This window comes from Streptomyces sp. NPDC026394 (genome assembly GCF_055567735.1).
In genome coordinates this window covers 458246-515770 of sequence record NZ_JBVHPX010000004.1, presented here as the reverse complement: position 1 = coordinate 515770, position 57525 = coordinate 458246, and the positions used below count along the sequence as shown (strand labels likewise).

Sequence of the window (57525 nt, the reverse complement as noted above, 5' to 3'; positions counted from 1 at the left end):
AGGCAGTCGGCCCGCGGGCCTTCGTGCACCACGTCCCAGCCGTCGGGGACGGTGACCGGCGCCGGCCAGAGGGAGTGCTGGAACTCCTGGTTCACGAGGACGAGGAACGTGGCATCGGGTGGGTCGAAGGGGTTTTCCGGCACAGTGATCCCCTTTGGCAGGAAAGGCCGTCGGTGAGGAGGTGAACAGCCGCGGTGGAACGTTTCTTCATCGGCGGGCCGAGAAAGGTCAGCCACGCGCCACGAACATGCGTCCGGTCGGCATGCGGTGCGCCGTGCACCGGACGTCGCTGTATCCCGCCCGGCGGAAAAGGTCCAGCCACTCCTCCTCGGCGGGCAGCCGGATATCCATCGAACTCGCGTGCAGATAGGTGAAGAGCGAGCTGAACGCCCGCTCCCGCGCATCGGTCACATAGGGCACCGCGTCGGTGACGATCAGACGGCAGCCCTCCGCCGTGACCGACCGGCAGGTGCGCAGCACCGCGAGGAACGTGTCGGGATCACTCACCACGTCGTGCATCACGAACCCCGCGTGCACGACGTCGGCGTCCCGCAGCGGCGCGGGGTCGGCCACCAGCGACTCGATGCTGCGGTTCACCACGTCGAGCCGGTCCGCCACACCGGCACGTTCCGCGGCCCGCCTGGCCTCCGCGCAGGCCGCGGCGCTCATGTCGATCGCGGCCCCCGTACAGTCCGGGAGGGTACGCAGCAGGTGGACGAGGAGCCCTCCGGCGCCCGCGCCCAGGTCGGCCACCTTGGCCGGACGGGAGTCCACGATCTGCGAGAACGCGTGCGGATAGAAGCCCTGCGAACCGACCCAGCGCGACGAAACGGCCACCCAGCGGCCGTCACGGTCGTACTTCTCGCCCGCCGCGTCCGGGTCGCGGAGGAATTCCAGCGCGTGCTCGATGTAAGGCCGGTTCGCGTTCATGGCCCACGACAGATATCCCGACTCGTACCTGCGGTCCGCCATGTCGGCACACGGCCGGAACCGCGGAGAGTCGTCGATACGGTCGACCAGGCCCGCGACCTGCAAGGCACGCACGAACTCGGCGCAGTTTCCCAAAGGCGCGGCGGTCGCTTCGGCCACGTCCTCGACCGTGAAAGGCTCCGGGCGGTCCAGCAGCGGGGATATTCCGAGTTCCTCGGCTACTTCGAGCAGGGCGGCCACCGCGGCCAGATCAGCGGCTGTCTCGCCGTCGTGGGTGGAATCATTGACGCTCATTCGCGGCTCCGAATTCGAGGGCGATGTCCTCGGGAAGAGGGGCGACAGGTGCGTACTCGGCGAACGACATTGTCGTGTCGCCGTCTCCGTCCAATCAAGTAATCACCACCGCACCGGGAACAGGGCGGACGTCGAACTGCCCGGCCGCTGTCCAACGCGCCGGACCCTGTCCACCGAGCGTCTTTTCCGGTAGTTACCGGGCGGTTGACGGAGGGGGTGGACGGACGGGCTTCGTACACGGCCGCCGGGGGCTCTCCGAACTCTCCACCGCGCACACCGGAAAAGGCTTCGTGGTCCTGTCGTCCTTCCGGCTTCCTGGCTACCGTCGAATCCCTTCACCCGCGGTTCCCGGAGGTGCCATGCGAAGGCCGCGTATCCGGCCGGTGTTCGACGACCTGCCCGCCTATCTCCCGTCGCGGCCCGTGCGGTCCGCGACGGGGGAATTCCATCCGCTCGCGGCGAACGAGTCCCCGCGCGAGCCGCTTTCCGACATCCTCGCGGCGGTCCACGGGGCGGCGGGCACGGTGAACCGCTACCCCGACTTCCACGGGACCGACCTGACGGCACAGCTCGCGCGGACCCACGGTGTCGCCGAGGACCAGGTGGCACTGGGGGCCGGCTCCATCGCGCTGGTCCAGATGCTCTTCCAGGCCGTCGCCGAACCGCAGGCCGAAGTGGTCCACGCCTGGCGGACGTTCGAGCTGTACCCGGTCCTCGCCGACCTCGCCGGCGTGCGCAGCGTCCGGGTGCCGCTGGTGGCCGAGCGGCACGACCTGCCCGCGATGGCGCGGCACGTCGGCGACCGCACCCGGCTGGTCCTGCTGTGCAACCCGAACAACCCGACGGGCACCCTGCTCGACGCCGAGGAACTGCGCGCCTTCGTGGACCGGATACCCGAGGACTGTCTCGTCGCGGTGGACGAGGCGTACTTCGAGTACGTGCGTGACCCGGCGGCGCGGAGCGCGATCGCCCTGGTGGCGGACCACCCCAACCTCGTCGTGCTGCGCACGTTCTCCAAGGCGTACGGGCTCGCGGGACTGCGGATCGGCTACCTCATCGGCTCGCCGTACCTCGTCGCCCAACTGCGTAAGGCGTGCCTCCCGTACTCGCTGAGCAGCGTCGCGCAGGCCGCCGCGTCGGCCGCGCTGCACCACCGGAAGGAACTGTTCGCCAGGGCCGACGACCTCGTCGCCGAACGGACCCGGGTGCGCGGGGCGCTGCGCGCCGACGGGTGGGACGTGCCGCACAGCGAAGCCAATTTCGTGTGGCTGCGTCTGGGCGCCGCCAGCACCGCCTTCGGCGAGTGGTGTGCCGCCCGAGGGGTCGCGGTGCGCACCTTCCCGGAAGAGGGCCTGCGGGTCTCAGTGGGGTCACCGGAGGACAACGACGCCTTCCTGGCCGCGGCCGCGGGCTGGCGGAGGAAGGTACGGGCGCCCGTCGGCGATCACTCCCGGCCGGTGCCGGACCGGCCGGCGGCGTCGGGTGATCCGGCGCCCTGACGGCGAACGGAACGGACCGGCCGGCCGGGTGCCGCGCCACGCCGCGGCCGGTCACACGAGGCCGATGTCCGCCTCCGCCGACGGGGGGTGTCCAACTGCGGATTTACGCAGTTGGACACCCCTTGAGGCGAGCGGCGTCACAGCAGTCGACTCCGGTGTCCGATCCGGTGTCGTCTGTTCTGGAGCCGTCCGATCCGGCGTCGACTGATCCCGTGCCGTCCGATCCGGTGCCGTCCGGCTGCCGACCTGGTCGGCCAGCCGGCCCCAGTCCTCGGCGAAGGACTTGGCGAGATCGGCCATCTGCTGCGTCCGGTGGCTGGGGACGGCGCCCAGAATGCGGTCCCATTCCCTGGCGGCGGACAGGGAGACCTCCAGCCAGCGCAGCAGCAGCCGGCCCGATTCCGACAGCCGCAGTGACGGATCGCGCCGCAGGGCCTGGACGATGGCCGCCTGACGGTCGTGGGACGCCGGGCCGTTCGGGATCCGTTCGACGACCCGGCCCGGCCGTACCCGCTCGTAACTGACGTCCCGCCGGGTCCGGGCGGGCTTGCCGCGGCGGCTCTGCGGCACCGGGTCCTCACCACGGGCCAGCCGCTGCCGTACGTCCCGCACGGTCTCCGGTGAGATGCCCGCGTCCTTGGCGATCTCCCGCAGCGACGCCTCGGGCCGTGCGGCGATGAGACGGCCGGCGAGCCGGCGCCCGTCGGCGGCTTCGAGGGGCCGCGCACGGCCGTCCCGCCCCAGTCGCACCTCGTCCGCCTCCCGGACGGAGTCGCTCGACGACCGTATGTCGGCCACGGTCCTGGCGGACAGTCCGGCGACCGCGGCGATCCGCCGGTCGGACCAGTCCGGATGGGAGGACATGATCCGGACGGCGGCCGCCCGGCGCTCGGCCACGGACAGCGGCAGCCCGTGCCGGACGTTCGCCTCGACCGCCCGGACGAAGGCGCTGTCCTCGCTCCCGTCGAAGAACTCCACCCGGACGCTGTCCCGGCCGGCCAGGTGCATGGCCCGCAGGCGGTGCACACCGTCGATCACCTGCATGGTGCTCCGGTGCACGACGATGGGGGGCAGGTCGTCGACCACTTCCGACAGCAGCCGGGTGTGGGCGACGTCCTCACCCGTGAAACGCGGGCCGTCCCCCACCGCCAGTGTGCCGATCGGTACCCGCTGGGCGGAGTTCGCCTCCGCTCTCCCGCGTGTGCCGACCGTGTCCGGTGCCGTCTCCCCGGTCAGTGCAGTGAGCTCGTCCTGGTCGGTCCCGTCAAGCGTGCTGGAGTACTGATGACCGGTCATTACCTCACCTTTCGGACCTCTTCGCAGCGAGAATCAAGCGGTGCAGACCGAAAGAACGTAGCCACCTCCAGGCGGGGCGAATCGACTCCGGTTCACTCTGCCGGGCGGCGTCTTCGCGCCGTGTACGTGTACGGGGGAACCGCGCGTCGCGGACGCGTCGTGGCCGGGGCGGTGCCGGGCATGCCGCGCCGCGCCGACGGGCCCGGGGCCCGGCAGCACGGCAGGATCGGTGCACGTTCCATGTGACCCCCGTCGACGATCTCCGTCACTGCAGCACAGACGTTCCTCGCGGGACTACCGGGACTTCACGAAGAGGCGGCCGGTACGGCGTCGCCGAGGTGGACGGTGTCCTCGCGCGGGCGGCACACGCGTCGCCGTACGGACGCGGCCTCTGCGGGCCGGGTCACGGGACGGGCCGCTCCGGTGCGCATGGGTTCCCCCTTCCCCGGCCCGATCACCGGTCTGGCGAAGCAACGCGGACTCCCCGTGGACGGAGCTGAGCAGGACGGGGCGGGCGCCTGAAGCACGCTGGTAACTCGCGCCACACTACGATCGTGTCTCGGCGGGATCAATCGCCGTACACCGTCCAACGGGCTGTTCCGCGTGGGGAACCTGTGGCGACGGGCGAGCGCCGCGGAGGTGCTTTCGCCGCCCGCCGTCGGCCCCGCCCCGCGCCCACCTGAGCAGGCGTCATGCCCCGCCGGACCGGCTCCGGTGCCCCGGCAGCCCGTCCTTCACCGGCCGCTCGACGCGCTCTGTCAGCACTCCGGCACGACTCCCGGGCCGACACCGAGCGAAATGGCCGGTAAGGGTCTAGGTCGGGGATCTGGCGCCGTTGTTGAACGGTGTCTGCGCGCCATGTGTGGGCCGGGGGCCGGTGGCCCGGCCGCTTGTCCATGGACAGGGCGCAACCACGGACGCAGGCCGGGGCGTTCGGGCCAGAGCTCGAACCGGTCATGACGCGGTCCGGCCGGCGCGGCCGGTGCGGACGGCCACCGGTCGGGCTCCGGTCGGGCTCCGGCCGTTCGCGCCGGTCCGAGCTGGGAATCCTCGGTCATGGGCCGCGGTTTCCGCGCTTTTCGCTGACCGTAAGTGCACTGGTGCGCGATATCGCGCGCGTGACAGGATGCGGGCTGCGGTTTCGGCGGTGGCAACTGCGTGCGGGGCGCGGGGCGGCCGGAATCCGGGGGAACGCAGCCGGGGGGCGGATGCTGATGGGGGGCGCGCGGACCGGGAACGGGGCGCGGAGCGTGCGTACGACACGGTGGGGCCGCCTGCGCGCCGGGCCCGCGGGCCCGGCGCGCACGGTACCGGTGCCGCCGACTGATCACGGAACTCGGCCTGCCCGGCCCGACAATCCAGGCGGACGTGTGCGACGCCGTCGCGGCGCGCCTGGGGGAGCCCGTACGGATCGTGCCGACGAGGCTGGGTGGTACCACGTCCGGCCTGACGTCCCGTACCGCCGACGGGTACCGGATCTTCTGCGAACGCCGGACCGCACCCTGGCACCGGACACACACCGTGCTGGTCGCGCTGCTCATGGAGCGGGTGGCGCCCTCGGCGCCCGACCACGGGCCCGGCCCGACGGGACGAGCCGCCGGCCTCGCCGCGGCCCGGGAGCCCGCACTGCGGCACCGGCGCGCCGAGCGGAACGGCACGGGACGCGCGGGCGGCGCGGACGGGAAGGACGACGCCGCGAGCGGCGCCGGCACAGTTACCACGGACGGGGGAACGGGTGTTTGACGTGCTGTACCTGTGTTTCGGCGGGGCGGCCTGGGCCGTCGTCGTCCTCAAGACACGCGCCTGGCTCGGCGACCGCGGCAACACGGACCTGGGTCTGACCTGTGTGATGAGCGCCTGTGTCGCGACCGGGTTCGTCCTCTCCGCCCCCGGCGTGTACCGGTGGTTCGACCGGCTGACCGGTGTGCCGAACCTGTCGATGGTCGTTCTCTACTCCGCGGTCGTGGTCTTCTCGGCCGGCGCGTTCGTCCTGCTGTTGCGCTGGAACAGCGGTACGGGGGCGGAGGGCCGCGCGCGGGCCCGGAGGCGGTCCCGCGCGGCGGTGGCGGCCGTGGCCGTCGCCTGGGCGCTCGCGGTCCTGTGCTTCGCCGTCGGGCGGCCGGGCGGCGTGGAGGACTCCCGCGACTTCAGTACGGCGTACACCGGCTCGCCGGGCGTGATGACGTTCCTGGTGCTGTATCTGGCCATCTTCGGCGCGAGCCTCGCGGGGCTGGGCACCCTCTGCCCGCGCTACGCCCGCCGAGTCGGTCCGTCCTGGCTCGCCCGCGGCCTGCGGGTGCTGGCCACCGGCTGCTGGCTCGGCCTGGTGTACTGCGCCTGCAAGCTGGCCGGCTGCGTGCTGTCCTGGGCCGGGCACGAGGCGCCGTGGCTCTCCGACGGGGTGGCGCCGCTGAGCGCGTCGGTCGCCGCGGTCCTGGTGCTGGCCGGACTCGCGCTGCCGGCCGCCGGTACCCGGGCGTACGCCTGGCGCCGGCTGCGCCGCCTGCACCCGCTGTGGAAGGACGTCGCCGCGCAAGCTCCCGAGGTGGCCGCGCGGCGTCCGGCCGGGGCCGGCCGGTGGCGGCTCACCGGCCTCCAGCGGCGCGCCGACCGGCAGATGGCGGAGATCCGGGACGTCCAGCGCGGCATCCGGCGGTACGTGGAGTCGGACACCATCGACATCGCGCGGGAGCGCGGGCGCGCGGTCGTGGCGGACGAACGGCAGTTGGCGGCCGTCGCGGAGGCTGCCGCGCTGCGCCGCGGACTGGAGAACCGGGCGATCGGCCTCGTACCCGTCCTCGGTTCCGACAGTGTGGTGGTGATGGCCGAGGAGCGGGCGGGGGAGCGCGCCCGGCCGGGGGCGGCCGGGGGCCGGGAGCAACTGCCGGTCGGCCGGGCCGGTGGTGCCTGCCCCGGAGATGTGGCCGAACTGTCGGCCGAATTCGAGCACTTGGCGCGGGTCGCCGATGTCTACCACTCGCCGCTGACGGACACGGTGCTCACCGAGCTGCGGCAGCGCAGCGCCATGCAGCGGCACTGAGGCGCGGGGCGGGGTGTCGCGATGGCGCGGCGGCTTCGAGGGCACCGGCGGCCGCCCGACCGGACCGGCTGCCGACGTGTCTAGAGTCGTGCACCATGCAGAAGACCGCCGAGACCGGCCCCGACGACCTCATCGACGTGACGCACCTCCTGGACGACCCGTACGCCGGCTACGCGGCGCTGCGGGAGGCCGGGCCCGTACACCGCATCGCCGGCCCCGACGGACAGCCCGCATGGCTGGTGACACGGTACGAGGACGTGCGTCGCGGACTGTCCGACCCCCGGCTCTCGCTCGACAAACGCCATGCGGGGGGCGGTTACCGCGGGTTCTCGCTGCCACCCGCGCTGGACGCCAACCTGCTCAACATGGACCCCCCGGACCACACGCGGGTGCGCCGCCTGGTGGCGAAGGCGTTCACCCCCGCCCGGGTCGAGAAACTGCGGGAGCCCGTGCGGCGGCTCGCGGACGGCCTGCTGGACGCGGTGGCGGAGGCCGGCCGGACCGACCTGATGGCGAGTTACGCCGGTCCGTTGCCCATCGCCGTCATCTGTGACCTGCTCGGCGTACCGGAGCGGGACCGCCCGGACTTCCGGAGCTGGACGGACGCGCTGATCACGCCCGACCCGGCCCGGCCGGAGCAGACGAAGCAGGCCGTCGGGGCGATGATGCGGTACTACACCGGCCTGATCGCGGCCAAGCGGACCGCCCCGGGGGACGACCTGCTGTCCGACCTGATCATGGTCAGGGACGGCGGTACGGACGGGGAGGGGCACAGCGGTACGGACGGCGGTGCGGGCCCGGACACCGACGGGGACCGGCTGACCGAGGACGAGCTGACCTCGCTGGCCTTCCTCCTGCTCTTCGCCGGCTACGAGAACACCGTCCACCTCATCGGCAATTCCGTGCTCGCCCTGCTGGACCACCCCGAACGCCTCACGGCGTTGCGTGCGGATCCAGCCGAACTCGCGAAGGCCGTGGAGGAGTTCGCCCGCTACGACGGACCGGTCTCGCTGGCCATCCGCCGGTTCCCCGTCGAGGACGTGGAGATCGGTGGCGTGCGGGTGCCGCGGGGGGAGACCGTGCTGCTCTCCCTGGCCTCCGCCAACCGGGACCCGCACCGCTTCCCCGACGCCGGGACGCTGGACCCGGGCCGGGACGCCGGGGGCCACCTCACGTTCGGGCGCGGCATCCACCACTGCCTCGGCGCGGCCCTCGCGCGGATGGAGACGGAGACCGCGTTGGCCGCTCTCATCAGCCGTTTTCCCGGGCTGCGGCTGGATGTTCCGCGGTCCGGGCTGCGCTACCGCCGCACGCTGCGCGCACGTGGCTTGATCTCGCTCCCCGTCGCCTGGGAATCGGGGGACGAACAAGTTTTTGAGGCATAACCGTTCCTTCATGCGGTAGAAAGGTCGTGAGGCCCGCCCGGTGTGCATCCCCCGTCGCACCGGGCGGGTCCTCGTGCGTACGGGGCGGATGTGCTCCGCCTGCCGTGTCGCGGAGCGGCCGCACCGCTCCCCGCTGCCGTAGCCGCCCGTGAGCCTTTGGCCTCTGATGTGCCGGGTCGTTCGGCGCTTCGGCCGTCTGGCGTAGGCCCCTCTGCGGGCGAAGTGCGGGCTTCCTAGCGTGAAGACATGGCACTTGAGACGCTTCTGTCCCGGAATGCCGGTGTGCTGGCCGTCATCGCCGCCACCGGGCTGACGCTCACCTCCATACCGGCGGTGGCCCACGCCGAGCAGGTGGCGGTGGGCCGGCGGGCCGTGGACCCGGGGGCGGGGGCGGCCAAGGGGCAGGTGGCGGACCAACTGGGGGACCGTACGGGGCGCACGGTGGCGGGGGTCGGGGCTCCCGCGCTGCCCGACGGCGTGTCGGCCCGCGCCTGGACGGTGACGGACGTCCGTACGGGCGACGTGCTGGCGGCCAGGAACGCGCACCAGCGGCTCGCCCCGGCCAGCACCCTCAAGACCCTGTTCGCGGTCACCGTGCTGCCGAAGTTCCGCGCGGGAGCCGTGCACAAGGTCACCCCGGCGGAACTGGCGGGCATCGGCCCGGGCAGCAGCCTCGTCGGCATCAAGGAGGGCCGCAGCTACCAGGTCGCCGACCTGTGGCGCGGGGTCTTCCTGCGCTCCGGCAACGACGCCGTACGGGTGCTCGCCGCGATGAACGGCGGCTGGACGGCCACCGCCCGCGAGATGCAGGCCAGGGCGCGGCAACTGGGCGCCCGCGACACCTCGGTGAAGTCCCCGGACGGGTACGACAGCCCGGGGCAGGTGTCCTCGGCGTACGACCTGAGCGTCTTCGGCCGCGCGGGGCTCGCCAACGCCGACTTCGCCAGGTACTGCGCCACGACGACGGCCCGGTTCCCCAGCAAGGGCAGTCCCTCGTTCGAGATCCAGAACACCAACCGGCTGCTGTCCGGCGCGAACGGATTGCGGCGCTATCCGGGCATCGTCGGCGTCAAGAACGGCTACACCAGCAACGCGGGCAACACGCTGATCGCCGCGGCCGAACGGGGTGGCCGGACGCTGTTGGTGACCGTGCTGAATCCGCAGTCCGGCGCGTCCAACGCCGTTTACCACGAGGCGGGTTCGCTGCTGGACTGGGGGTTCCGTGCCGCGGGCAAGGCCCGTCCGGTCGGCTCCCTCGTGGCCGCGCCGGGCGGCCGGGCCGCCCCCTCGGCCGACGGAGCGCGGAGCGGCGCCGAGCGCCCCTCCGCCTCCGCGCGGCCGGTCGCCGCGCAGGTCTCCCGGGAACCCGGCCGGTGGTCGCAGACCACGGGGTGGGCGGTCGCCGGAGGCTTCGCCGTGGCGCTCGCGGTGGGCGCGGTCTTCGGCTGGCGCATGTACGTACGCGGACGGCGCACGCCCGGAGGCGGCTCCTGACCAGCGGCGCACCACCCGTCGTGGGCGGCTGCACGGCGCCGTCGAAATCCGGCCAATGACGAAGCCGGACCCGGGCCGCGTATCGGGCGCCGCCGCCCCCGGCGCACACCGCCCCGTCGCGCGCTGCACAATCGAACCGTGAACGTGACGCGACGCGACGAGGGCGGCGACCCGGCCTGCTGGCTGGACCAGGTGTGCCAGGAGTGCGGCCGGATCTCGGACCGCCCGGCGGAGCCCGGCTGCGAACACTGCGGAGCGGGGGACGCCGTTGCCGTGGCGAACGGCCCCGAACCGGAAGGACGGACCATGGCTGCCCGCGCCCGGAATGAAGGCCCGAGTGAAGGTCCGAGGGAAGAATCGGGTGAAGGTCTAAATGAAGACCTGAATGAGGACCTGGATGAAGGCTCGGCCGAAGCCCCGGACGAAGACCTGAACGGAAGCCCGGACGAAGTCCCGGCCGCCGCTCGGGACCGTGACCCCGAAGGCCGGGCCCGCAACGCCCGGCCGCGGGACGGTCTCGGGCGCCCGCTGCCGTACGGCGCACCGGGCGTGGCCCGCCAGCCCGAAGGCGTCGAACGCAGCCCCCGTGAGGCGCTCGCCGAAGCGCAGGACCTCCTGGACCGCGGACTGCCCTTCCATGCCCACGAGGTGCTGGAGGACGCCTGGAAGATGTCGCCCGAGCCGGAGCGGCAACTGTGGCGTGGCCTCGCCCAGCTCGCCGTCGGCCTGACCCACGCCGCCCGGGGCAACGCCAAGGGCGGCGCGGCACTGCTGCTCCGGGGCGCCGGCGCCATCGCCCCGTACGCGGACACCGTCCCGTACGACATCGACGTCCCCGGACTCACGGACTGGGCGCGGGACCTCGCGGACCGGCTCGACGGCCCGGTGGCGGCGGCCGGGAACGCGCCGCGCCTGTGCATCTCCGACGCCCAGGGCCCCCGGGCGGCCGAAACCCCCTGACGCCCCGACGCGGCCCACCCCGGCCCGACGCGCCCCGCCTCGGCCTGGCCCGCCCCGCCCCGGCTCAGCGCACCAGCGCCGGGGAAGACGCCCCGGCCACCCGAAGCGCCGGGGCGCCCGTGCCGTCCGCCGGTACGGTCCAGATGTCGCTGCCCGTCCCGCCGCCGCCCTTCCCACCGCTGCCCGGCAGCGCGTAGCCGAGGGTGCGGTCGTCCAGCCAGGCTGCCTGGTCGTCCACGCTGCGCTGCTCCGCGAGCGGGTGCTCGCGCATCGTGCGCAGGTCGAGCACGTAGAGCTGCCAGGGATCGCGGGTCCCTTCGCGTACCCGCTTCTTGAAGGCGAGGCGGGTGTTGTCGGGGGAGAGGGACGGGCACTCCACGTTCTCGCGCAGGGTGCGGGCCGCCCAGCGGCGCATGTCGCCCTCGACGAGGTAGGTGCGGCCCTTCGTGGAGACGGTGGCGTAGAAGCGGTTGTCGTCGCGGGCGAAGGTGACGCCCCAGTAGTTGACGTCGGGGGAGTGGTAGCGGCGGCCGTCGAGGGTGAGCGGGATGTCCTCGATGTTCTTGATCAGGTAGCCGGTGCGGGTGTCGAGGATCGAGGTGCGGGTGGAGAAGGACGTGGTGGCGTACGAGTCGCCGGTGGCGAACATCGTCCAGGACAGCATCCGGCCGGAGGCGGAGACCCGCGCCCGGTTGGGGATGCCGGTCAGGGCGATATGGCGCTGCTCGCGCAGCCGCCCGTCCAGCACGACGGCGTACGAGGCCGGGGGGATGCCGGGGCGGCGCTGGAGGCACAGGGCGGTGCCGCCGGCCGCGTAGAAGCGCTCGCAGGCGGGGCCCCCGGTGGTGCGGCGGTCCGGGTCCGGGGCCGCTGCCGCGCTCACCGCAGCGGCGCCGTGGGCAGAGGGGCCGGAGGCAGCGGCCAGGCGCGCCACCCGCCCGGCGCCGTCCCCCTCCCGCGTACTGCGGAAGTACAACTGCCCGCGGTCCAGGCCGAACGCCGAGGGCGGGTCGGTGGATTCGGTGCGCCGGGCCGCCGTCACCGTGTACACCACGGCGACCGTGGCGAGGACGGCCGTGGCCACCGCGACGGCGATGACGCGGGCGCGCATCGAGACCCCGCCAGGGCCCGCCTTACGGGCCTGGCCGCCCGCGTCCTCAGCCTCCACCGGGCCTGCCATGTCAGTCGCGACCATCAGGACCGCCTTTCCGTACGAGGGAGCAGCGCGGCGGCGCCCACCAGGGCAGCCGCGAGGACGACGACGGCGATGACCAGCGCCGCCCGGCTGCCCCACAGCGTCCAGGCGGCGCCGAACCCCGCCGCGGCGAGCAGTCGGCACAGTGCCTGGCCCGTTTGCAGCAGGGCCATGCCGCTCGCCTGCCGTGCCGCGGGCAGGGCCGGCCCTGCCAGGGCCATCAGCACGCCGTCGGTCGCGGCGTAGAACACGCCGACCAGGAGCAGCACACCGGCCAGCAGGACGGTGCCGTCGCCGACGGTGAGCAGCAGCAGATACGCGGCGAGCAGCGCCGCATGGCCGAAGAGGAAGGGGACCCGGCGTCCGATGCGGTCACCGAGCCGTCCGGCGGGTACCGCCAGCAGCAGATAGACCGCGGCGGTGCCGAGCGGCAGCAGCGGGAACCAGCGGACCGCGAAGTCCAGTTGCCGCTGGAGCAGCAGGTAGACGAACGAGTCGCCGATGGTGGCGGCGCCCAGCAGGGCGGCGGCCGCCATGATGCGCCGGAAGGCGGCGTCGCGCAGCGGCTCGGCGATCCTGCTGCGCAGCGGGACCCGCGGCCCGGCGGCGGGCGCGGCCACCGGCCCCAGGGTGCCCCGTCCGGGGACGAACACGACCAGCAGCAGTACGCCGAGCAGCCCGACGCAGAAGCTGACGACGAACACCGCGTCGTAGGCGTCCGCGGTCGCCCACAGCAGGGCGAACGCGGCCAGCGGGCCGAGCAGCGCGCCCGTGGTGTCCATCGCGCGGTGCACGCCGAACGCCCGGCCCAGTGCGTCGGGCGGGCTGCTGAGCGAGATCAGCGCGTCGCGCGGGGCGGTGCGTACGCCCTTGCCGATGCGGTCGGCGGCGATGGCCGCGCTGATCCCGGCCGTGCCGCCGCCCGCGAGCAGCAGGCCCAGCCGGGACAGCGCGGACAGCGCGTAGCCGGTGCCGGCCACCAGCTTGTGCCGTCCGCCGCGGTCGGCGGCGTGCCCGCCGGCCAGCCGTACGAGCGCGGTGACGCCGTTGTAGAGCCCGTCCAGGAAACCGAACTGGAGGGGGGAGAGCCCGAGCTGGAGGACGAAGTAGAGCGGCAGTACCGCGGTGACCATCTCGGAGGAGATGTCGGTGACCAGGCTGACCGTGCCGAGGGCGAGGACCGGTCCGGCGACGCGGCCACGCGTCAGCCGTGTGGTGGCGGCGGCCGCGCCGGTGGTGGCGAGATACATGGCGGGTGGGTCCCGGGCCGGTCAGTGGCACTGGTAGGACGGGCTGCTGTCCTTCGTCCTGCCGTCCGTGCCCACCAGGTCCCAGGAGAACCCGTCGTCGGTGAAGTTCAGCTTGACCACGCCGAAGGTCTTGGTCAGCCGCTTCTCGCTGTTCGGCTGGACCTCCTCGATCTTGTACGGGTTGGCGCCGCCCATCCCGGCGAGCAGTTCGACCAGGCCCTTCGGGTCGGCCTTGCCGTCCGGGTTCTGCGGCGCGAAGCGCTCGTAGTGGTGGTCGTGCCCGTTGAGCACCAGCTCGGCCTTGGCGTCGTACAGCAGCTTCCAGACGGGCTTGCCGACCGGGTTGTTGCCGTGCTCGCCGGAGGAGAACAGCGGGTGGTGCCAGTAGGCCGCCACGCACTTCTTGGTGTTGGCGGCGAGGTCGTTCTTGAGCCACTTGGTCTGCGCGGAGTCCAGGCTGTTGGAGTCCAGTGCGACGAAGTGCCAGTTGCCCTGGTCAAAGCTGTAGTAGCTCTTGCCCTGGGGGTAGGCGACGGAGCCGAAGTAGGACTTGTACCCGGCCAGTTTGCCGGCCGGGTCGTACGTCTCGTGGTTGCCGGCGACCGGGCGGGTCCTGGACTTGAAGGCGCCCCAGGAGGTGTCGTAGTACTTCTGGAAGTCCTTGAGCCGGGCGTCGTCGTACTGGTTGTCGCCCATGGTGAGCACGAAGGCCGGATCGATCTTCTTGACCTGGGCCGCGGTCTTCGGGTGCACGCAGCTACTGCTGCTCGCGGTGCACTGCTCGGCGATGTCACCGGCGGCGACCACCGTGAACCCGCCGGCCCGCGCCGCCGTCCGCTCCGGCGCGGCGTCCGCCCGGCCGGCCGGCGACCACAGCACCGCACCGCCGACGAGCGCGAGGACCGCGCCCGCGGCGGTGGGTATGCCGGTGCGGGGGTTGGTGAGGAAGGGCCTGGCCGGGCGGGTGGTGCGGGACTTCGCGGCGCGGGGGGTGGGCGTCATGTCCGTCTCCTCGGTCGGCGGAGGTGCCGTTCGGAGGAATCTTGACGACGGCGCATGTACGCGTCAATAAGCCTGACGGAGAATGGTTAGGAAACTTTCCTACTCACTGCCGCGCCGTGTCGCTCACACCAACTCCGTTTCGTGGAAGCACAGATGATCCTTGATCTGCTCGACCGCGGACTTCGGCGCAGGGTAGGCCCACGCGATGTCCTCCGGGCCACCGGAAAGTGACCAGTAGGAGGCGTCTCCCTTGAACGGGCAGTGGGTACGGGTCTCGGACGGGACCAGCAGATCCGTCCGGACGTCCTCCGGCGGCAGGTAGTAGCGCACCGGATAACCGGTCTCGCGCAGCAGCAGCGGACGGCGGCTGTCGGCGACCACCTGGCCGTCGTGGACGACCCGGACGTGCTCGGTGCCCTGCTCGACGGTGATGCGGTGCCCTGGTACGGACGGCATGACGGTTCCTCTCCGACGGGGTGTGAGGCTCCTAGGGTGACACCGCGCGGCAGGCGGACGGCCGACCCGACGGCGGCGCGGCGTGCCCCCGGACGGCCGGGGACACGCCGTGCAACGCCGCCTCACGCCTTCCGGATTCCCGGCCGCTGCACCTCCCTGATGCCCCGCCCGGCCCAGTCCGGAGCCGGACCGGCCAGTTCGGCCAAGCCCGCCAGCCGCCGGTACGCCTCCTCGGGCAGCGGCGCGGCGCGTCCCTCGCCCTGGTGGACGTGCAGGGCGAAGATCTCCTCGGTGGCCACCGGATCGCCGGCCGCGTCCCCCACGTACATCTCGTGGACGCAACGCACCTTCTTCGCGCCCACGCCCAGGACCGTGGTCCGTACGAGGAGTTCGGCGCCCCGCGGCACCTCCGCGAGGTAGCGCACATGCGCCTCGACCGTGTAGAGCGAATGGCCGGTGCGGGCGCGGTAGGCCGGGCCGAGACCGGCCGCGTCCATGAGGGCGTCCGTGGCGAAGCCGAAGACCAGGACGTAGTACGCCTCGGAGAGATGGCCGTTGTAGTCGATCCAGTCGTCCTGGACCGTCCGCCGGAACAGCGGCAGCCGCGCCGTCACCGGTCGGGCCCGTCCAGCCGGCCGGTGGCCCGCAGTACGTCGATGACGCCCTGGTCGCGCTCGGCGACGAGCTGGGCGTACGTACGGCCGTCGGCGGCCCGGTCGCAGCCGTCGACCACCGCGTCCCGCAGCGCCCGGTCCAGCTCCGGGGCCTCCAGCCGGGTCCAGGGAGACTTCAGCGACGGGCCGAAGTGGTCGAGCATGTGGGCCATCCCGCCCTCGCCGCCGGCCAGCGCGAACGTCAGCATCGGGCCCATGAACGCCCAGCGCAGCCCCGGCCCTTCGGTGATCGAGGTGTCGATGTCCTCGACCGTGGCCTCGCCGTTGGCGACCATGTGCAGCGCCTCGCGCCACAGGGCCTCCTGGAGGCGGTTGGCGATGAAGCCGGGCAGCTCCCGGTCCATGGTGATCACGGACTTGCCCGCCGCCTCGTAGAACTCCGCGGCCCATGCGACCGCCGTGCGGTCGGTCCGCTCCCCGCCGACCACCTCGACCAGCGGGATCAGGTACGGCGGGTTGAACGGGTGCCCGACGACCAGACGGCCGGGCGTGGCGGCCGTCGTCTGCATGTCGGTCATCGGGTAGCCGGAGGTGGAGGAGGCGATGACCACGCCGGGCGGGGCGGCGGCGTCGAGCTGGGCCAGCAGATCGCGCTTGAGCTCCAGCTTCTCGGGGGCGCTCTCCTGCACGAACTCGGCGTCCGCGACGGCTTCGGCGAGGGTCGGAGCCATGGTCAGACGGTCGGGCGAGGCGCCCTCGGCCAGGCCGAGCTGCTCCAGGGCCGGCCAGGCGGCCGTGACCAGGCGGCGCAGCTTGTCCTCGGCGTCCGGCGCGGGGTCCCAGGCGGTGACGTCGTAGCCGCGGGCGAGGAAGTGGGCGACCCAGCCGCCGCCTATGACGCCGGCGCCGACGCACGCCACACGGCGTACGGAAGAGGGAGGGGTGGGGGACACGAAAGGCTCCTGAGTGTGAGGGGGCGAGGGGGAACCGGGCTTCAGCCGCGCGGCTTCAGGCCGAGGCGGGCACGGGCCTGGTCCGGGGTGGCGACCGTCGCGCCCAGCAACTCCGTTATCTGCACGGCCCGTTCGACCAACTGGCCGTTGGTCGCCTTGACGCCCTTGCTCAGGTAGAGGTTGTCCTCCAGCCCCACCCGGACGTTGCCGCCGAGCAGGATGGACTGCGCGACCCACGGCATCTGCATCCGGCCGAGCGCGAAGCTGGCCCACTGCGCGCCCTCGGGGAGCATCGCGACCATCGACTGGAGCACGCCCGGGTCGGCCGGCGCGCCCCACGGCACGCCCATGCACAACTGGAAGACGGTCGGGTCGTCGAGCAGTCCTTCGGCGAGCAGTTGCCTGGCGAACCACAGCTGCCCGGTGTCGAAGATCTCCAGTTCGGGCCGTACCCCCAGCTCCTGGATGCGCCGGGCGCCCGCGCGCAGCATGTCGGGCGTGGAGACGTAGAGGTTGGAGCCCTCGCCGAAGTTCAGCGAGCCGCAGTCCAGGGTGCAGATGTCGGGCAGCAGTTCCTCGACGTGCGGCAGCCGCTCCAGGCCGCCGACCAGGTCCGTACCGGGCAGGTGCCGCAGTGGCTCGTCCGGGTCGATGACGAGGTCGCCGCCCATCCCGGCGGTCAGGTTGATGACGACGTCGGTGCCGGTCTCCTTGACGCGTTCGACGACCTCGGCGTACAGGCGCGGGTCGCGGGACGGGGCGCCGGTCTCCGGGTCGCGTACGTGGATGTGGACGACGGCGGCGCCGGCCGAGGCCGCCTCGACGGCGGACCTGGCTATCTGTTCGGGGGTGACGGGCACGTGCGGCGAGCGGCGCACGGTGTCACCGGCTCCGGTCAGCGCGCAGGTGATGATGACCTGGTTGTTCACGGCGGGTCCTTCGGTCGGTGGGGTCGGAACGGCGGGGGAGCCGCCCGCTCAGGGGGCCAGCTCGTGGTCGATGAAGGTGAGCAGCGCGGCGTGCATGGTGTCCGGGCCGGTGCTGTCGGGCGCGGTGGCCAGCACCTGGGTGGCCAGGCCGTCGATGAGCGCGGTCAGCCGCAGTGCGGTGGGCTCGGGGTCCACGGCGCGGAAGACGCCCTGGTCGACGCCCCGGCGCAGGACTTCGGCGACGGTGGTCCGCCACTGCCGGTAGTAGTGCTCGTGCAACTGCCCCACGGCGGTGGAGCGCGCGGCCTGCGCCCACAGGTCGAGCCAGACCAGCCACTGCCGCCGCTGCTGTGCGGTGCGCGGCGTCTGCAACGCGATCAGGTGCAGCAGTTCGGCGCGGGCGTCCGGCGCGTCGGCCAGGCCCGCGGCGCGCCGCGCGGTGTCCTCGTCCATGCACCAGCGCACGGCCGCTTCCAGCAGTTCGTCGCGGCCGGGGAAGTGGTAGTGCACGGCGGCCGTGCTGGTGCCGCAGGCGGCGGCGATGTCGGCGACCCGGACGCCGTGGAAGCCGTGCTCGGCGATCAGCCGGACGGTCTCCCGGACGATCTGCAGCGGCCGGCCGCCCTCGGGCACCGCGACCGGCTCCCGGCCCCGGGCCGGTGCCGGGGCGCCGCCCCGGGACCCGAGCAGCCACGCCACGTCCACGCCGCCGATGTCCGCGACGCGCACGATCTCGGCGAGGGTGAAACGCCGGGTGCCGCCCAGCGACCTGGACAGCTTCGAGGGGTCCATCACGATGCGCCGGGCGAACTCGCGGCGGCTGCAGCCGAGGCGGTCGACCACCTGTCGTACGCGGTCGCGCACGTCGGTGTCGTCGGGGATCCGGGTGCCGGGGTCTTCGTCCGTGGACATGGTCAGGGACCGTAACAGTGTGTTGAGGTCATCGCAACGACCTCCACGGCGCCGACTGGGGCCAGTCTGCTGTAACAGCGCCGAGAGGCGTGTGTTGAGCACTGACTGATGCGTAAGTCAGTAGCGTCGGCGCGCCGGGTCCGGCCTCGCGGGCCGGCCGCGCACCGGACACCGGTGGACCGGCCACGTATGGGGCAAATGTGGCAAAGTTGCGGACATGGCTGACCGGGGCGCGAAGCGGCCGACCGTGTCGGTGCCGGACGACTGGCCCGCTCATCCGGACCTGACGCTGGCCCTCAACGGCATGGGCGGCTTCGACTGGGACCTCGACAGCGGCCGTATGCACATGGACGGCTCCGCTCTGGAGGTCTTCGACCTGCCGCCGGAGGAGTACGACTCCGACCCGGCCGCCCTGGGCTGCCGTCTGCCGCCGGACGAGGCGGCCCGCCTGGACAGCGTCGTCTCCCAGGCCCTGAAGGACGGCAGCGACTCCTACGGCGCCTACTTCCGCGTCCGGCTGCGGGACGGCACGGTGCGCTGGGCCCACACCCAGGCCAGCATTCGCCGCGACGGGGCCGGAAAGCCGCACCGCGTCATCGGCGTCGTCCGGGACGCCAGCCAGGAGTACGCCCAGGCGGCGGAACGGGCCCAGGCGCACGCGCGCAGACTGCGCAACACCGGCCTCGTCGAGCGCACCACGGCGGCCCTGGCGCACGCCAGGACCGTCCGCGACGTCATCGGTGTGCTCGGCGACGACCAGGCGCTGACCCGGCTGGGCGCGCGGAACGTCATCGTCGGCCTGGTCGAGGCGGGCCGCATCCGGGTGGTTCACGAAGGGCTGGCGGGCAGCTTCGTACCGCAGCACGAGGTGCTGCGGGTCGAGGAGGAGTTCCCGATGAGCGAGGCGGTGCGCACCCTCCAGCCGTGCTTCATCCGCTCCCGCGCCGAGTTCGCCGAACGCTACCCGGCGCTCTGGCCGCACCTCGAAAGGATGGACTTCGGCTCCGCCGCGTACCTGCCGCTCATCGCGCAGGCCAGGCCGATCGGAGTGGTGGGCCTGTTCTACCGCTCGGAGAACCCGTTCGGCGTACAGGAGCGCAACCTGCTGCTGGCGCTCGGCTCCAGCGTCGCGCAGAGCCTGGCCCGCGCCATGCTCTACGACCAGGAGCACGACCTCGCCGAGGGCCTCCAGCAGGCCATGCTGCCGCGCCGCATCCCCGGCATCCCAGGCGCCCAGATCGCCGTACGCTACCGGGCCGCCCGGATCGGCCGGGACATCGGCGGCGACTGGTACGACGTGATCCCGCTGCCCGAAGGCCGGGTCGCCGCGGTCATCGGCGATGTACAAGGGCACGACACCCACGCCGCGACCGTCATGGGCCAGCTACGGATCGTGCTGCGCGCCTACGCCGCCGAGGGGCACCCGCCCGCCACCGTCATGGCCCGCGCCTCCGCCTTCCTCGGCGAACTGGACACCGACCGCTTCGCCACCTGCACGTACGCGGACGCCGACCTGGCCACCGGGACGGTGCGGCTGGTGCGGGCCGGGCACGTGGACCCGCTGCTGCGGCACGCCGAGGGGCTGTGCCGGCGCCTGGAGGTGGCCGGTGGCCTGCCGCTGGGCATAGCGACCGGTTTCCGCGACCTGGACTACCCCGTCACCACCGCCCACCTGGGCATCGGGGAGACCCTGGTGCTGTACACCGACGGGCTGGTGGAAGAGCCGGGCATCGACATCGAGGACGGCGTACGGCACCTGGCCAGAGTGATCCGCGACGGCCCCCAGGACGTCCAGCAACTGGCCGACCGGCTCTGCGACCTGGCGGCCGAGCAGACCGGCGACGACGACATGGCGATGCTGATCCTGCGGCGCGGCGGGGAGCCCGCCGCGCCGGCCGCCGGACGGCTCCAGCAGCACGTCGCACCCGACGACGCCCGGGGGCTGTCCGCCGCCCGCCACATGATCCGCGCCGCGGTACGGGCCTGGGGCGCACCGGAGCGCGCCGAGGAGGTCGAACTGGCCGCCGACGAGCTGATCACCAACGCGCTGCTGCACACCGACGGCGCGGCGGTGGTGACGGTACGGATGCCGCACGGCACCGACCGGCGGCTGCGGCTGGAGGTGGCCGACCGCTCCAGCGCCCTGCCGCGCCGCCGGGACAGTGACGAGTCCGCGATGTCCGGGCGCGGACTGCTCCTGGTGGAGCGGCTGTCGGATGTCTGGGGTGTGGAGCCGCGCGGCAACGGAAAGTGCGTATGGTGCGAGTTCGACTGTCCGTGACGGCCGGTACGGCCCCCGGGAGCGGGACGGCCGCGCCTGCCGTCCGGCGGGACACCCGCGGCAACCGCCCCTGAACGGGGCACCGCGGCACGGGCAGCGGACAGGGCACAGTTCGATCGGCCGCCGAGTGAGCGGCCCGGCGGAATGAGGACACGCGCTATGGAACCGGGGCCTGCGCAGCAGTGGGGCGACGCCCGCCGGACGGCGGCACGGCTGGACGCGGAGCACGTCCGCGCCATCGCCCTCACCTGGGTCGACAACGCGGGCATCGCCCGTACCAAGACCGTGCCGACGGCCCGGCTGGCGCCCGCCGTGCAGCGCGGCGTCGGCATGTCACCGGTCTTCGACGTCTTCACCTCCGACGACGCGATCACCGCGTCCGCGCACCTCGGCGGACCCGACGGTGACCTGCGGCTCTTCCCCGACCTGGAGCGGGTCACGGTGCTGGCCGCGCAACCCGGCTGGGCCTGGGCGCCGGTCGACCGCTACGACCAGCTCGGCACGCCGCACCCCGGATGCCAGCGGCAGTTCGCCCGCCGCATGGTGGACCGGGCCGCCGACGCGGGACTGGTCCTGCGGATGGGGTTCGAGACGGAGTGGGTGGTCACCCGCGCGCCGGAGGCCGGCGGCGGTCGCCCCGACAGCTCCACGGGCGCCGAGGAAACCCTCGACTACGCCTGCGCCGGCCCCGCCTACGGCATGACCCGCGTCGTCGAACTCTCCGACTACCTCCGCGACGTGGCCGAGGCGCTGGCCCTCCAGGACATCGACGTCCTCCAGCTCCACCCCGAGTACGCGCCGGGCCAGTTCGAGGTGTCCACCGCGTCGGCCGACCCGCTGCGCGCCGCCGACGAGCTGGTCCTCGTCCGCGAGACCGTACGGGCCGTCTCGCTCCGGCACGGCCTGCGGGCCAGCTTCGCGCCCTCCGTCGTGGCCGGCCAGGTCGGCAACGGCTGCCACCTCCATCTCAGCCTGCACCGCGGCGAACGCAGCCTGCACCGGGCCCGGGACGCCGAACACGGCCTGGACCCGGACGCCGTACGGTTCCTCGGCGGCGTCCTGGAGACGATGCCCGCGCTGCTCGCCGTCGGCTGCCCCTCGCCCGCGAGTTACCTGCGGCTGGCCCCGTCCGTGTGGGCCGGCGCCTACCAGTGCTGGGGCGTGGAGAACCGGGAGGCCGCGCTGCGCCTGGTCACCGGCGCCCCCGACGATCCGGACGGGGGGCACGCCGAGATCAAGCCGTTCGACGCCGCGGCCAACCCGTACCTGGCGGTCGGTGCGGTGATCGCCGCCGGGCTGCACGGCCTGTCCACGGGCGCGGCGCTGCCCCCGCCGGTCACCGGCGACCCGGGCGTCCTGGGGGTCCGGGAACGCTCCCGGCGCGGCATCGTCCGGCTGCCCTCGTCGCTGACCGAGTCCACCGACCGGCTGGCGGAGTCGGCGGTGCTGCGGGAGGCCATGGGCGAGGTGCTGTACGGCGCCGTGATCGCCGTACGCCGCGCCGAGGCGGCGCACTTCGCGGACAGCGAGCCCGAAGAGATCGCCGCGGCGACGCGCTGGAGGTACTGATGGCCGTGCCCGCCCTCGTGCCCGCCCCCGGTGCGCCGGCCGCCCACGGACGGCGGGGCCGATGACCGCGCAGGCCACCGGCGGCGCCCCGGACCCGTTCCCGGACCTGCCGCCGCTGATCGACCAGCACTGCCACGGAGTGCTGCGCGGCGACCTGACGGCCGCCGAGTTCGAGTCGTACCTGACCGAGTCCAACCGGCCCGCCGCCGCGGGCACGACCTTCTTCGACACCCAGGCGGGCTTCGCCGTCCGCCGCTGGTGCCCGCCGCTGCTCGGCCTCGCGCCGCACTGCACGCCCGGCGCGTACCTCGCCCGGCGGCGCGAACTGGGCGCGGCCGAGACCCGCCGCCTGCTGCTGGGCGGCACCGGCATCGGCACGTACCTGGTGGACACCGGTCTGCCCGGCGACCTCACCGGGGCGCACGAGACGGCCGAGGCGGGCGGCGGCACCGGGCACGAGATCGTCCGCCTGGAGACGCTGGCGGAACGGGTCGCGGCAGGCGTACGGGCGGCACGGACGGCGGGGGAGGAGACCGCGGACGTGGCCGCCGAGGTGTTCGCTGCCGGGCTCGCCGACGCCGTACGGGACGCGGCCCGCACCGCCGCGGGCTTCAAGTCCGTCGCCGCCTACCGGCACGGGCTGGCCCTGGCTCCCGAGCCGCCCACCGCCGCCGACGTCGTGACCGCCGCCCGCGACTGGCTCGCCGCCGGCCCCCACCGCCTGACCGACCCGGTCCTGCTGCGCCACCTGCTGTGGCTCGCCGTCGGCACCGGCCGCCCCCTGCAACTGCACACCGGCTTCGGCGACCCCGACCTGCGCCTGCACCACGCCGACCCGGCCCTGCTCACCGACTTCGCCCACGCCATCGCGGGCACCGGCACCGACCTGATCCTGCTGCACTGCTACCCGTACCACCGCCAGGCCGCCTACCTGGCCCATGCCTTCCCGCACGTGTACGCCGACGTCGGCCTGGCCCTCGGGCACACCGGGCCCCGCGCGGCAGCCGTGCTCGCCGGATTCCTCGAACTGGCCCCCTTCGGCAAGCTCCTCTTCTCCACCGACGCCTACGGCCTGCCGGAGCTGTACACCGTCGGCAGCGCCGCCTTCCGTACGGCGCTGGCGGAGGTGCTGACCGGCTGGGCGCGCGCGGGCGCCTGGTCGGCGGCGGACGCCGACCGTGTCGCGGCGCTGGTCGCGGCCGGTAACGCCCGCCGGGTGTACGGGCTTTCGGAGGGCCGGTAGCCGTGCGGCCGGTGTCATGATCAGGCCACCCGGGTAAGTGGCACCACCACGGACCGTGCTTTACTGCCCCGTGCCTCCTGCCATATCCGACACCGAGCCCCGTCCTCCGCTGTACACCCGCCTCTTCGCCGACATCACCCCGCTGCGCATCTCCGCCGACTACCGGCGCCTGTGGTTCGGCAACACCGTCTCCTGGGTCGGCCAGCAGATGACCGCCCTGGCCGTCTCCCTCCAGGTGTACGCCCTCACCGGCTCCACCTTCGCCGTCGGCGCGGTCGGCCTGTGCTCCCTGGTCCCGCTGGTCGTCTTCGGGCTGTACGGCGGCGTCATCGCCGACACCGTCGACCGCCGCAAACTCGGCCTGTACAGCGCGGTGGGCGCCACCGTGCTCTCCGTCGCGCTGGCCGCCGCCGCGCTCGCGGACGTACGACAGGTGTGGGTGCTCTACACGGTCGTCGCCCTCCAGGCCGTCTGCTTCGCGATGAACGCGCCCGCCCGCTCGTCGATGATCCCGCGTCTGCTGCCGGCCGAGCAGTTGCCCGCCGCCAACGCCCTCTCCTCGCTCACCAGCAACCTCGGGATGATGGGCGGCCCGATGCTCGGCGGTGTCTTCGTCGGCCTGTGGGGCTACCAGGCCGCCTACCTGATCGACGTGGTCTGCTTCTCGGCCGCGCTGTACGCCATGTGGCGGCTGCCCGCCATGCGCCCCGACCACGGTGACGGCGACGAGGCGCCGCGCCGCCCGTCCGTCCTGGAAGGGCTGCGCTTCCTCGCCACCCGGCCCAACCTGCGGATGACCTTCTTCGCCGACCTGGCGGCCATGGTGCTGGCCCAGCCCCGCGCGCTGTTCCCCGCCGTCGCCGTCCTCTGGTTCGGCGGTGACGCCAAGACGGTGGGCCTGCTCGTCGCGGCGCCCGCGGTCGGCGCGGTGCTCGGCGCGCTGTTCTCCGGGTGGCTCGGCGCCGTCCGCCGGCACGGCCTGGCGATCCTCGTCTCGGTCGCCGCCTGGGGAGCGGCCGTCGCCTGCTTCGGCCTCACCCGCCACCTGTGGCTCGGCCTGTTCTTCCTCGCCGTCGCCGGGTGCGCGGACACCGTCTCGATGGTCTTCCGCGGCACCATGCTGCAGGCCGCCGCGCCGGACCGGATGCGCGGCCGCCTGCAAGGCGTGTTCATCGTCGTCGTGGCGGGCGGCCCCCGGCTCGGCGACTTCCTGGCCGGGGCGGCGGCCGACCTCGCCTCACCGGCCGTGGCGGTCGTCGGCGGGGGACTCGCCTGCGTCGTGACGGTGTTGCTGCTGGCCCTGTGGCGGCGCGACTTCGCCCGCTACGACGCTCGCGACCCGCAGCCCTGACGGGCGGCCCCGGGGCCGGTTCCGCACCCGGCCCCGGGGCCACCCGCCGCCGTCACCGGCCGCCGCCCGGCCAGTTCCACTCCTCGACCTCCGGCAGGTCCGTGCCGTGCTCGCGGATCCAGGCGTGGTGGCGCTGCCGCACGTCCGCCATCGCCTGCCGTACTCCGGCGGCCCGTACGGCCAGCCCCGGCACCCGGTCGATCACGTCCATCACCAGCCGGTAGCGGTCCATGTCGTTGGTGACCACCATGTCGAACGGCGTGGTCGTGGTGCCCATCTCCTTGTAGCCCCGCACGTGCAGATTGGGGTGGACGGCCCGGCGGTAGGTGAGCCGGTGCACCAGCCACGGGTAGCCGTGGTACGCGAAGACCACCGGCACGTCGTGCGGCAGCAGCGCCTCGAACTCCCGCTCCGTCATGCCGTGCGGGTGCTCCTCGTGGGGTTGCAGGCGCGTCATGTCGACGACGTTGACGACCCGTACCGACAACTGCGGCAGGTGGGTACGCAGCAGGGAGGCGGCGGCCAGCGTCTCCTGCGTCGGCACGTCACCGGCGCACGCGAGCACCACCTCGGGCCGGCTGCCGGGCTGTTCGGTGCCCGCCCACTCCCAGATGCCCGCGCCGCGCGCGACGTGCCCCCGCGCCTGCTCGATGTCCAGCCAGTCGAAGCACGGCTGCTTGCCCGCGACCACCACGTTGACCACGTCACGGGTGCGCAGCACGTGGTCGGCCACGCACAGCAGGCTGTTGGTGTCCGGCGGGAGGTAGACCCGTACGGTGTGCGGGTCCTTGTTGAGGATGTGGTCGACGAAGCCGGGGTCCTGGTGCGAGAAGCCGTTGTGGTCCTGGCGCCAGACGTGCGAGGTCAGCAGGTAGTTCAGGCCCGCCACGGGCACCCGCCAGGGGATGTCGCGGGCCGACTGGAGCCATTTGACGTGCTGCGAGGCCATGCTCGACACGATGTGCGCGAACGCCTCGTACGAGGAGAACAGGCCGTGCCGGCCGGAGAGCACGTACCCCTCCAGCCAGCCCTGGCACAGGTGCTCCGAGAGCACCTCCATCACGCGCCCGTGCCGCCCCAGGTGCTCGTCGGTGGGCACGGTCCGGGCCTGCCACGCCTTGTCGGTGGCGTCGTACACGTCCTGGAGGCGGTTGGAGGCCGTCTCGTCCGGGCCGAACAGCCGGAAGTCGCGGCGGTCGGCGGTCCGCTCCATCAGATCGCGCAGCAGGCCGCCGAGGACGCGGGTCGGTTCGTGCATCCGGGTGCCGGGCTTGTCGACGGGCACCGCGTACTTCTCGGGGTCGGGCAGCGGCAGCGTACGGACGAGGCGGCCACCGTTGGCGTGCGGGGAGGAGCCGAGCCGCCGGTCGCCGCGCGGCACACAGGCCAGCACCCGGTCCACCGGCCGCCCCTCGCCGTCGAACAGCTCGCCCGGCGCGTACGATCGCAGCCAGCCCTCCAACTGGCGCAGATGGTCCGGGTTGTCCCGGACGCCGGACAGCGGGACCTGATGGGCGCGCCAGGTGCCCTCGACGGGCGCGCCGTCCACCTCGCCGGGGCCGGTCCAGCCCTTGGGGGTGCGCAGCACGATCATCGGCCAGCGGGGCCGGGAGCGCGCGCCGTCGCCGCGGGCGGTGCGCTGGGCGTCGTGGATGCGCAGCAGTGCGGTGTCCATGGCGGCGGCCATGTCCCGGTGGACCTGCGCGGGGTCGGAGCCGGTGACGTACAGCGGCTCGTGCCCGTAGCCACGCAGCAGCGCGTCCAGCTCGTCCTCGTCCAGCCGGGCCAGGACCGTCGGGTTGGCGATCTTGTAGCCGTTCAGGTGCAGGATCGGCAGCACGGCGCCGTCGTGCGCCGGGTCCAGGAACTTGTTCGCGTGCCAGGAGGCGGCCAGCGGCCCGGTCTCCGCCTCGCCGTCCCCGATCACGCACGCCACCAGCAGGTCCGGGTTGTCCAGCGCGGCGCCGTACGCGTGCGCGAGGGAGTAGCCCAGCTCGCCGCCCTCGTGGAAGGAGCCCGGCACGTTCGGCGCCGCGTGGCTCGGCACCCCGCCGGGGAAGGAGAACTGCTGGAACAGCCGGCCCATCCCGGCCGCGTCCCGCCCGATGTCCGGATACAGCTCCCCGTACGTGCCCTCCAGCCAGGCACCGGCGAACACCGAAGGCCCGCCGTGCCCCGGGCCCCACACGCACACCGCTTCCTGCCCGTGGGTGCTGATGACCCGGTTGACGTGGGTGTAGACGAGGTTCAGGCCCGGACAGGTGCCCCAGTGGCCGAGCAGGCGCGGTTTGATGTGCTCGGGGCGCAGTTCCTCGGTGAGCAGCGGGTTGCCGGTCAGATAGATCTGACCGGCCGCGAGGTAGTTCAGCGCCCGCCAGTGGGCGTCGAGATCGAGCAGGTCGTTCTCGGTGAGCGGGGTCGGCGACTCCATCGGGGCCCTCCGTCGGGGGAAAGGTGATCAGGGAGCGCCTCTCCACCGTACGGGCCGTCATGCACCGGCGCCGCACATAACGGGCCGACCGGACGCGCCGGGCCCTCGGAGCCGGTGTCCCGGGGCCCGTCCCTCAGAGCAGCACCGGTGTCAGGTCCGGGTCCTCGAAGCCCGCGTCGTCGAACGGGTAGAGCGGGCGGGTCACCCGGTGGTGGCCCAGGCGCGGCAGGTCCTGGTCCACGCCGCCGGGGGTGAGGGCGAGCAGCCAGTCGGCGGCCATCGCGTACAGCTCCGGCTCCAGGTAGCCGATCTTCACCACGACGATGTCGTACGCCGTCGGGTCGAGCGTGCCGAAGTCCGCGCGGGTGTGGAAGGGCTTGCGCCGCTCGGTGAGGACGGCCGTCACGCCGCCCCGGGTGACGGCGGCGGTGCGGCCGCCGCCGTCGTACGCCGGGTTGCCGCGCGGGGCACCGGCGGCGGGCGCGGCCGGGTCTTCGAGGGCGGTCACCGTGCCGGTCAGCTCGTACGGTTCGGCGTGCGGGCCGGTGCCGGCGCTGACGTGGCCGCCGACCTTCAGGGTGACGCGGGCGCCCACCCCGGCGGCGAAGCAGGCGGCCACCGCGGCCGGATCGGTGATGCCCGGGTGCAGCGCGGTGACCCGGCCGCTCGCCAGGTCCTCGTCGGCCAGCAGACGCCGCAGCATGTACGCGAGGTCGCCCGCGCCGCCCGCGGTGGGATTGTCGCCGGAGTCGCTGATCAGGAACGGGCGGGCGGGGGACGCGACGGCGTGGGCGACGCACGCGTCGGCGTCGCCGGTCGGGCCGGCGAAGACGAAGTCGCGGCGCACGTCCCAGTACTCCCGGGCCAGGCCGCGGGCCTGCTCCAGCGCCAGGTCCGGGTCGTCGCCGGTCACCACGACCGCGGCCCGGCAGCGCGCCTCGTCGGCCCAGGCGTAACCCACCCAGAGCGCCGCGTCCACGATGCCGTCCAGCGCCTCGACCGAGGCGAGCCTGCCGTACAGGGACTTGGCCGGTTCCAGGCGGGTGCTGGTCTTCTCGCCGGGGAGCAGGACCGGTACCTGCACCCAGGCGCGGTACGGACGGCCCTTGCCGGACACCAGCCGTCCGACCAGTTTGCGGGCGGCCCGCTCGCGCGTCTCCCAGGCGTCCTCGTGCGGGGCGAGGCGGTGCGCGGTGAGCAGGTCGAGGCGGTCGGCGAAGCGGCGCGAGACGTTGCCGTGCAGGTCCATGGCGGCGGAGAGCAGCACGTCCGGGCCGAGCGCGTCCCGTACGGCGTCGGTGAGGTCCGCCTCGGCGTCGTCCAGGCCGACGACGCTCATGGCGCCGTGGATGTCGTAGACCATGCCGTCCAGCGGTCCGGCCTCGTGTATCCGGGTGACCAGTTCGGACTTGATCCGGTCGTACGTCTTCCGCTCGACGGGCCCGCCGGGCAGCGCCACCGCGTGCACCAGGGGCACCCACTCCACCTGGTCCGCGAGGTCGCTGTCCGGCCGGGTCCAGGTGTAGCGGTCCAGCAGCGCGGCGCCGCGGGTCACGCGGAAATCGTCGTACGTCGAGCGGTGCGGGCAGAACTGGCTGGACTCGATGGCCATGCCGCCGATGGCGATACGCATGTCGGTCGTGCACCTTCCGTGGGGGTGTGGGGACACGGGGGACGAGGGGGACGCGGGGACCGGGGGCCGTCGGGGAGCTACGTACGGACGACGGGCAGGGCCGGCAGCCCGCCGTCGGCGGCCAGTTCGCGCAGCGCGGCGTGGCCGGCGCCGAGCAGCCCCGCGTCGGGGCCGCAGCTCGCCGCGACGATGGACAGTTCGCTGGTCGCCATCGGCAGGCACCGCTCGTACAACACCCCGCGCACCGCCGCGACCAGCGGTTCCGCGGCGGCGAGCGCGCCGCCCAGCACCACGGCCTCCGGGTTGAAGAAGTTCACCACGACGCCCAGCACCCCGCCGATGTGCCGCCCGGCCTGCCGCACCAGGGTCGTCGCGTGCGGTTCGCCGTCCTCGACGAGCCGCAGGATGTCGGTGGTGGAATCCGCCTCGATGCCCTGGCCGCGCAGCGCGGCGGCGATCGCGGCGCCGCTGGCCACCGACTCCAGACAGCCGATGTTCCCGCAGGAGCAGGGGCGTGCGGCGGCGGCGTCCACCCGTACGTGGCTGATGTCCCCGGCGCAGCCGCGGGCGCCCCGGTAGAGCCGGCCGTGGCTGATCACGCCGGAGCCGATGCCGCGGCCCGCCTTGACCACCACCAGGTGCCGCCGGGCAGGGTGGGCGGCCCGGTGCTCGCCCAGGGCCAGGACATTGGCGTCGTTGTCGACCAGCACGGGCATGCCGAGCCGGTCGGCGAGCCGGTCGCGCAGCTCGTACAGATGCCAGCCGGGCATCCGGGACGGCGCGATGACCCGGCCCGACCCGGGATCGACGGGCCCGGGGAAGCCGATGCCCGCGCCGCACACGGTGCGTCCCGCCGCGCGCTGGCGGTCGGCCAGCGCGGTCAGCCGTTCGGCGAGCAGGCCGACAGCCGGTTCCGGGCCGGTCGTCAGGTCGAAAGCGCACTCGTCGATGTCGAAGCCGGTGCCCGTCAGGCCCACCGCGCCGGTACGGATGTGATGGCTGCCCAGGTCGGCGGCGAGCGCGACGGTGCCGCCGTCCGGGACGCGCAGCAGCCGCGGCCGGCGCCCGCCGCGCGAGGCGCCCTCGCCGGACTCGGTCAGCAGCCCGGCGTCGACCAGTTCCTGGACGCGGGCGGAGACGGTGGAGGCGGCGAGCCCCAGCTCCCGTACGAGGTCGGCGCGCGAGCGGGCGGTGCCGGTCGCGACGAGTTCGAGGACGTGTGCGGCGGAGCCGGGCTGTTCCTCGGCGGCGGTCACGTCGGGGCCTCGGCGGCGGTCGGGGTGGTGGTCATGGTGACGGTCATGGCGCTGCCTTTCGGCCGCGAGCGGCGGGGAACGACGGAAATCCGGCGGGTAGTTCCTCTTCTTTCTTCGAATACCGAAGAAAGAAGAGGTTACAAGTAGCTTTCAGTACAGCCCAGTTGCCGTTGTTCCGCCAGACCCTTGACTTCTTTTCGCGGCCGTCCGTACTTTTCTCGCATTCTTCGACCGGCCGACCCTTTCCGGAGGCAGCATGGGCCCGCGCAGAACCCGCCGACGCGGGCCCGTCCACCCCCTGCTCCGCGCGGTGACCGCGCTGCTGCTCGGCCTGGTCACCGTCACCGGATGCGGCCCGGCGGACGGCGCCGTCACCGACGTCGGAGCCACCGGCGGTACCCGCGTCGAAGGGGGCACCGCCACCATGGCGCTGCCGCCCGCCGCCACGCCCAACTGGATCTTCCCGATCGGCACGGCCGGTTACCTGGCCTCGTACAACAACGCCGTACAGGACCTGCTCTACCCGCCGCTCTACACGGCCGAGAAGAAGGGCGCGGGCCTGACCATGGACAGCCCGCGCAACCTCGCCGGGCAGCCCCGCTACAGCGACGGCAACACCACCGTCACCATCACGCTCGAGCAGGGCCACCGCTGGTCCGACGGCACGCCCGTCACCAGCCGTGACGTGGAGTTCTGGTACGACCTGATCAAGCACGACAAGGAGGAGTGGGCGGGCTACTCGCCGGGCCTGCTGCCCGACAACGTCAAGAAGTTCGAGGTGCTGGACGACCACACCTTCCGGCTGCGCCTGGACCGCGCGTACAACCCCGCCTGGTTCACCGGCAACCAGCTCGACAACTTCACCCCCCTGCCCAAACACGCCTGGGACCCGCACGACGAGGACCCGAAGAAAGTCTTCGCGCGGCTGCTCCAGCACGCCAAGCGGCTCTCCGAGTTCGCCACCGACCCGCTCTGGAAGACCGTCAGCGGCCCCTGGCGCATCGAGAAGTGGACCACCTCCGGGCAGGTGTCCCTGGTTCCCAACAAACAGTACGGCGGCCCCGACAAGCCCCATCTCGACCGCGTCGTCCTCAAGCCCTTCACCACCGCCGACTCCGAATTCAACGTGCTGCGCGCCGGCGGAGTGGACTACGGCTACATCCCGCCGTCGGTCATGGCCCAGTCCACGCGGTTCGAGAAGATGGGCTACCGCATCGACCCGTGGGAAGGCTGGGCGATCACCTACATCGTCCTGAACTTCCACCACCCCACCGCCGGACCGATGCTCCGCCAGACCTACCTGCGCCGCGCCCTCCAGCAGCTCGTCGACCAGAAGACGATCTCCGACGTCGTCTGGCACGGCAGCGCGGCACCCACCCGCGGCCCGGTGCCCGCCGCGCAGTTGGACCACGACCCGTTCCCGTACGACCCGAAGAAGGCCGAAGCCCTGCTCGCCGCGCACGGCTGGCAGCGCACCGACGGCAGGCTGCGCTGCGCCCGCCCCGGCACCGGCCCCGGACAGTGCGGCAAGGACATCCCCGGCGGACAGCCGCTGCGCCTGGAACTCCTCTCCCAGTCCGGATCCACCGAGACCTCCAACACCATGCAGGAGATCAAGTCCGCCATGGACCGGGCCGGCATCACCCTGGACGTCCGGCAGCAGCCGCTGAACACCGTCCTCGGCACCACCGTCCCCTGCAAGCCGGCCGAACCGGTGTGCTCCGCCTGGCAGACGGGCTTCTTCGGTACCCAGGGAAGCTGGTACTTCCCGACCGTGGCCAGCGGGGAGTCGCTCTTCGCCACCGGGGCGCCCTCCAACATGGGCAACTGGTCCGACCCGAAGGCCGACGAGCTGATCAAGCGCACCGAGTTCTCCGACGACCCGACCGCGCTGCGCGACTACGCCCGCTACACGGCGGACCAGGTGCCCGTCCTGTGGACGCCCAACCCGGCCTACCAGGTCTCCGTCATCCGCAACGACCTGCGCGGCATCGACCAGAACCCCACCCTCGGCCTCGCGCCGCAGGACTGGTACTTCGTCAAGAAGGGCGGTGCGCACCGGTGATCCGTTTCCTGGTCAAACGCGTCGCACAGGCCGCCGTCGTCCTGCTGCTGGTCTCCGTCATCGTCTTCGTCCTGCTGCACCTGCTGCCCGGCGGCCCGGCCCGCGCCATCCTCGGCGTCAAGGCCACCCCGGAAGCCGTCACACATTTCAACCACCAGCAGGGCTACGACCGTCCGCTGCCGCAGCAGTACGTGATGTACCTCGGGCGGCTGCTCACCGGAGACCTCGGCGAGTCCTACAAGCTCAACCAGACCGTCACCTCCCTGCTCGGCGAACGCCTCCCGAAGACCGCGCTGCTGGCCGGCCTGTCCCTCGCGCTCGCCGCCGTACTGGCCGTACCGCTCGGCATCCTCCAGGCCGTACGCCGCGGCAGGGCCGCCGACCACCTGCTCACGGGAGCCGCCTTCCTCGCCTACGCCACCCCGGTCTTCTTCCTCGGCCTGGTCCTCGTCCTCGTCTTCAGCCAGCAGCTCCAGCTCTTCCCGGCCGAGGCACCGCAGGCCGACACGGTCGGCGGACTGCTCGCCGAGGCCCCGGCCCTGGTCCTGCCCGTGGTGACCACCGCCCTCGGCATCATCGCCGCGTTCAGCCGCTACATGCGCTCGGCCGTACTGGACAACCTCCAGGAGGACTACGTACGCACCGCGCACGCCAAGGGGCAGTCAGGCACCCGCGTCCTGGCCCGGCACGTCCTGCGCAACGCGCTGATCCCGCTCGCCACCCTCCTCGGGCTGTACCTTCCGACCCTCTTCAGCGGCACCCTCGTCGTCGAGTCGATGTTCAACTACCCCGGAATGGGACTGCTGTTCTGGAACGCCGCGCAGGGCTCGGACTTCCCCGTACTGCTCGGCGTCACCCTGATCGTCGGCGTGGCCACCGTGCTCGGCTCGCTGATCACCGACATCGCCTACGCCGTACTCGACCCCCGGATCGGGAGCGTCTCGTGACCGCACCCTCCATGGACGCGCCGGGCCACGCCGGGGCCGCCCGGCCCGGGGACGAGGACCGGGCCGCGGCGGCACCCGCCGCCCCCGGGCCGCTGCGCCGCTCCCTCGCCGTCTTCGCCCGCGGCAGACTCGCCCTGACCGGCACCGTCGTCCTCCTGGCCCTGCTGCTGTTCTGCTACGTCGGCCCGCTGCTGCACCCCACCGACCAGACGCACACCGACCTGTCCCGGGCAAGCCTGCCGCCCGGCAGCCCCGGCCACCTCCTCGGCACCACCGACCTCGGCTACGACATGCTCGGCCGGCTGATGTACGGCGGACAGACCTCCCTGGAGGTCGGCCTCGCCGCCGGACTGCTGGCCACCCTCTTCGGCACCGTGTACGGCGCGGTCGCGGGCTACTTCGGCGGCTGGGTGGACGCCGCCATGATGCGCGTCACCGACGCCGCTCTCGCCATCCCCGCACTGTTCCTGCTGGTCGTGGTCGCCGCCATCGTCACCCCCGGCAAAGCCGTGCTCATCCTCATCATCGCCTCGGTCGCCTGGCTGTCCCCGGCCCGTCTCATCCGCGGTGAGGCCCTCGCCCTGCGCAGCCGCGACTACGTGCACGCCATGCGCCTGATGGGCGGCGGCGGAGGCCGGGCCGTCTTCCGGCACATCCTGCCCGGCGCCGTCGGCACCGTCATCGTCAACGCCACCTTCCAGATCGCCGACGCCATCCTCTACGTCGCCTACCTCTCCTTCCTGGGCCTGTCCATTCCGCCCCCGGCCGCCGACTGGGGCTCCATGCTCTCCGCCGGCATCACCTACACCCAGGTCGGCCACTGGTGGCTGATCTTCCCGCCCGGCCTCGCCGTCGTCCTCGTCGTCGCCGCGTTCAACTTCGTCGGGGACGGCCTGCGGGACGCCTTCGACGTGCGCCTCCAGAAGAGCTGAGGAAGGGCCCATGACCGCCGACCCCCTGTCCGCGACCGTCCGTCCGCCGTCCGGGACCGCCGCACCGCTGCTCAGCGTCGAGGACCTGCACGTCGAGATCACCGGCCGCGGCCGTACCGTGCACGCCCTGGACGGTGTGCACCTCGACCTCGCCCCCGGGGAAGCCCTCGGCGTCGTGGGCGAATCCGGCTGCGGCAAGACCATGACCGCGCTGTCCGTCCTCGGCCTGCTGCCGAAGGGCGGCCGGATCACCGGCGGACGCATCCTCTTCCGGGACGGCGGCACCGGCGCGGACCGCACGACCGACCTGGCCGCCGCGCCCGGACCCGTCCTGCGGGGCGTCCGCGGCAACACCATCGGCATGGTCTTCCAGGACCCGCTGACCTCCCTCAACCCGACCATGACCATCGGCGCCCAGGTCGCCGAACCCCTGCTGCTGCACAAGGAGATCACCCGGCGGCAGGCCTGGGCGAAGGCCGAGGAGACCCTGCGGCTGGTCGGCATGCCGCAGCCCGCCGAACGGATGCGGAACCACCCCCACCAGCTCAGCGGCGGCATGCGGCAGCGCGTCGCCATCGCCATGGCCCTGGTGTGCGAGCCCAGACTGCTGATCGCCGACGAACCGACCACCGCCCTCGACGTCACCACCCAGCACCAGATCCTGGAGCTCATCGACGACCTGCGCACCCGCCTCGGCATGGCCATGATCCTGGTCACCCACGACCTCGGCGTCATCGCCAAGCGGGTGGACCGGGTCGCGGTCATGTACGGCGGCAAGGTCGCCGAACGCGCCGGTGTGCACCGCCTCTTCGCCACCCCCCGGCACCGCTACACCCAGGCACTCCTCGCCGCCCTCCCCGAACGCGCCACGGGCCAACGGACCACCCTCGCCACCATCCCGGGCCTGCCGCCCACGCTCGTCACCCGGCCCGTCGGCTGCCGCTTCGCACCGCGCTGCGCCTTCGCGAGCGAACGGTGCCGTACGGAGGAGCCGGAGCTGTCGGCGGACACGGACCACGGGTACGCGTGCTTCCACCCCGTGGAGAGCCCGGCGGAGGAACGGGCGACCGGCCACGAGCCGGGCACGGCCGCCACCTCATCCACCTCCGTCTCCGCCCCCGCGGCCCGGGAGCCCCTCCTCACCCTCACCGGCGTCACCAAGCACTACGCCCTGCACGCCGGCCCCTTCGCCCGGCGCAAGGGAGCCGGGGAGGTCGGCGCCGTCGCCGGGGTCAGCCTCACCGTCGCCCGCGGCGAGACCTTCGGCATCGTCGGCGAGTCCGGCTGCGGCAAGTCCACCCTGGGGCGGATGGTCGTCGGCCTCGAACCGCCGACCGACGGCACGATCCGCTTCGCGGGCCGCGACATCGGCGCTCTGACCCGCCGAGAATTGCGCGCCCACCGCCGCGACGTCCAGCTGATGTTCCAGGACTCCTACGCGTCCATGGACCCCAGGATGCGCGTCGGCACGATCCTGCGGGAGCCACTGGTCATCCAGGGCATCGGTGACCGCGCCGCGCAGGAGCGGCGGGTCGCCGCCCTGCTGGACGACGTCGGCCTGCCCCGGGGCGCCGTGGACCGCTATCCGCATGAGTTCTCCGGCGGCCAGCGCCAGCGCCTCGGACTGGCGCGCGCCCTCGCCCTCTCGCCCTCTCTCGTCGTCGCCGACGAACCGGTCTCCGCGCTCGACGTCTCCGTCCAGGCGCAGATCCTCAACCTCATGCGCGACCTGCAACGCGACAAGGGGCTGACGTACCTCTTCATCTCCCACGACCTGGCGGTGGTACGGCACCTCGCGGACACCGTCGGCGTCATGTACCTGGGCAAACTGGTGGAGACCGGACCGGCCCGGGACGTCTTCGAACACCCCCTCCACCCGTACACCCGGGGCCTCCTCGACACCGTCAACGCCCCCGACCCCGCGGCCCCTGCCGCGGGCACCCCGCTCCCCGGTGAGACCCCTTCCGCCGCCGCACCGCCCTCCGGCTGCCGCTTCCGCACCCGCTGCCCGGTGGCCCGCGCGCGCTGCGCGGAGAGCGAGCCGGAGCCCACCGGACCGACCGCTCCCGGACACCGGGTGGCCTGCCACTTCCCCCTCGCGGCGGCCCCCGGCCCGGGAGCGGTCAGTAACGCGTGACGGCCGTACGCCCGGAATCCGTACCGATCGCGATGTGCGGCCGGGCGGCCGGCCGCACCCACGCCACGATGCGGGCCATCGCCCGGGCCGGTACCGACACACAGCCCGCCGTCGCCCCACGCCCGTCGACGTGCAGGAAGATGCCCGCGCCTCGGCCGCGGACCGGACGGTGGTAGTTGAAGCCGATGACCAGGGCCCGGCGGTACTGCGCCGGATAGTCGGCCAGCCGCTCGGCCTCCTTCGCCGCGCAGTCGCGCGGGCGCGGGTCCACCCAGCGGTTGTAGGCGGACGAGCCGTTGTCCTGGCACCACCAGGACGTGTTCCGCACCGGCCGGTACGGGACCTCCGTACCGGCCGGTGCCTTCGCGAGACCGAAGGCGAACGGCAGGTCGTACAGGCCGGTGGGCGTGGTCGAGGTGCCCTGCTTGCGTGTGTCGCCCTCGGCCAGCCCGTTCGCCCCGAACCGCGCGGGCGCCGTACCGACCCGGTGCCAGCGGCTCCCGTGCCGCTGCCACCAGCTCACCGTGCCGGTCGTCGAGCGCGGGCTCGCGGCGCGGGCCGTGACGAGCTGACTGCCGCCGCCGGTGTCGGCCATACGGGTGGGCAGCGGCTGTCCGACAGCCGGGACGGCAGCCGGGGCGGGAGTCGGGGACGCGGCGGGGGAGCGGGGTACGGCGACGGCGGAGGCGGGCACGGTCAGGGCGAGCACGGCCGCGCAGGCCGCGGCCGCCAGGGTCCTCGCGGAGATCATGACCGCAATGTAAAGGGCCGGAAACCGTGCGTCGCCGAACGAAGCGGACAAGCCACCCGAAGGAGCGTGGCGGGCGACCGGGGGCGCAATCCGTCGCGCGTCAGTGCGATAGACCGGCGAAACCCGGGTACCGGGGCCGGAGAACCACCTGCCGTCCGACCCAGGAGGTCTGCTGTGGAGCGGCAACCGACACCGCACCGTACGCGCGAACCCGGGCAGGAGACCGAGCCCGTACCGCCGACACCCACCCCCTCGCCGGGGCCCGGCGGGCCCGAACCCGGTCCGGGGCCCGGACCCGTGCCGGGGCCCACTCCGGGACCGCCGGTGCCCGGGCCGCCCGACCCGACACCGCCCCCGCCCACGCCGCAGCCGCCGACACCCAGCCCCGACCCCGTACCGCGCCCGCCGGGCCCCGATCCCGTACCGGATCCGTCCCCGGCCCCCGGGCCGCTCACGTAGCCCGCGGCCGGCACCGGCCACCGGTCCCGCGGCGGTCTCCCGGCCGCCGCGGCCCCCAGCTTCACCCAGCCCGCCCACCACCCCACGGGAGGTGCATCCACATGGCCATCGCCACGGTCGACCCGGCCACCGGCGAGACGCTCAAGACCTTCGACGCGCTCGACACCGACGCGATCGAGGAGCGGCTCGCCCGCGCCGAAGCAGCATTCCGCAGCTACCGGACGACGACCTTCGCCGAACGCGGCGAACTGCTGCGCAACGCCGCCGGCCTGCTGGAGGCGGGTCAGGACGGCATCGCCCGCACCATGACCACCGAGATGGGCAAGCCGCTGGCGGCGGCCCGCGCGGAAGCCGCCAAGTGCGCGAAGACGATGCGCTGGTACGCCGACCACGCCGAGGAACTGCTCGCCGACGAGGTACCGGACCCCGGCGACGCCGAGGACGCCGGGGCGTCCCGCGCCTATGTCCGCTACCGGCCCCTCGGCACCGTCCTGGCCGTCATGCCGTGGAACTTCCCCCTCTGGCAGGTGATCCGCTTCGCCGCGCCCGCGCTGATGGCCGGCAACACCTGCCTGCTCAAACACGCCTCCAACGTGCCGCAGACCGCGCTGTACGTGGAGGACCTGCTGCGCAGGGCGGGCTTCCCCGAAGGCTGCTTCCAGACCCTGCTGGTCGGCTCCGGCGCGATCGAGGACATCCTGCGCGACCGCCGGGTCGCCGCCGCGACCCTCACCGGCAGCGAACCGGCCGGCCGCTCGGTCGCCTCCATCGCCGGTGACGAGATCAAGAAGACGGTGCTGGAACTGGGCGGCAGCGACCCGTACATCGTGCTCCCGTCCGCCGACCTCGACGCGGCCGTACGCACCGCCGTCACCGCCCGGGTGCAGAACAACGGGCAGTCCTGCATCGCCGCCAAACGCTTCATCGTGCACACCGACGTCTACGACGAGTTCGCGGTGCGCTTCACCGAGCGGATGGCCGCACTGACCGTCGGCGACCCGATGGAGGAGAGCACCGACGTCGGCCCGCTGGCCAGCGAACAGGGCCGCTCCGACCTGGAGGAACTGGTCGACGACGCGGTACGCCGGGGCGCCGCCGCACTGTGCGGCGGCAAACGCCCGGAGAAGCTGACCGCCGGCTGGTTCTACGAGCCGACCGTGCTGGCCGGCATCACCCCCGAGATGCGCATCCACCAGGAGGAGGCGTTCGGCCCGGTCGCCACGCTCTACCGGGTCAACAGCCTCGACGAGGCGATCGCCACCGCCAACGACACCCCGTTCGGCCTCAGCTCCAACGCGTGGACCCGAGACGAGGACGAACAGCGACGCCTCGTCCGCGACATCGAAGCCGGCGGCCTCTTCTTCAACGGCATGACCGCCTCCCACCCCGCGCTCCCCTTCGGCGGCGTCAAACGCTCCGGCTACGGCCGCGAACTGGCCGGTCACGGCATCCGCGAGTTCTGCAACGCGACGACGGTGTGGCACGGGGCGTGAGCTCCCGGGGCCCCAAGGCCGACCTGGCCTGATCCAGCCGGACGTACGGGGGCCGGGCGGGTGCCGCTATTCCGCGCCCGGCAGGCCGAATTCGCACCACAGGGCCTTGCCGCTGCCCCGCGGTTCCGCGCCCCAGGCGTCGGAGAGGGCTTCGACCATCATCAGGCCGCGGCCCGAGGTGGCGGTCTCGCCGGGGGTGCGGCGGCGGGGCCAGCGGCTGGAGCGGTCCTCCACCTCCAGGCGCACGCGGCGTCGGGAGCTGCCCGGCGGGCCGGCCGGCAGGAGTTCCACCGTCACCAGGGCGCCGCTGTCCGTGTGGGTCAGCGCGTTGGTGACGAGTTCGGTGGCGGCCACCTCGATGTCGTACGCGATCGAGCCGGCCCGCCACTGGTCCATCGTGCGCCGCAGCATCGCCCGTACCTCCGAGGCTCCGGACGGGTCGGCCTGGTGGACATGGAGCCGCAAGCGCGGGGTGACGGCGGTGGTGCCGGCCGCCGGGGCCCGGTGCAGCAGGACGAGGGCCATGTCGTCGTCGGAGCCGGACCGCGCCCACAACTGGTCGGAGAGCTGATCGGCCAGTGCTTCCAGGTCGGCGGGGCCGTCCCGTACCGCGGCGGTCAGTGCGTCGATGCCGACGGCGATGTCCTGGCCGGGCTGTTCGACGAGGCCGTCGGTGCACAGCAGGAGGGCCGAGTCCGGTTCCAGGAACAGCAGGGTCTCCGGGAAGTGGTCCTGGCCGAACGCGGTGGCCAGCCCGAGCGGCAGGCCGCCGCGTACCGGGTGCCAGTCCGTGTGCCGGGCCGCGTCCCAGACCAGCGTGCCCAGGTGTCCGGCCCGCGCCACGTGCAGCGCGCCGGATTCCAGATCGGCCTGGACGTAGGTGCAGGTCGCGAACCGTTCGGTCTCCAGCTCGGCGAGGAAGCGGGAGGCGCGCACGAGCACCGTCTCCGGGGAGTGGCCCTCGGTGGCGTAGGCGCGCAGCGCGATGCGGAGCTGGCCCATGACGGCCGCGGCGTGTGTGTCGTGGCCCTGGACGTCGCCGACGACCAGCCCGATCCGCCCCTGGGGCAGCGGGATGACGTCGTACCAGTCGCCGCCGATGTCCCGCCCGGTGCTCGCCGCGTGGTAGCGGACGGTGACCTCGCCCCCGGCGATCTCGGGGACCCGGCGCGGCAGCATCGTGGCCTGCAGCCCGGTCGCGAACTCGCGTTCCTGGTCGAAGAGCATGGCCCGCTGGAGGGACTGGGCGACGACACCGGCCAGCGCGAGCGCGAGGTTGCGGTCCTCCGCCGAGTGCTGTTTGGGCTCGGTGTTGAACAGTCCGAGCGCCGCGATGACGCGGTCCTGCGCGACCAGCGGCAGGAAGACGGCGCTGCCGGAGGGGACGCGGTCCAGGTACGGGCGCAGCCGCGGGTAGCGGGCCATCAGCTCGCCGCGGGAGGACAGGAACGCGGCGCGGCGGGACAGCGCGGCGTCCGACAGCGGCAGGGTGTCGTCGAGCCGGGAGGCCATCATGTCCTCGGGCGTGGCGCCCGGCAGGCCCGTGACGGCGATGACCTCGAAGCGGTCGTTGTCGACCAGCCCGAGGATCAGCGCGTCGGCGCCGAAGCGGCGGGCACCGCCCGTCCCGGTCAGGACCCGGGTGACGTCCGCGACCGACAGGGCCCGGGAGAGCGCCGCCGTGGTCTGCTGCACCATCGCGGTCTGCCGCTGCCGGTTCTCCTGGAGCGACCGCAGCAGCACGGAGTCGGCCATCTCCGTACCGGCTTCCCGGACGAGCCCGGCGATCCGGTACGGGCGGCCGTCCGCGTCCCGCAGGATGCGGCCCTGGGTGTGGGTCCACCGGGGTGAACCGTCGCGGCGGTGGATGCGGAAGTACGCGCCGTACGAGGGTGCCGCGTCCTGGACGGCCTGGGAGATGGCCGCGTCCAGCCGGTACCCCTCCTCGGGCGGCACGCGGGCGGCGAGCGCCGTGGGCTGCCCGTCGTACTCGTCCGGCCGCAGGTCGAAGACGTCCAGCGCGCACGCGTCCAGCTCCAGCGTTCCGCGGTCCAGGTCCCAGTCGAAGGTGCCCGTGCGGTTGAGGGCGAGCCGTTCGCGCAGGTCGAGGGGGTCGGGCGGTGGGGCGTCGGGGGCGTCGGCCGGACCGGTTCCCGGCCCGGTGGTCGCGGGCGGCACGCCGCGGCGCGGGTCGTAGCGGCCGGGCGGAGTGGTGTTCCGTCCGGTCATGACCTGCGACGCTCCTGTCCCGCGGCCGGTGCGGACGGACGGCTGCCGGACGTGTCCCCGGGCCGGGGGCGGAGGCCGCACACCGGAGGCGCGCCGGCCCCGGCTGCCCGCCAGGCAGTCGGGGCCGGCGACGCCGGGGCCACCACGCCCGCCGCTTCCCCGCACGGCCCGCCGAAGGGGGACCATCGCAACCGGGAAGCGGCCATGCGCCCACGTTAGGACAGAGGTCCGGAATGCGCACTTTCAGCGGGGCGTGGGGGTATGCCGGTGGCGCGGCGGCCGGTCAGGCGGGGGCAGGCTGCGGCCGCCGGACCGGTGCCAGGTGTCCGCCGCGGGCGAGAGCGGCGAGGGCCGTCGCGCAGGCCAGGCCGGTCGCGGCCAGGACGCTCCAGGTCAGCCAGCGGGCGTCGTGGCGGGCGGCGAAGTCCCACAGGGCACCGGTGACGAGGTTGCCCACGGTGACACCCAGGCCGGAGACGGTGTTGTAGAGGCCGTAGTGGGTGGCCACCAGGCGCCCTTCGGACAGCGCGACGACGGTGTCCATCTCGAAGGGGTAGACCACCGCGCTGCCCGCGGCGAGCAGCACGACGGCGGCGACGAGCGCGGCGAGGACCGCCCCGGGTACGCCGGAAGAGGCGAAGGCCAGGGGGAGGAAGGCGAGTCCCATGGCGGCCAGACCGCGCACCAGGGCCTGGCTGGGGCTCCACCGGGCTTTGGCCCAGCCGGTGAGCCGGAGTTGGCCGACGACGGTGACGGCCGCCGAGACGACGAACAGGCCGCTGGTGACGAGGGTGCCCCGGGCGCCCAGGGCGTCGGAGGCGGCCAGCGGCAGGGCGAGGTAGACCTGGAAGGTCAGGACGTAGGAACCGATCATCGCCAGCGAGAACAGCAGGAAGGGCCGGTTCGAGGCGACCGCGCGCCACTGCGTGAGCACCCGCTCCCGGGCGGCGGGCGCCGTACCGCTGCGCCGGGGAAGAGCGCGCCACTGGAGCAGGGTGAGCGCGGCGAACACGGTGGCGGCGACCGTGCACACCAGGCGGAAGTCGGCGGTCAGCAGCGCCAGGCCGACGAGCGGGCCCGCGAGCATCCCCGCTTGGTAGTAGACGTTGAAGGTGGCGAACGCGTCCACCCGCCGCGGTCCGGCTTCGACGGCGAGGTAGGCGCGGACCGCGGGGTTGAACAGGGCGCCGGCGAAGCCGGTCGCCGCGGAGACGGCGATCAGGGCGGGCAGGGTGTCGACCCAGCCGAGCAGGCCGAAGCCGACCGTACGCAGCAGGCAGCCGGCCATGATGGGAATCTTGTAGCCGACCCGGTCGGCGAGGGTGCCGCCGATCAGGAACATGCCCTGCTGCGAGAAGTTGCGCACGCCCAGGACGAGGCCGACGGCCCAGGCGGCCAGGCCCAGGGTGCCGGCCAGGTGGGCGGCGAGGTACGGCATGAGCATGTAGAAGGCGAGGTTGATGGCGAACTGGTTGGCCATCAGCAGGCGTGCCGCGGGCGGGAAGGAGCGGGTCTGCTGCCACAGGTGCTTCATCGGGCGGCTCCCGCGGTGGTCAGCTCGTCGTGGGCGGCCGGGCGGGTCGGGTCGGTGACGTGGGTGCAGCGGGTCCAGCGGGTGACGACCTGCCGGCCGGGGTCGTCGATCGCGTCGGGGTCCTCGGCGGGCAGCCGGTCCAGCAGGTCGTGCTCGCGGCCGTAGGCGTCGTCGAAGACGGTGCCGACGTAGCGCTGCGGGCCGTCCGGGAAGACGGCGACGATCCGTTCCTCGGCGGGCAGGGTACGGGCCAGCCAGCGGGCGACCAGGGCGACGGCGCCCACGCTCCATCCGCCGGTGGCGTAGTGGTCGCGGGCCAGGCGACGGGCGGCCCACACGGCTTCGGGCGCGGCGACCCAGTGGACCTCGTCGAAGAGGTGGTAGGCGACGTTGCGGGGGTAGATGCTGGAGCCCAGGCCGCGCATCAGGCGGGGCGCGGCGGGTTGGCCGAAGATCGTGGAGCCGGTGGTGTCGACGCCGACGACCCGCAGGCGCGGGAAGAAGCCGCGCAGCACGGACGCGATGCCCGCCGAGTGGCCGCCGGTCCCCACCGAGACCACCAGGGTGTCGATCCGCCCGAGCTGGGCGGTCAGTTCGTGGGCGAGCGGCGCGTAGGCGGCCACGTTGTCGGGGTTGTTGTACTGGTCGGGGCACCAGGCCTCGGGCTGCGCGGCCAGGAGTTCTTCGACGCGGTGGCGGCGGGCCTGCTGCCAGCCGCCGACCGGGTGGGGGCGGTGCACGAGGTCGACATCGGCCCCGTAGGCGGTGAGCAGACCCGTCATCAGGGGCTCCATGCCCGGGTCGGTGACGACGGTGACCGGGTGGCCGAAGGTGGCGCCGGCCAGGGCCAGGCCGAGGCCCAGGGTGCCGGAGGTGGATTCGACGATACGGGCGCCGGGCCGCAACTGCCCGCGCGCCCGCGCCTCGTGGACCATGTGCAGGGCCGTGCGGTCCTTGATGCCACCTGGGTTGTGGCCTTCGAGCTTGGCCCAGAAGCCCCGCCCGGCAGCGGTGAAGGGTTCGCCGATCCACAGGACGGGGGTGTCGCCGACGAGGCCGGCGGGGGTGTGCATCGGGCGCCGGGCGCCGGCCAGCAGTTGGGCGGGGGCGACGGGGACGGGCGTGCGGGTGAGCTGGTTCATGGCGTGTTTCTCCTGCGGCCGGCGCCGTGCGGTGGCGACCGGCCGTGAGTCGGGGGAAAGGCGGATCTGCTCACTGGCCGCGCCGGGGTGCCGGCGCGGCCTCCGAAGTGATCAGGTCCGCCACACGCCGAGGCGGGCCCGCTCCTGCCCGGCCGCCGTACGGCCGGGACGCGGGGGCGGCGACCGGTCGGCCGCCACGCCGACCGGCCCGGCGTCGGCGAAACCGGCCGGCACCAGGCTCGGAAGGGACGGCAGAGGTGAAGCGATCTGCCGCGAAGGCTGCAACGTCGGGCTGTCCGGACCCGAGCAGAGCTCGGCCCTGCCGTGCCCGTGCGGTGAGTGGGAGGCAGCGGCGTCCGTGAGCTGTCCGGGCGCGCCCGCACAGTCGAAGGCGGCTGCCGCGACGGGGGTGTCGACCTGGCCGCCACCTGCCACAACCGGCCCGTGTGCGCAGACCAGCACGTGTGCCAGGGCAGCGAGCAGTACCAGGATCACCGCTCCGGTCCGGGACACGGAGCAGCCGGGTGGTACCGCACGGTCGGGGGGCATCGGCGGCAACAGTAATCGTTCATGCGCGGGAAAGTGCGTCGGGCGGCAAATTCGGCCGGTGCGGGCAGTGTCGTCCACCCGGTTGCACCGCGGACGTGACGGGCGGCCGTCGGGGACGGCCGCCCCGGCCGGCTAGTGCGCCCCCGCCCCCGCCGGTGCGCCGGCCCTCGCCGCCACCGGCCGGGTGGTCCGCGTCCGGTGGGCGAGGCGGGGCTTCTTCGTGGCGATGTCGACCGTGTACGCGTCGATCGTCATCGCCCCGGCCCCCGCCTTCAGCACCATGAAGCCGTGGCGGGCGAAGTCCTGCCAGGCGGCGGGGTGGGTGAAGTGCGCCTTGCCGTCGCCCGTCTTGGCGGCGGCGCCGCAGACGAGCTGCCGGGTGCCGCGGGTACGGTCGGTGGGTTCCAGGATCTGGAGGGTGTGGTCGTGCCCGGACATGATCAGGTCGGCGCGGCCGCACACCACCTCCTCGTACAGCTTCTTGAGGTGGATGCCGCTGGTGTAGTTGCCGATCACGAAGCCGTCGTACGCGCCGGCGCTGCCGTGCTTGCCGTTGTTCAGGTACGGGTGGTGGCCCAGGACCACCTTCCAGCGCGCGCGGGAGGCGGTCAGCGCGGCGTCCAGCCAGCGGCGCTGCTCGCGCATGTACGGGCCGTTCCAGTAGTAGTGCGGGTCGGTCTGCGCGACGTAGGAGGCGACCGGGTTGGTGTCGAGCGCGAAGAACTCGACGAGCGGCTCGCCTTGGGAGCCGTCTGCCGGGAGGGCGACGTTGTAGTAGCGGCTCGGCATGTACCAGCGGCGGGACGTCGCGGCGTACGCGACCTCGCGGTCACCTCGGGAGGGGTCGCCGCCGCTGCCGGGAATCAGCCCCGAACAGTCGTGGTTTCCCAGCACCATCAGCCACGGCACGTCGATACCGGTGTTGGGCCGCTCGAACTTCTCCGCGAACTCCGCGTCGTGGTCGGACTCCGGGCCGTTCTCGTAGAGGTTGTCCCCGAGGCCGACCGCCAGCCCGACGCGTTCGGCACGGCAGACCTCCGCGGCCGCCGCCGCGACCGCGTACTGCTCCGCCTTGCCCGTCCCGGCGTCACCGGTGATCAGGACGGCGTACTCGCCGGAGGGGCCCGGCGCGGACGGGAGCGGGAACCGCCCCGGGGCGCCCGTACGCGGCGCGGCGACCGCGGGCTGCGTCCCGAACGGCAGCGCGGCCAGCGCCGCTCCCGCCGCCGCTCCGCCCAGCAGCGTCCGCCGGTGCACACCGCGCGCCGCGACCGGCGCGTCCGGCGTGCCGGCCGGTACGGCGGCGCCGGCCGGGCCGGTGCCGGCTGTCCGCTTCCACTGGTCCTCGGTCAGGTCCGCCCGCGGCGGGATCAGCTCGTCGTCGCACATGGCTGGTTTCTCTCACGGGCGGCGGGGCAACTGGTGACGGAGCCATGAACGCCGTGTGGACGTATGGGGAGTACGGAGTGGCGCGGCTCCGGTGGTCCCGTGGCGGCGCGGCCCGGCGGCTCCGGACGGGGCCGCGCCGCTACGGCCTTCCGGTCAGCGGCCGCGGTGGGCCAGCCGGCGCAGCATCCGGCCGCAGTGCCGGGCGTACAGACGCTGGAACACCGGGACCACCGGCCCCGCCAGCCGGGTGTACCAGCGGCCCGGCACGCTGAAGGCCGTCATCGTGAACCACACCGCGCCGTCCTCCCGCATCTCGACCACGAACGACTCCTCGCCGCGCTGCGGGTGGCCGGCCAGCGTGCCGTACGCGAAACCGATGCGCTCGCTCTCGTACTCGCTCCACACCACCCGGCACGGCACCCACAGCCGCGCGGGGCCGAGCCCCAGCGCGCACTCCACCCGGACGCCGGGCGCGGCCTCCGGCGCCGAGGCCCGTACCCGTACGCCCGCCGCGCGGTGCATCCGGAAGGACGTGACCGCGTGGCCCGCGGCTTCGAGGACCGCGCGGCCGTGGCCGAGGTAGGTCGCCTCGTGCAACTGGCGGTATCCGCCGGGCAGCGGGCGGCGGCGGGTGGCGCCTTGCTCGGCGTAGTTGAAGGGGCTGCGGGGGGCGGTGCTGCCGGTGGTCATGGGGGCCTGCTTCCTCGGGGGGCGGTGGATGCGGGTGGAGGTGTCGGGCGGGGCGGTCGGTGGAGCGGTCACATGGGTACGGGTGCGGTCGGTGGAGCGGTCACGCGGGTACGGGGGCGGTAGGAGGGGGCGCGGCGGGCACGTTCCTGAGGCGGCGCCAGGCGAGCAGCGCGCACAGGGCGAAGCCGAGCGCGTTGCCCAGGCCGTGGGTGGCCGCCATCCATGCCAGTGTGGGGTGCGGGATGCCGGTTGCCTCGCCGAGCGCCCAGCTCAGGGCGAGCAGCATGGTCGCGACGAGGACGGCGGCGGAGACGCCGAGCAGCGCCCGGGTGATCCGGTCCGGCGCGGTGGTACGGACGTCCCGCCAGGTGACCAGGGCGACCAGCCACATGCCGGTGGTGAGGATCACCGCGCCGACCAGCTCGGCCCAGTCGTCGACGAAGTAGCCCGCCAGGACGAACAGTGTCCCCACGGGCACGCTCAGCGCGGCCAGCGGCCCGGCCCGGCCGGGGCGTGCGGCGCGGCAGACGAGCCCGGCCACCAGGGCGGCGGCGAATCCGGCGAAGTGGAAGTGCGGCACGGTCAGCGCCAGGATGTCCAGGTCGAAGCCGAACAACTGGTGGCCGGAGCGCTCGGCGACCAGGGCGGTGCCGGCGACGGCCGGGGTGACCAGGGCCGTCAGTACCGCGATCTCACCCGGTGCGAGGCTGCGTGTACGGGCCAGCCGGCGGGGAGCGTGCAGGGCGAGGGCGAGGGTGGCCAGCCCGTAGGCGGCGGCCAGTGCGGTGGCGGCGGCTCCGCGCGGCAGCCACAGTGCCGCCGCGCCCGCCGTGGCGGCGAGGGGCCAGCGGCGCCGTAGCCACCGGGTGCCCGGTTCGCCGATCAGGGCGAGGCCGGTCGGCACCACGACGAACATGCCGAGCATGACGATGAGGTCGACCAGTGCGGTCATGAGTCCCCCCAACCCGGCAGGAAGCCGGTTTGAACGTGTTCAACCCGTCACGTGAGACAGTACGGGACGGGTTGAACACGTTCAATTCCGCCCCCCTCGGGGGCGGTGGGACGTCAGCGCACCGAGCCGTCCCACCGCCACTCCGCGCGCCGTGGCAGCCCGGGAAGAGCGGCCCGGCCCGTGCGTTGGAGCAGGACGTCACGGCGTCCGCATGACCCCAGGGGTGCCAGGCGCGGACATCGGGCGGAGTGTCGCTGACCGTGGACCCGAGCAGACGGGCCGCGATGCGCACCCCCTCCGGGCAGGCCGGGACCGGAGCCCGGGGGTCGAGCGAGGCGAAGAGGGTGATGTAGCGGTCGGTGGGGCGGGCGATCAGCAGGCCCGCGTATCCGGTCAGGCCGAGGGCGAGGTGGTCGAGGGTCTCCCGGCAGGTCCAGGCGAGGCCGTCGGCGGGGCGTGACCAGTCCTGGCCCGCGCCTTCGAGGAGGGCGTCCAGGCAGGTCTCGGTGGCGGCGGCCGGCAGGCCGGGCCATGCGGCGGAGGGCGGCACCGGCGTGCGGGACGGGGTGGTTGTCGCGGTCGTGGTCACCGGGCGTCCGCCGCGCCCTTGAGGCCTCGGCCACGCTCGCGTAGCTGCTGGAGCCGTGGCCCGCGGCGCGGGCCCGTTCCATGGTGGCCTTCAGGAGTCCGGGCAGCGTGGTGTCGATGCCGCGGGCCGCCGCTGTGTGCAGGAGGTGGTCGATCGCGGCGATCTGCACGTCCACGGTGGCGTCGTCGCCCGGGTAGTGTCCGGCGTCGACCTGGGGCGCGTACGTGGTCAGGAAGTCGCTCACCGCGCCCGGCCAGCGGATCGCGACCGGAGTGAAGTCGGCGGCCCGGGTGCCTTCCGCGCCGACCAGCGCGGTGCCGTGCAGCCAGCCGGTCAGGGCGGCCCGCATCAGGCCGAGCAGCGCGGCGTCGTACAGGGACGCCAGCCCCGGGTCGGTGCCCAGGTGCAGCGGGTCGCCCAAGGCCGCGAGGGTGGTGCGGTGGGTGTCGAACACCGCGCGGGGGCCGCTGTAGAGGAGCATCGTCCCGGGGCTGCCGACGCCCGGGGGCGTGGTCATGATCGCGCCGTCGAGGTGGCCGGCGCCGTGCGCCCGCGCCCACGCGGCGGCCTCGGCGGCCTGCTCCGGCGAGCCGGAGGTGAGGTTGACCAGCGTCTTGCCCGCCAGAGTGTCGGCCACCGGGTCCAGGACGGCGTGCAGCGCCGGATGGTCCAGTACGCAGGCGATGACGAGCGGACTCGCCGCCACGGCCTCGGCGGGCGACGCCGCCGCCACGGCGCCGCGCTCGGTCAGCGCCTCGGCCTTGTGCGCCGAACGGTTCCACACCGTCGTGGCATGGCCCTGCGCCAACAGTGCGGTCGCCGGCGCCGATCCCATCGCTCCCAGCCCGAGCACCGTCACGGCCGCGCCTTCGTTCCCCATGTGCGTCTCCTCGTAGAGCCGCCGGCAGGACGTCCGGGCCGGCGGCGGTCGATCACGTACGGGCCACGCTCGCAGCGCCCGGCGGCCGGAACCAGTGGCAGTACTGACGGCCGCCACCACATTCCTGCCATGCTCTAAGCCGCCGCGCACGGGCCTTGTCCTTCGGGCATGAGCGCAGGAACCGTCGCGGTGGTCGTGACCGAGGAGATCGGTGTCCCGTCCTGGGACCTGTACGAACTGAGCATCCCCTGCACGGTCTTCGGCAAGCCGCAGCCCGACCTCGCCGACCCGTGGTACGACCTGCGTCTGTGCGGCACGGGCGAGCGGGACGGCGGCTCCGCGGGCGGCGCCGGGCTGGCGCTGCACCCCGTACGGCCTGGACGACCTCGTCGGCGCGGACACGGTCGTCGTCCCCTCCGTACCCGACCCCTGCGTGGAGGAGGGCAGGCCGCTGCCGCCGGCCCTGATCGACGCGCTGCGCGGCGCCTACGACGCCGGTGCCCGCATGGTGTCCCTGTGCACCGGCGCCTTCGCGCTCGCCGAGGCCGGACTGCTCGACGGCCGCCGCGCCACCGCCCACTGGATGCACACCGCCCAGCTCGCCGCGCGCTACCCGAAGGTACGGGTCGACGACTCGGTGCTGTACGTGGACGACGGTGACGTGCTCACCAGCGCCGGGCTGACGGCGGGCCTGGACCTCTGCCTCAACCTGGTACGGCGTGACCTGGGCGCGCACGCCGCCAATCAACTGGCCCGCCGGATGGTCGTGCCTGCCCACCGGCCCCGCGGCCAGGCGCAGTTCATCGACCTGTCCGTGCCCGCCACCGACGACGAGGGCCTGGCTCCCGTCCTGGCCTGGGCGCGCGCCCGCCTCGATCAGCCGCTGACGGTGGAAGACCTCGCGGAGCGCGCCGCGCTGAGCCCACGGACGTTCTACCGGCGTCTCCAGGCGGCCGCCGGCACGACCCCGCTGCAATGGCTTCTCGACCAGCGACTGGCGCGCGCCCAGAGCCTGCTGGAGGTGACGGACCTGCCGGTCGAGAAGATCGGCGAACTGAGCGGCCTGGGCACGGCGAACAACCTGCGCCACCACTTCCTCAAGCGCGTCGGGGTGTCGCCGTCCGACTACCGCCGGGCGTTCCCCCGTACAGCGCCGGAGGCGACGCTCGCCGGGTGAGGTGCCACCGGCCCACTACGTGTCCATCGCGCGCCGGCTGTGGCGCCACCGGCCCGCCGCACGTCCCTACACGTCCATCGCCCCGTGCCTCCCCGCCCCCGAAGCGAAGCGCTCGGCGCCCTTCATCGCGTCCGCCAGGACACTCCCCCCGTACCGGAGTTCCGCGGCCATGGCAGCATGCTCCGGCAGGCCCTCCTGGGCCAGAACGGAAGCGCGGTCGCTGCGCAGACACGCCTGGGGGAGACGGGCGATGGCGGCGGCCAGTTCCTCCGCCTCGGCGCGCGCCCGGCCGGGCGGCACCACCCGGTTGACCAGGCCCATCCCCAGCGCCTCGGCCGCGCCGACCGGCCGCCCGGTCAGCACCATGTCCAGGGCCCGGCCGGTGCCGACGATCCGGGGCAGCCGTACCGTACCGCCGTCGATCAGCGGCACGCCCCAGCGGCGGCAGAACACCCCGAAGACCGCGTCCTCCTCGGCGACCCGCAGGTCGCACCAGAGGGCCAGCTCCAGGCCGCCCGCCACCGCGTGCCCGCCGACCGCGGCGATCACCGGCTTGTCCAGCCGCATCCGGGTGGGGCCCATCGGCCCGTCGCCGTCCGCCGCGACCCGGTTGCCGCCCTCGGTGCCGATCGCCTTGAGGTCGGCGCCCGCACAGAACGTGCCGCCCTCGCCCCACAGGACCGCGACGTGTGCGTCGTCGTCCGCCGCGAAGGCGCGGAAGGCGTCGGCCAGTTGGCGTGCGGTGGAGCCGTCCACGGCGTTGCGCGCTTCCGGCCGGGAGAGGACGACCGTCGTCACCGGGCCGGTGTGTTCGATGCGTACGGTGCGTGCCGGCCCGCCGTCCGGGCCCCCGCCGGTCATCCGGCGGCCTGTGCCGGGGACACGGGCCGGGCCCGGTCGAGAATCGCCGTCAGGTCGGCCGAGGTGGGCAGCGTCCCGAAGGCGTTCCCCCACTCCCCGTCGAGCCGCGAGGCGCAGAACGCGTCGGCCACCGCCGGGTGGCTGTGCCGGACCAGCAGCGCGCCCTGGAAGGCGAGCGCCATCCGCTCCGCCAGCGTCCGGGCGGCACGCTGCGCCCGCTCCGGATCGTCGAGCGTGCCGAGCATCTTGCGGATGCCCGCGACGGCGGCGTCCAGCCGCCGGTCGGCGCCCGCGGCCGCGTCCGTCTCCGCGAAGTACGCGTCCAGCGCGGCCGGTTCCTTGCCGAGGGCGCGCAGCACGTCCAGCGCGGCGACGTTGCCAGAGCCCTCCCAGATCGACAGCAGCGGGGCCTCCCGGTAGAGCCGCGGCATGCCCGACTCCTCCACGTACCCGTTGCCGCCGAGGCACTCCAGGGCTTCCGCCGCGTGCGCGCTGCCCCGCTTGCACACCCAGTACTTGCCGACGGCCAGCCCCAGGCGGCGCAGCGCGGCCTCGTGCGCGTCCCCGGCCTGGCTCCGGTCGACGGCGGTCGCGAGGCGCATCGCCAGCGTCGTCGCCGCCTCCGACTCGATCGCCAGGTCGGCCAGGACCGCCCGCATGAGCGGCTGTTCGGCCAGCGCGCGGCCGAACGCGCGGCGGTACGTGGTGTGGTGCAGGGCCTGACGCAACCCGGCGCGCATCCCGGCCGCCGTGCCGATCACGCAGTCCAGCCGCGTCATGTTCACCATCTCGACGATGGTCCGCACGCCGCGCCCCGGCTCGCCCACCGGCCAGGCCACCGCCTCGTCGTACTCGATCTCGGCGGACGCGTTGGAGCGGTTGCCGAGCTTGTCCTTCAGGCGCATCAGCCGCAACCCGTTGCGGGTCCCGTCCGGCAGGACACGCGGCAGCAGGAAGCAGCTCACCCCCTCGGCGGTCTGCGCCAGCGTCAGGAACAGGTCGCTCATCGGTGCCGAGGTGAACCACTTGTGCCCGGTGACGCGGTACGTGCCGTCACCGGCCGGCACCGCCCGGGTGGTGTTGGCCCGGACGTCGGAGCCACCCTGCTTCTCCGTCATCGACATGCCCGCGATCAGCCCCGCCTTGGACAGCGGGGGCCGCAGTCCGTAGTCGTACGTACGGGCCGCCAGCAGCGGTTCGTACTGCTCCGCCAGCGCCGGCGCGGAGCGCAGCGCGGGGACGGCGGCGTACGTCATGGAGACCGGGCAGCCGTGCCCCGGCTCGGCCTGCGACCAGACGTAGAACTTGGCCGCGCGCACGAGGTGGGCGCCGGGCCGGGCCTCGGCCCACGGCGCGGCGTGCAGTCCGTGCTCCACCGCCACGGTCATCAGCCGGTGCCAGGCGGGGTGGAACTCCACCTCGTCGATCCGGTGGCCGAAGCGGTCGTGGGTGCGCAGCCGGGGCGGCTGCTCCTCGGCGGCCCGGGACTGTTCCTGCACCGCTTCCGTCCCGGCCAGCGCGCCCAGCTCCCGCACCTCCGGCGCGCCCCACCCGGCGTCCGCCCGGTGCAGTGCCTCCAGCAGGGCGGGGTCGTCCGCCGTGCTGAACCCGGTCAGCGGCGGCGCCTGATTCACGACTTCATGGGTGACGGTCATACCGTGGACGTTACAGATTCGCAACAGGCGTGGGAAGGGTGTAATAGGGTGCGGGCCCGTGATCACCGGGGTCGGCCCCGGCGCGTGGCCCGCTTAAGGTGGAGGCCGACCGACGGACTTCGAGGAGACGGAACGTGACGAGACCGGGCCGGACCACCGGGGAGAGCGGTGCGGACCGTACGGAGCGGGCGGGCGGCAGGCGGCGGGTGCCGCTGCTCCTCGCGGTGGCGGGCGCCGCCTACCTGCTCGACCTGGGCAGCAAGGTGGCCGTGGTCGCGGAGCTGGAGAACCGTGCCCCCGTCAAGGTGTCCGGCGACTGGCTGGAGCTGCGGGTGATGCGCAACTCCGGCGCGGCGTTCGGCATCGGCGAAGCCACCACCCTCCTGTTCACGCTCATCGCCGTGGCCGTCACCGTGGTGATCGTCCGCCTGGCGCGCAAGCTCTACAGCGCCCCCTGGGCGATCGCGCTGGGCCTGCTGCTGGGCGGCGGGCTCGGTAATCTGACCGACCGCCTCTTCCGTACCCCCGGCGGCTTCCAGGGCGCGGTGGTCGACTTCCTCCACGTGCGCGGCTTCAGCATCATGAACTTCGCCGACTGTGCGATCGTCTGCGGCGGCGTCCTGATCGTGCTGTTCTCCTTCCTCGGCTGGGAGCTGGACAACAAGGGCAACCAGGGCAACAAGGGCAACAGGGACAAGCTGGAGAAGGAGGCGGGGGAGGCGGTGGGGCAGACGGCCGTCGCCGACCCGCCGGGCGCCTCCTAGGATCCGCCCGATGGACGACGACACCTCCGTACGCGCCTCCATACGCGGCCCTGTGCGCGACTCCGTACGCGCCCCCGTACGCGACGACGCGCGGCACCTCGGCCTGCGGCCGCTCACCGCCCGCTCCATCGTGCTCAGCACCCTCCTCGGTCACCACCCGCCCCGCCTCCCGGCACGCGCCCTGGTGCGCGTCGGTGAACTCTTCGGCATCGCCGAGGGCACCGTGCGTGTCGCGCTGTCCCGGATGGTCGCCGCCGGCGACCTCCAGCAGGACGACGGCACGTACGGGCTCACCGCGCGGCTGCTGGAACGCCAGGCACGGCAGGACGAGAGCCGTACGCCACGCACCCGGCGCTGGACCGGCGGCTGGGAGATCGCCGTGGTCACCGCCGAAGCCCGCCCGGCCGCCGAACGCACCGCGCTGCGCCAGGCCATGGCGGAACTGCGCCTCGCCGAACTGCGCGAAGGCACCTGGCTGCGCCCCGGCAACCTGGAACGCACCCGTCCGCCCGTGATCGCCCGGCAGTGCACCCTGTTCACCGGCGCCCCGGACGGCGACCCGGCGGAGCTGGCGCGCGGGCTGTGGGACCTGGACGGCTGGGCGGTGCGGGCCGGCGCGTTGCTGGCCGCCCTGTCCGATGCCACGTCACCGGCCGGACGCTTCACGGTCTCGGCCGCCGTACTGCGGCACCTCCTCGCGGACCCGCTGCTGCCGGACGCCCTGCTCCCGTCCGACTGGCCCGGCACCGAACTGCGCCGCCGCTACGACTCCTTCGAGGCCGAGCTGCGCGAGCTGCTGCGGCAGTACGTGACGCCGGACGGCGCGGCCTGAGGGCGCTCCGGTGTCCCCGGTCCGGCCCGGCTCCGGCTCCGGCTCCGTAAAGCCTCAGCGGCCCTCGAAGAGGAAGTCCAGGAAGAGGGCCGCCGACAGCAGCGCCGCGCTGCCGCCCGCCGTGAGGCCGTTCCGGGTCATCCGCGCGTCCAGCCGGACGAACGCCTTCCGCCCGCGCGCGGTGCCGAAACCGCCCGACGACAGCACGTCACGCGCGTCCATCTGCACCGACAGCAGGCCCTGCGAACCGCCGCGCTGGAGCAGCGTCGTGTCGTCGAGCGTGGACAGCAGCGCGAGCAGCGCGTCCATCCGGGCCGTCACCTCGGAGGCGCCGGCCGCACGGGACTGGCGCAGCGCGGGCAGGGCCACACCCAGCACGTTCGGGAAGCCGGAACGGGCCTGACCGACGGCGCCGGGCACGCCGTAGTACTGCCGGGCCCGGCCGCCGGGCGACCGGCTGGCCGCCGGGGCGCCGCCGTCCGGCAGACGAGCCAGGGTGGCGGCCGCCTCACAGGTCTCCACGTCCGAGCGGCAGTTCGTGGCGGCGGCGCCGGCCACCAGCAGACCGACGGACCACAGGGCGCCCCGCTTGCCGGGCGCACCCGCACCCGCCTCCAGGGCCCGCTGCTCACCCGCCCGGCCCAGGCGCCCGAGCTGTTCGCGCAGCCGCCGGTCCAGCGGTCGGCCCATGGCGGCCTCGGCCATGGAGGCGAAGGGGGCGTGCAGCAGCTCGGCGGCGTGCAGCGCGAGCGGGTCCGGCTTCGGGGCCAGCACCGTCTGCGCCGTACAGGCGGCGACGGCGAGATCGGCGAGCCGCAGGGGGAGGGGGCGGTCGGGGGAGGGGTGCGGAACCGTGTGCAGGACGGGGCGCTCGTGCGACGGCGGCACGGTGCCGCGCGCGGTGTCCGGCCACAGCCTCTTCATGATCGACCGGCCGCGGACCGCGGAACGGGCTGAAGAAGTAGGGATACCCATCGGTTCGCGCTCCCTCCGTGTTACGCCACGCCCTCCGAATCCCTCCAAAAGAGTACGGCTTCGCTCGCCCGGCCGACGCTCCGCCCCCTGGTATGTCCGGTCTGCGCCCCCGCGCCTCCCGCCCGGAGTGCCGCACCGCCGGTCCCCCGCGATGCGGATGATCTTGTCGCTTCCTCCAGCGAGGCTCGCACATGCCAGGTGCTTTCCCACGGAGTAATTGCAGATGAGAGACTATGTGCCATACGGTGCCGCACATGCAGTCCTACACGATCGGCCAGGCCGCCCGCCTGCTCGGCGTCAGCCCCGACACGGCCCGCCGCTGGGCCGACGCCGGCAAGGTCCCCACTCACCGGGACGAATCCGGCCGCCGGCTGATCGACGGCCGCGACCTGGCCGCGTTCTCCACCGAACTCGCCAAGAACGGCAGCACGGAGGACGACACCTCCCTCACCTCGGTCCGCAACGCCTTCCCCGGCATCGTCACGGCGATCAAGCTGGGCGACGTCGCGGCCCAGGTGGAGATCCAGGCCGGTCCGCACCGGCTGGTCTCCCTCCTCACACGGGAAGCGGTGGAGGAGCTCGGACTGGAGGTCGGCATGCGGGCCACCGCCCGCGTGAAGTCGACCAATGTCCATGTCGACCGCGCCTGACGCGAGCCCGCCCCGCCCCGTCCCCAAGGAGCCGATCCCGATGTCCCGCACCTTCGGCGTCACCCGTCGCCGCGCCGCCGCCGCGGCACTGACCGTCGCCGTCCTCGCCCCGCTCACCGCCGCCTGCGGCAGCGGTGACGACTCGTCCACGGCGGAAGGCAGGACCACGCTCAAGGTCCTCGCCGCCGCGTCGCTCACCGATGTCTTCGCCAAGGCCGCCGACGCCTACCACAAGGAACACCCCGACGTCACGGTCAAGTTCTCCTTCGCCGGCTCCCAGCAGCTCGCGGCCCAGGTCAACCAGGACTTCCCGGCCGACGCCCTGGTCACGGCGGACACCCGGACCATGGACGGGCTGCACGGCAAGACCGGCGCACCGCAGGTCATCGCGAAGAACCGCCTGGTCATCGCCACGGCCGAGGGAAACCCCCACCACATCACCGGCCTGAAGGACCTGGCCTCCACCAACAAGCTCAAGGTCGTGCTCGCCGCGCCCGCCGTACCCGTCGGCCGCTACAGCAAGAAGGTCCTGGACCGGCAGGACATCACGGTGCAGCCGGTCTCCCAGGAGCAGGACGTACGCGGCGTACTGAGCAAGGTCGAGCTGGGCGAGGCGGACGCGGGCATCGTCTACGCCACCGACGCGATGACCGCGCCCGGCAAGGTGGACGCCGTCCAGGTGCCGGACGAGCAGAACGCGATCGCCGAGTACCCGGCGGCCACGCTCAAGGTCTCCCGGCACGCGAAGGAGGCCGACGCCTTCGTGAAGTGGCTCGGGGGCGCACCGGCGCAGAAGATCCTGCACGACGCCGGCTTCCAGAAGCCGTGACCCGAGCCGCCGTCTCGTGAAGCGCCACCACCGCGAACGGGGGCGGACCGCCGCCCCCGGCCTGCGCGCCCCCCTCGCCCTCGCGCTGCCCGCCGTCCTGGCGGTGGCGTTCCTGCTGGTGCCCATGGCGGGCATCCTCGCCCGGACGTCCTGGGGCGACCTCGGCACCCATCTGACCTCCCCCGAGGTCACCGAGGCCCTGCGGATCTCCCTGGTGGTGTCCTTCTGGTCGCTGGGCCTGTCCCTGCTGCTCGGCGTGCCGCTGGCCTGGCTGCTGGCGCGCGTCGACTTCCCCGGCAAGGCCGTGGTGCGCTCCCTGGTGCTGCTGCCCATGGTGCTGCCGCCGACCGTCGGCGGTGTGGCGCTGCTCCTCGGCTTCGGGCGGCGGGGCCTGCTGGGCGGCTGGCTGGAGAGCTGGTTCGGTGTGCAACTGCCGTTCCACACCGCGGGCGCCGTGGTCGCCGCGACCTTCGTGTCGATGCCGTTCCTCGTCATCAGCCTCGAAGGCGCACTGGCCGGACTGCATGTGCGCTACGAGGAGACGGCGGCCTCGCTCGGCGCCGGCCCGCTGCGCGTCTTCCGCACGGTCACCCTCCCCATGATCGCCCCCGGGCTCGCCGCCGGAGCGGCCCTGACCTGGGCACGGGCGCTCGGCGAGTTCGGCGCCACCATCACCTTCGCCGGCAATTTGCCGGGTGTCACCCAGACCCTGCCCCTTCAGGTCTACCTCCTCCTCCAGGACAGCACCGAGGCCGCCACCTCCGTCTCGCTTCTGCTCCTCGTCATCGCGACGGCCGTCCTGGTCGCCCTGCGCGGCAGATGGGCGGGCGGGGGCGGCACGGTCCGGGGGCGCACGAGCGGCGCGGTGACGCGTACGGACGCGGACGGCGACGGGGCATCGGATGCCGGCGGCACGTGGCCCGACCACATGACCGGCGCGTCCGCCGCCCCCGGCACGCCCGCCTCCCCGGGCCCGCCCACCGCCACCACCGCGCACGCCGAGGGCACCGACGCGGCCCCCACCGCCCCCGGCGGCCCCGGCGACGGCTCCGGCACCGGACGGTGGCCGCT

At 73.7% G+C, this 57525-nt stretch carries 46 protein-coding genes and 2 pseudogenes (2 of these 48 only partly in view); 21 read left to right on the top strand and 27 right to left on the bottom strand.

Annotated elements, in window-relative coordinates; all coding sequences use genetic code 11:
• Window positions 1-143, bottom strand: partial view of an MbtH family protein gene (locus ACZ4QV_RS13580; protein WP_361148085.1) — the 5' portion only. It extends 88 nt beyond the left edge of the window; 143 of the gene's 231 nt are visible here — the first part of the coding sequence; it begins with the start codon at window positions 141-143; its stop codon lies off the left edge, out of view.
• Window positions 144-228: 85 nt separating this feature from the next.
• Window positions 229-1224: a class I SAM-dependent methyltransferase gene (locus ACZ4QV_RS13575; RefSeq protein ID WP_361148083.1), complete on the bottom strand. Its 996-nt coding sequence runs from the start codon at window positions 1222-1224 to the stop codon at window positions 229-231.
• A gap of 359 nt (window positions 1225-1583) precedes the next feature.
• Between ACZ4QV_RS13575 and hisC the strand changes: the two genes are divergently transcribed.
• Entirely contained in the window at window positions 1584-2723 is a 1140-nt protein-coding gene (gene hisC, locus ACZ4QV_RS13570) for a histidinol-phosphate transaminase (RefSeq protein ID WP_467762905.1), read from the top strand.
• 51 nt (window positions 2724-2774) lie between these two features.
• Here hisC and ACZ4QV_RS13565 read toward each other — a convergent pair whose 3' ends face one another.
• A complete protein-coding gene (locus tag ACZ4QV_RS13565) occupies window positions 2775-4019 on the bottom strand; it encodes a ParB N-terminal domain-containing protein (protein ID WP_361587718.1) in 1245 nt (414 codons plus the stop codon).
• 305 nt (window positions 4020-4324) lie between these two features.
• Window positions 4325-4450, bottom strand: a complete 126-nt coding sequence (locus ACZ4QV_RS13560) for a hypothetical protein (RefSeq protein WP_361148077.1) — start codon at window positions 4448-4450, stop codon at window positions 4325-4327.
• Window positions 4451-5387: 937 nt separating this feature from the next.
• Here ACZ4QV_RS13560 and ACZ4QV_RS13555 point away from each other — a divergent pair.
• The 5 genes from ACZ4QV_RS13555 to ACZ4QV_RS13535 all read left to right on the top strand — a co-directional run bounded on the left by ACZ4QV_RS13555 (window position 5388) and on the right by ACZ4QV_RS13535 (window position 10898).
• Entirely contained in the window at window positions 5388-5762 is a 375-nt protein-coding gene (locus tag ACZ4QV_RS13555; protein ID WP_361148075.1) for a hypothetical protein, read from the top strand.
• Window positions 5755-7059 carry an MAB_1171c family putative transporter gene (locus ACZ4QV_RS13550; RefSeq protein WP_361148073.1) on the top strand — a complete coding sequence of 435 codons (1305 nt, stop codon included), beginning with the start codon at window positions 5755-5757 and terminating at the stop codon, window positions 7057-7059. Before ACZ4QV_RS13555 ends, ACZ4QV_RS13550 begins: the two co-directional genes overlap by 8 nt.
• A 95-nt stretch (window positions 7060-7154) precedes the next feature.
• Window positions 7155-8444, top strand: coding sequence for a cytochrome P450 family protein (locus ACZ4QV_RS13545; protein ID WP_361148071.1), 1290 nt, complete (start codon window positions 7155-7157; stop codon window positions 8442-8444).
• A gap of 246 nt (window positions 8445-8690) precedes the next feature.
• Window positions 8691-9938: a D-alanyl-D-alanine carboxypeptidase family protein gene (locus ACZ4QV_RS13540; RefSeq protein WP_361617628.1), complete on the top strand. Its 1248-nt coding sequence runs from the start codon at window positions 8691-8693 to the stop codon at window positions 9936-9938.
• A gap of 144 nt (window positions 9939-10082) precedes the next feature.
• On the top strand, window positions 10083-10898 hold the full coding sequence (locus ACZ4QV_RS13535) for a DUF309 domain-containing protein (protein WP_467762922.1): 816 nt from the start codon (window positions 10083-10085) through the stop codon (window positions 10896-10898).
• A gap of 64 nt (window positions 10899-10962) precedes the next feature.
• Here the strand turns inward: ACZ4QV_RS13535 and ACZ4QV_RS13530 are convergent, their stop codons facing one another.
• The 8 genes from ACZ4QV_RS13530 to ACZ4QV_RS13495 all read right to left on the bottom strand — a co-directional run bounded on the left by ACZ4QV_RS13530 (window position 10963) and on the right by ACZ4QV_RS13495 (window position 18209).
• On the bottom strand, window positions 10963-12093 hold the full coding sequence (locus tag ACZ4QV_RS13530) for a TolB-like translocation protein (protein ID WP_467762904.1): 1131 nt from the start codon (window positions 12091-12093) through the stop codon (window positions 10963-10965).
• Entirely contained in the window at window positions 12093-13343 is a 1251-nt protein-coding gene (locus ACZ4QV_RS13525) for an MFS transporter (RefSeq protein WP_361148065.1), read from the bottom strand. Before ACZ4QV_RS13525 ends, ACZ4QV_RS13530 begins: the two co-directional genes overlap by 1 nt.
• A gap of 21 nt (window positions 13344-13364) precedes the next feature.
• Window positions 13365-14345 (bottom strand): metallophosphoesterase family protein, encoded by a 981-nt coding sequence (locus tag ACZ4QV_RS13520; RefSeq protein WP_361148063.1) that lies wholly within the window; start codon window positions 14343-14345, stop codon window positions 13365-13367.
• 123 nt (window positions 14346-14468) lie between these two features.
• Window positions 14469-14801, bottom strand: a complete 333-nt coding sequence (locus ACZ4QV_RS13515) for a DUF427 domain-containing protein (protein WP_361587728.1) — start codon at window positions 14799-14801, stop codon at window positions 14469-14471.
• Between the two features lie 122 nt (window positions 14802-14923).
• Entirely contained in the window at window positions 14924-15415 is a 492-nt protein-coding gene (locus ACZ4QV_RS13510) for a thioesterase family protein (protein WP_361148059.1), read from the bottom strand.
• A complete protein-coding gene (locus ACZ4QV_RS13505; protein WP_361148057.1) occupies window positions 15412-16368 on the bottom strand; it encodes a 3-hydroxyacyl-CoA dehydrogenase NAD-binding domain-containing protein in 957 nt (318 codons plus the stop codon). Before ACZ4QV_RS13505 ends, ACZ4QV_RS13510 begins: the two co-directional genes overlap by 4 nt.
• Window positions 16369-16409: 41 nt before the next feature.
• Window positions 16410-17297, bottom strand: a complete 888-nt coding sequence (locus ACZ4QV_RS13500; RefSeq protein ID WP_361638596.1) for a beta-keto acid cleavage family enzyme — start codon at window positions 17295-17297, stop codon at window positions 16410-16412.
• A gap of 48 nt (window positions 17298-17345) precedes the next feature.
• Entirely contained in the window at window positions 17346-18209 is an 864-nt protein-coding gene (locus tag ACZ4QV_RS13495; protein ID WP_361587733.1) for a TetR/AcrR family transcriptional regulator, read from the bottom strand.
• Window positions 18210-18426: 217 nt separating this feature from the next.
• Between ACZ4QV_RS13495 and ACZ4QV_RS13490 the strand changes: the two genes are divergently transcribed.
• From ACZ4QV_RS13490 to ACZ4QV_RS13475, 4 genes are all read left to right on the top strand, one after another.
• Complete coding sequence (locus tag ACZ4QV_RS13490) at window positions 18427-20490, top strand: SpoIIE family protein phosphatase (RefSeq protein WP_361148052.1); 2064 nt, start codon at window positions 18427-18429, stop codon at window positions 20488-20490.
• 159 nt (window positions 20491-20649) lie between these two features.
• Entirely contained in the window at window positions 20650-22059 is a 1410-nt protein-coding gene (locus ACZ4QV_RS13485; RefSeq protein ID WP_361148050.1) for a glutamine synthetase family protein, read from the top strand.
• A gap of 61 nt (window positions 22060-22120) precedes the next feature.
• On the top strand, window positions 22121-23302 hold the full coding sequence (locus tag ACZ4QV_RS13480; protein WP_361587735.1) for an amidohydrolase family protein: 1182 nt from the start codon (window positions 22121-22123) through the stop codon (window positions 23300-23302).
• Window positions 23303-23372: 70 nt separating this feature from the next.
• The gene (locus ACZ4QV_RS13475) at window positions 23373-24653 is read left to right on the top strand and encodes an MFS transporter (RefSeq protein WP_361587737.1); all 1281 of its coding nucleotides are present in this window, start codon (window positions 23373-23375) and stop codon (window positions 24651-24653) included.
• 52 nt (window positions 24654-24705) lie between these two features.
• Here the strand turns inward: ACZ4QV_RS13475 and ACZ4QV_RS13470 are convergent, their stop codons facing one another.
• The 3 genes from ACZ4QV_RS13470 to ACZ4QV_RS13460 all read right to left on the bottom strand — a co-directional run bounded on the left by ACZ4QV_RS13470 (window position 24706) and on the right by ACZ4QV_RS13460 (window position 29973).
• The gene (locus tag ACZ4QV_RS13470; protein WP_361587739.1) at window positions 24706-27084 is read right to left on the bottom strand and encodes a phosphoketolase family protein; all 2379 of its coding nucleotides are present in this window, start codon (window positions 27082-27084) and stop codon (window positions 24706-24708) included.
• A gap of 133 nt (window positions 27085-27217) precedes the next feature.
• Window positions 27218-28717, bottom strand: coding sequence for a M81 family metallopeptidase (locus ACZ4QV_RS13465; protein ID WP_361587741.1), 1500 nt, complete (start codon window positions 28715-28717; stop codon window positions 27218-27220).
• Window positions 28718-28794: 77 nt separating this feature from the next.
• Entirely contained in the window at window positions 28795-29973 is a 1179-nt protein-coding gene (locus ACZ4QV_RS13460; RefSeq protein ID WP_361148040.1) for an ROK family transcriptional regulator, read from the bottom strand.
• A 256-nt stretch (window positions 29974-30229) separates the two neighbouring features.
• On the opposite strand from ACZ4QV_RS13460, the gene ACZ4QV_RS13455 reads away from it, so the two are divergent.
• Genes ACZ4QV_RS13455 through ACZ4QV_RS13440 form a run of 4 tightly spaced genes read left to right on the top strand, consistent with a single transcriptional unit; the run spans window position 30230 to window position 36054 of the window.
• Entirely contained in the window at window positions 30230-32038 is a 1809-nt protein-coding gene (locus ACZ4QV_RS13455; protein ID WP_361148038.1) for a peptide ABC transporter substrate-binding protein, read from the top strand.
• Window positions 32035-32985, top strand: coding sequence for an ABC transporter permease (locus ACZ4QV_RS13450; RefSeq protein ID WP_361587744.1), 951 nt, complete (start codon window positions 32035-32037; stop codon window positions 32983-32985). Before ACZ4QV_RS13455 ends, ACZ4QV_RS13450 begins: the two co-directional genes overlap by 4 nt.
• 11 nt (window positions 32986-32996) lie before the next feature.
• Window positions 32997-33917, top strand: a complete 921-nt coding sequence (locus ACZ4QV_RS13445) for an ABC transporter permease (RefSeq protein WP_467762921.1) — start codon at window positions 32997-32999, stop codon at window positions 33915-33917.
• Window positions 33918-33927: 10 nt separating this feature from the next.
• Window positions 33928-36054, top strand: a complete 2127-nt coding sequence (locus ACZ4QV_RS13440; protein WP_361587746.1) for an ABC transporter ATP-binding protein — start codon at window positions 33928-33930, stop codon at window positions 36052-36054.
• On the opposite strand, the gene ACZ4QV_RS13435 is transcribed toward ACZ4QV_RS13440, so the two are convergent.
• Window positions 36041-36805: a L,D-transpeptidase family protein gene (locus ACZ4QV_RS13435; RefSeq protein WP_361587748.1), complete on the bottom strand. Its 765-nt coding sequence runs from the start codon at window positions 36803-36805 to the stop codon at window positions 36041-36043. The genes ACZ4QV_RS13440 and ACZ4QV_RS13435 overlap by 14 nt on opposite strands.
• A gap of 560 nt (window positions 36806-37365) precedes the next feature.
• On the opposite strand from ACZ4QV_RS13435, the gene ACZ4QV_RS13430 reads away from it, so the two are divergent.
• Window positions 37366-38757, top strand: coding sequence for an NADP-dependent succinic semialdehyde dehydrogenase (locus ACZ4QV_RS13430; RefSeq protein ID WP_361148028.1), 1392 nt, complete (start codon window positions 37366-37368; stop codon window positions 38755-38757).
• 66 nt (window positions 38758-38823) lie between these two features.
• Here the strand turns inward: ACZ4QV_RS13430 and ACZ4QV_RS13425 are convergent, their stop codons facing one another.
• The 8 genes and pseudogenes from ACZ4QV_RS13425 to ACZ4QV_RS13390 form a co-directional block, all read right to left on the bottom strand.
• Entirely contained in the window at window positions 38824-40986 is a 2163-nt protein-coding gene (locus ACZ4QV_RS13425) for a SpoIIE family protein phosphatase (RefSeq protein ID WP_467762903.1), read from the bottom strand.
• A gap of 283 nt (window positions 40987-41269) precedes the next feature.
• Window positions 41270-42520 carry an MFS transporter gene (locus ACZ4QV_RS13420; RefSeq protein WP_361587751.1) on the bottom strand — a complete coding sequence of 417 codons (1251 nt, stop codon included), beginning with the start codon at window positions 42518-42520 and terminating at the stop codon, window positions 41270-41272.
• Window positions 42517-43662, bottom strand: coding sequence for a PLP-dependent cysteine synthase family protein (locus tag ACZ4QV_RS13415; RefSeq protein WP_361148023.1), 1146 nt, complete (start codon window positions 43660-43662; stop codon window positions 42517-42519). Before ACZ4QV_RS13415 ends, ACZ4QV_RS13420 begins: the two co-directional genes overlap by 4 nt.
• A 111-nt stretch (window positions 43663-43773) precedes the next feature.
• On the bottom strand, window positions 43774-44211 hold the full coding sequence (locus tag ACZ4QV_RS13410; RefSeq protein ID WP_361148021.1) for a hypothetical protein: 438 nt from the start codon (window positions 44209-44211) through the stop codon (window positions 43774-43776).
• Between the two features lie 132 nt (window positions 44212-44343).
• Window positions 44344-45600 carry a metallophosphoesterase gene (locus ACZ4QV_RS13405; protein WP_361587753.1) on the bottom strand — a complete coding sequence of 419 codons (1257 nt, stop codon included), beginning with the start codon at window positions 45598-45600 and terminating at the stop codon, window positions 44344-44346.
• Window positions 45601-45753: 153 nt separating this feature from the next.
• Complete coding sequence (locus ACZ4QV_RS13400) at window positions 45754-46290, bottom strand: DUF1990 family protein (protein WP_361587755.1); 537 nt, start codon at window positions 46288-46290, stop codon at window positions 45754-45756.
• 100 nt (window positions 46291-46390) lie between these two features.
• On the bottom strand, window positions 46391-47242 hold the full coding sequence (locus ACZ4QV_RS13395; RefSeq protein ID WP_361587757.1) for a YndJ family protein: 852 nt from the start codon (window positions 47240-47242) through the stop codon (window positions 46391-46393).
• A gap of 605 nt (window positions 47243-47847) precedes the next feature.
• Window positions 47848-48711 (bottom strand): annotated as a pseudogene (locus ACZ4QV_RS13390) (NAD(P)-dependent oxidoreductase); the annotation flags it as partial.
• 189 nt (window positions 48712-48900) lie between these two features.
• Here ACZ4QV_RS13390 and ACZ4QV_RS13385 point away from each other — a divergent pair.
• Window positions 48901-49888: pseudogene (locus ACZ4QV_RS13385) on the top strand (GlxA family transcriptional regulator).
• 66 nt (window positions 49889-49954) lie between these two features.
• Here ACZ4QV_RS13385 and ACZ4QV_RS13380 read toward each other — a convergent pair.
• Together ACZ4QV_RS13380 and ACZ4QV_RS13375 are read right to left on the bottom strand one after the other, a co-directional pair.
• Window positions 49955-50749 (bottom strand): crotonase/enoyl-CoA hydratase family protein, encoded by a 795-nt coding sequence (locus ACZ4QV_RS13380; RefSeq protein WP_467762902.1) that lies wholly within the window; start codon window positions 50747-50749, stop codon window positions 49955-49957.
• Complete coding sequence (locus ACZ4QV_RS13375; protein ID WP_361148011.1) at window positions 50746-52404, bottom strand: acyl-CoA dehydrogenase family protein; 1659 nt, start codon at window positions 52402-52404, stop codon at window positions 50746-50748. Before ACZ4QV_RS13375 ends, ACZ4QV_RS13380 begins: the two co-directional genes overlap by 4 nt.
• 134 nt (window positions 52405-52538) lie before the next feature.
• Between ACZ4QV_RS13375 and lspA the strand changes: the two genes are divergently transcribed.
• Together lspA and ACZ4QV_RS13365 are read left to right on the top strand one after the other, a co-directional pair.
• On the top strand, window positions 52539-53168 hold the full coding sequence (lspA, locus tag ACZ4QV_RS13370) for a signal peptidase II (protein ID WP_361587761.1): 630 nt from the start codon (window positions 52539-52541) through the stop codon (window positions 53166-53168).
• A gap of 10 nt (window positions 53169-53178) precedes the next feature.
• Entirely contained in the window at window positions 53179-54000 is an 822-nt protein-coding gene (locus ACZ4QV_RS13365; RefSeq protein WP_467762901.1) for a PaaX family transcriptional regulator C-terminal domain-containing protein, read from the top strand.
• A 54-nt stretch (window positions 54001-54054) separates the two neighbouring features.
• On the opposite strand, the gene ACZ4QV_RS13360 is transcribed toward ACZ4QV_RS13365, so the two are convergent.
• Window positions 54055-54975, bottom strand: a complete 921-nt coding sequence (locus tag ACZ4QV_RS13360) for a triphosphoribosyl-dephospho-CoA synthase (protein ID WP_467762900.1) — start codon at window positions 54973-54975, stop codon at window positions 54055-54057.
• Window positions 54976-55229: 254 nt separating this feature from the next.
• On the opposite strand from ACZ4QV_RS13360, the gene ACZ4QV_RS13355 reads away from it, so the two are divergent.
• The 3 genes in view from ACZ4QV_RS13355 to ACZ4QV_RS13345 are tightly spaced (at most 40 nt apart) and all read left to right on the top strand, a layout consistent with a single transcriptional unit that may run on beyond the window.
• The gene (locus ACZ4QV_RS13355) at window positions 55230-55625 is read left to right on the top strand and encodes a TOBE domain-containing protein (RefSeq protein ID WP_361148004.1); all 396 of its coding nucleotides are present in this window, start codon (window positions 55230-55232) and stop codon (window positions 55623-55625) included.
• 40 nt (window positions 55626-55665) lie between these two features.
• Window positions 55666-56454 (top strand): molybdate ABC transporter substrate-binding protein, encoded by a 789-nt coding sequence (gene modA, locus ACZ4QV_RS13350; RefSeq protein ID WP_361148002.1) that lies wholly within the window; start codon window positions 55666-55668, stop codon window positions 56452-56454.
• 16 nt (window positions 56455-56470) lie between these two features.
• Window positions 56471-57525, top strand: the 5' portion of a protein-coding gene (locus ACZ4QV_RS13345) for an ABC transporter permease (protein WP_467762899.1). The gene runs 1024 nt beyond the window's last position; 1055 of the gene's 2079 nt are visible here — the first part of the coding sequence; the start codon lies at window positions 56471-56473; its stop codon lies off the right edge, out of view.

Coding starts and splice junctions, on each gene's coding strand:
- ACZ4QV_RS13485 (WP_361148050.1), top strand. CDS start 20,650: ATGGAACCGGGGCCTGCGCAGCAGTGGGGCGACGCCCGCCGGACGGCG.
- ACZ4QV_RS13365 (WP_467762901.1), top strand. CDS start 53,179: ATGGACGACGACACCTCCGTACGCGCCTCCATACGCGGCCCTGTGCGC.
- ACZ4QV_RS13520 (WP_361148063.1), bottom strand. CDS start 14,345: ATGACGCCCACCCCCCGCGCCGCGAAGTCCCGCACCACCCGCCCGGCC.
- ACZ4QV_RS13405 (WP_361587753.1), bottom strand. CDS start 45,600: ATGTGCGACGACGAGCTGATCCCGCCGCGGGCGGACCTGACCGAGGAC.
- ACZ4QV_RS13375 (WP_361148011.1), bottom strand. CDS start 52,404: ATGACCGTCACCCATGAAGTCGTGAATCAGGCGCCGCCGCTGACCGGG.
- ACZ4QV_RS13445 (WP_467762921.1), top strand. CDS start 32,997: ATGGACGCGCCGGGCCACGCCGGGGCCGCCCGGCCCGGGGACGAGGAC.
- ACZ4QV_RS13495 (WP_361587733.1), bottom strand. CDS start 18,209: ATGTCCACGGACGAAGACCCCGGCACCCGGATCCCCGACGACACCGAC.
- ACZ4QV_RS13425 (WP_467762903.1), bottom strand. CDS start 40,986: ATGACCGGACGGAACACCACTCCGCCCGGCCGCTACGACCCGCGCCGC.
- ACZ4QV_RS13355 (WP_361148004.1), top strand. CDS start 55,230: ATGCAGTCCTACACGATCGGCCAGGCCGCCCGCCTGCTCGGCGTCAGC.
- ACZ4QV_RS13525 (WP_361148065.1), bottom strand. CDS start 13,343: ATGTATCTCGCCACCACCGGCGCGGCCGCCGCCACCACACGGCTGACG.
- ACZ4QV_RS13545 (WP_361148071.1), top strand. CDS start 7,155: ATGCAGAAGACCGCCGAGACCGGCCCCGACGACCTCATCGACGTGACG.
- ACZ4QV_RS13430 (WP_361148028.1), top strand. CDS start 37,366: ATGGCCATCGCCACGGTCGACCCGGCCACCGGCGAGACGCTCAAGACC.
- ACZ4QV_RS13565 (WP_361587718.1), bottom strand. CDS start 4,019: ATGACCGGTCATCAGTACTCCAGCACGCTTGACGGGACCGACCAGGAC.
- ACZ4QV_RS13410 (WP_361148021.1), bottom strand. CDS start 44,211: ATGCCCCCCGACCGTGCGGTACCACCCGGCTGCTCCGTGTCCCGGACC.
- ACZ4QV_RS13465 (WP_361587741.1), bottom strand. CDS start 28,717: ATGCGTATCGCCATCGGCGGCATGGCCATCGAGTCCAGCCAGTTCTGC.
- ACZ4QV_RS13400 (WP_361587755.1), bottom strand. CDS start 46,290: ATGACCACCGGCAGCACCGCCCCCCGCAGCCCCTTCAACTACGCCGAG.
- ACZ4QV_RS13560 (WP_361148077.1), bottom strand. CDS start 4,450: ATGCGCACCGGAGCGGCCCGTCCCGTGACCCGGCCCGCAGAGGCCGCG.
- ACZ4QV_RS13575 (WP_361148083.1), bottom strand. CDS start 1,224: ATGAGCGTCAATGATTCCACCCACGACGGCGAGACAGCCGCTGATCTG.
- ACZ4QV_RS13540 (WP_361617628.1), top strand. CDS start 8,691: ATGGCACTTGAGACGCTTCTGTCCCGGAATGCCGGTGTGCTGGCCGTC.
- hisC (WP_467762905.1), top strand. CDS start 1,584: ATGCGAAGGCCGCGTATCCGGCCGGTGTTCGACGACCTGCCCGCCTAT.
- ACZ4QV_RS13490 (WP_361148052.1), top strand. CDS start 18,427: ATGGCTGACCGGGGCGCGAAGCGGCCGACCGTGTCGGTGCCGGACGAC.
- ACZ4QV_RS13470 (WP_361587739.1), bottom strand. CDS start 27,084: ATGGAGTCGCCGACCCCGCTCACCGAGAACGACCTGCTCGATCTCGAC.
- ACZ4QV_RS13455 (WP_361148038.1), top strand. CDS start 30,230: ATGGGCCCGCGCAGAACCCGCCGACGCGGGCCCGTCCACCCCCTGCTC.
- ACZ4QV_RS13420 (WP_361587751.1), bottom strand. CDS start 42,520: ATGAAGCACCTGTGGCAGCAGACCCGCTCCTTCCCGCCCGCGGCACGC.
- ACZ4QV_RS13395 (WP_361587757.1), bottom strand. CDS start 47,242: ATGACCGCACTGGTCGACCTCATCGTCATGCTCGGCATGTTCGTCGTG.
- ACZ4QV_RS13380 (WP_467762902.1), bottom strand. CDS start 50,749: ATGACCGGCGGGGGCCCGGACGGCGGGCCGGCACGCACCGTACGCATC.
- ACZ4QV_RS13440 (WP_361587746.1), top strand. CDS start 33,928: ATGACCGCCGACCCCCTGTCCGCGACCGTCCGTCCGCCGTCCGGGACC.
- modA (WP_361148002.1), top strand. CDS start 55,666: ATGTCCCGCACCTTCGGCGTCACCCGTCGCCGCGCCGCCGCCGCGGCA.
- ACZ4QV_RS13435 (WP_361587748.1), bottom strand. CDS start 36,805: ATGATCTCCGCGAGGACCCTGGCGGCCGCGGCCTGCGCGGCCGTGCTC.
- ACZ4QV_RS13415 (WP_361148023.1), bottom strand. CDS start 43,662: ATGAACCAGCTCACCCGCACGCCCGTCCCCGTCGCCCCCGCCCAACTG.
- ACZ4QV_RS13530 (WP_467762904.1), bottom strand. CDS start 12,093: ATGGTCGCGACTGACATGGCAGGCCCGGTGGAGGCTGAGGACGCGGGC.
- ACZ4QV_RS13480 (WP_361587735.1), top strand. CDS start 22,121: ATGACCGCGCAGGCCACCGGCGGCGCCCCGGACCCGTTCCCGGACCTG.
- ACZ4QV_RS13360 (WP_467762900.1), bottom strand. CDS start 54,975: ATGGGTATCCCTACTTCTTCAGCCCGTTCCGCGGTCCGCGGCCGGTCG.
- ACZ4QV_RS13515 (WP_361587728.1), bottom strand. CDS start 14,801: ATGCCGTCCGTACCAGGGCACCGCATCACCGTCGAGCAGGGCACCGAG.